We start from the raw sequence: 46,095 nt of genomic DNA, 5'->3' as shown, positions 1-46,095 counted from the left end.
CAGAAGTGAAACGCGGTAGCGCCGATGGTAGTGTGGCATTCGCCATGCGAGAGTAGGACACTGCCAGGCACCCAACATTGAAAGCCCGCTCATCTGAGCGGGCTTTTTTATTATCTAAAATCAGCGACTTATGGCCATAAATCGCTGATTTCTCTGCTTTATGCCTGCCCTTGACTGGCGCAGGGCAGCTCCATGTTGACCACCCCATCTTCCAGCTGGATATCGATCTTGAAGCCAAGCCGTTTTGCCAGGTTGATCATGCCGCGGTTGCTGGGCATGGTCATGCCCGACAGCTGGCCAATGCCGCGCTCTCTGGCATAGCGCACTATCTTCTCCATCATCAGCTTGCCAAGCCCCAGCCCTTTCAGGTCGGAGCGCACCAGGATGGCAAACTCTGCATCAGACAGGTCCGGGTTGGAAATGGCGCGTACTACCCCCAGGATCTGCTGGTCAAACGGACCATCCTGCCCCACGGCGACAAAGGCCATCTCCCGGTCGTAATCGATCTGGGTCATGCGGGCCAGCTCTTCATGTCCCAGCTCCCCCACGTCGGCGAAGAAGCGCTTGTACCTGTCTTCATCCGATACCTTGAGTACAAACTGCTTGTGAGCCGGTTCATCCTCCGGCCGGATCGGGCGGAGCAGCACATGGCTCTGATCCTTGAGCCAGGCCCCCTCTTCCAGTTCGGTGGGATAGGGGCGGATAGCCAGTCTGCAGCGGCCTTCTTCAGCAGGTTGCAGCGTCAGGCTGGCATCCAGTACCACCATTTCGGCACCGCAGGCCTGCAGTGGGTGCAGATCCAGCCGCTGGATCTCGGGGAAGGCGAGCAGCAACTCCGACAATTGGCACAACACCTGGCCGAGGGCATCGATATCGAGTCGCTCCGGACTGGCCTGCTCGCGGATCTTGCGGCTCTTGAGCGCCCCGATGATTTGGTAGCGTGCCAGCGCCTGGTTCAGCGGCGGCAGGGCCGCCATCATCTCCTGCGGCTCGGCTCCTGACTCGCCGAGCAGGATGACAGGGCCGAATACGGGGTCTTGTTGCAGCCGGATCCGCAGTTCCAGCCCCCCACTGCGGCGCGCCATGCGCTGCACCAGCAGGCCTTCGATACGGGCGCCGGGATCGTGCTGCCTGACCCGATCCAGAATGGCGTCCGCAGCCTGGGCGACTTCGGCCGAGGTCCGCAGGTTGAGCATGACGCCGTGTACCGCCGACTTGTGGAGGATGTCCGGTGAACGCAGCTTGACTGCCACTGGATAGCCGATCTGCTCCGCGGTCAGGGTGGCCTCAATGGCATCGGAGACGATCCAGGTCGGCAGGGTGGAGAGCCCCGCAGCCTGCAGAATGGGGTGTGCCAGATGGGTGTCGAGGGTGAGTTGTTTGCGTTCCAGCGCTTGTCTGATCAACTGCTGGCACAGCTCGAGGTTGAGCCTGTCACCCTGCAGGGAGGCGGGGGTCTCCATCAGCTGCTTCTGGTTGCGCCGGTATTCCACCATGTGCATGAAGGCGGCGACCGCGCTCTCCGGAGTGCGGTAGGTGGGGAAGCCTGCCTCGCTGAACAGACGACGCCCCTCCTGGGCCGAATATTCCCCCGCCCAGTTGGTCAGGATATTGAAGCGTCTGGCTCTGGGGTGCTGCTTGACGTAGTCGATCAGGCTGCGCGCTAGGGCGGCGCCACGGGCGGTGAGTGACGGGGCATGGATGAGCAGGATAGCGTCAGCCTCATCCCCTTGCAGCAGGTCGTCGAGAGCCTGCTGATAGTCATTGATGTCGGCATCGCTGCCGATGTCGCGGGGCGGCATCGCCAGCTTGCCGCCCCGCTCCAGCAATTTGTCGATCGCCATGTTGGCCAAGCCACGGCCATTGGAGATGATGGCGAGCCGCTCTCCCTTGAGGGTCAGGGAGTGACTCAGAGTCTCGACGGCGGCAAACAGTTCGTGGGTATCCCGCACCCGCAGCATGCCGGCACGACGAATGGCGGCGTCATAGACGTTGTCGAGCCCGTTGTCCGGCTCATGGCGGCCACTCTTGAGCACCAGGATGGGTTTGTTGCGGGCGGCGGCGCGGGCGGCCGAGAGAAAATGGCGGGCGTCCTGCAGCTTGTCCATGTAGAGCAGGATGGCGCGAGTCACGCTGTCGCGGGAGAGCTGATCCAGCAGCTGGCCGAAGTTGATGTCGCAGTGATCGCCAAGGGAGATGAAGGCCGAGAAGCCGAGTTCATGCTGCTTGGCCCAATCCAGGATGGTGGTGCTGACGGCGGCCGACTGGGAGAGAAACGCCACCTGACCGGGTTTGGCGGCAATCGGCGAGAAGCTGGCATTGATGCCCTGACCCGGCAACAACATTCCCATGCTGTTGGGGCCGAGCAGGCGGATGCCGTATTGCCGGCTGAGCTGCTGCAGCTGCTCCCGCTCCGGCGCAGTGAAGTCTGCCGCCAGTATGATGGCAGCGCCCGTTCCCCGTTTGCCAAGCGCTTCGATGAGGGCCAACACCCGTTCCCGCCGGGTACAGACGATGGCGAGATCCGGGGCCAGCGGCAGGCTGTTGATATCGGCATAGGCCAGCACACCGGCAATGGCCTTGCTGTGTGGGCTGACTGGCAGGATGGGGCCCTTGAACTGGCCGGCGAGCAGGTGTCTTATCACCACGTGACCCGCCTTCTGCGGGTCGGTCGAGGCACCGATGACGGCGATTGACTGGGGTTTGAAGAGCCGATCCAGGCCGCTTGGTTTCATGGGCACTCCCGTGGGTGGCGGATGGTGCCAGTGTAATACGCTTTCAGCGCCGGTTCTGTGACCGGTTGCGGATCACTGCCTGGTCAGGGCACTGGCTCGCAGGTAAAACTTCAGCTCACCCTGGATCTGGCGTACCGCTGCCAGGTGGCGCTCCTGCAGATAGATATCCTGCTCTTGATCGAGCTGTGTTTGTGGTACGCCCAGGCTCTGCAGGTACTCATCGAACAGCAGCGAGCTGTTGATTTCGATCAGATGGGGCATCATGGCGCAGCTCCTTGTTCTATTCAGGCTGAACATCCAGTCTAGTCGGTGAATTGATCCTCAGACTGACCATTGTCAGATTTGACACGAAGTGGCTCACACATCTGTGGCGTCCTGCATCAAGGGGGCCAGGCCTGAGGTTATAGTGAATGGACGGCGGGGGAGGTGCGCGATGAGCAGGATCTGGTTGTGTTGCATCATGTTGTTTGCCGGCAGTGTGCTGGCGGCAGAGGTGCCCATCAGGGCCTGGAACCTGCTGCTGGACCATCCCAATCCTGCGGTGGCCGGTCTGCTGCGACTCTCGCTCGATCTGACCGTGCCGGAATACGGTCCCTATCGGCTGATTGCCAGCCCGCCGATGGAGCAGGGACGGGCGGTCAAGGAGTTGCAAAGCGGCGAGCTGGTGCAGATCGGGGTGTTTGCCCCCGACGAGGAGCGCGAACGTACCCTGCTGGCCATCCATGTTCCGCTGGCAAAAGGGCTGCTGGGCTGGCGGGTGTGCCTCATCCGGCAGGGGGATGAGGGGCGGTTCGCCAACATACGATCGCTGGCCGACTGGCAGCAGGCCGGGCTTCGCATCGGCCAACACAGATCCTGGCCTGATACCCGTCTGCTCAAGGAGAACGGCCTCAACGTGGTGGTGGGCAGCCTCTACGATGCCCTGTTCAACATGCTGCGCAAGCAGCGCTTTGACTGCTTCCTGCGTTCGGTCATCGAGATCGAGGAGGAGCTCAAGCAACACCCTGAGCTGGCCATCGAGCCGCACCTGGTGTTTCGCTATCCGCTGGCGCTGCTGTTCTTCGTCTCGCCCAAGTACCCGGAACTGGCCAAGCGCATCGAGCTCGGCCTGCAGCGAGCCCGTCAGTCCGGTGACTATGAGCGGGTATTTGAGGCGGGCTTTGGCAGCACCATTCGGCGGCTGCAGCTCGATCGGCGGGTGATGCTGGAGCTGAGCAATCCGGATCTGCCGGCCAGCAGCCGCGCCATGATGCAGGATCCCTCGCTCATCTATGCTCCGGCGCTGCCCACCGTGTCAGCGCAGTGAACCCTGGCCCCGGGCGGTATCCCAGAAGGCCCGGATCAGCGGCTCTTCCAGCCGCTTCTTGAGCACGGCGATGCCGACATCGAACGGCTTGAGCGCCGGCTTGGGTTCTACGATGCGCACCTTTTCCCCCATGGGACTGTGGTCGATCACCGCCGCCGGCACCAGCCCCACTCCGAAGCCGAGCGCCACCATGGCGACAATCCCCTCGTTGCCCGCCACCTCCGCATAGATGTTGGGAGCGATCCCCTTGTTGCGCAGCCATTGATCGCAGCGTTTGCGGGCCAGCCCCTGCTCCGAAAGGATCAGCGGCAGCCGCTCCCAGTCTGGCTCCCCCTGGGAGAACCACTGGCTCTGCTGCGGTGCGGTACGGGGGGCGATGAACACCAGCGGCACCTGCTGCAGGCTGGCAAATTCCAGCTTGGCGGAGAGGGCATCCGGCCGCGCGGCGATGGCCAGATCGGCCTCGTCGGCCAGGATCTTGTCCACCGCCAGCGCCGGGTCGCCGGTCTCCAGCTTGATCTCCAGCTGGGGATAGCGGCGGCGAAAGCGCTCAAGCACCTCGGGCAGCAGGAAGTAGCTGGCGGTGACCGAGCAGAACACCCGCAGCCGCCCCTGCAGCGGCTCATCGCTGCGTTTGAGCTCCTGCTTGAGCTGGCGCCACTCCTGCAGCAGGGCGCCGCCGAATTCACGCAGCTTCTCGCCCGCCGGGGTGAGTCGCACCGAGCGGTTGTCCCGCTCGAACAGCACGCAGCCGGTCTCCTGCTCCAGCCGCTGGATGGCGCGGCTCAGCGTGGAAGGGCTGACCGCCATGGCATCGGCGCTCTTGCCGAAGTGGAGGGAGTCGGCAAGGTGGAGAAACAGCTCGAGATTGCGAAGGTCCATCTTTTCAACTCCTGGTGCGGCATCGCTGCCCGAGACCCATGTTCTGGGCGGCTTCAATCTACCGTTTGGAGGTAGGTCTTGCCTGCGATGATGAAGGGCTAACGTTTCAATTATTGCAACGTACTGTTTCGAATATATCAGTTCAGGCAATAAGTGTCCCGCGCTATAGTGGTTTGGACAACGCCGCCATCCGGCATGGAATCAATCGAACGGAGCAATCACCATGGCTAACTATTTCAACACCTTGAACCTGCGTCAGCAGTTGGCCCAGCTGGGCAAGTGTCGTTTCATGCAGCGCGAAGAGTTCGCGGACGGCTGCAACGTGCTGAAGGGCAAGAAGGTGGTGATTGTGGGCTGTGGTGCCCAGGGTCTGAACCAGGGCCTGAACATGCGCGACTCCGGGCTGGATATCTCCTACGCCCTGCGCAAGGCCGCCATCACCGAGAAGCGCGCCTCCTGGCAGAAGGCCACCGACAACGGCTTCGCGGTGGGCACCTATGAAGAGCTGATCCCGACCGCCGATCTGGTGCTGAACCTGACTCCGGACAAGCAGCACTCCGACGTCGTCAAAACCGTGATGCCACTGATGAAGCAGGGCGCTGCGCTGGGCTACTCCCACGGCTTCAACGTGGTGGAAGAGGGTCAGCAGATCCGCTCCGACATCACGGTCGTGATGGTGGCGCCGAAGTGCCCGGGCACCGAGGTGCGCGAAGAGTACAAGCGCGGTTTCGGCGTGCCGACCCTGATCGCCGTTCACCCGGAGAACGATCCCAAGGGCGAAGGCATGGCCATCGCCAAGGCGTGGGCCTCTGCTACCGGCGGCGACCGTGCTGGGGTGCTGGAGTCCTCCTTCGTGGCGGAAGTGAAATCCGACCTGATGGGCGAGCAGACCATCCTCTGCGGCATGCTGCAGGCCGGTTCCCTGCTCTGCTACGACAAGCTGGTTGCCGAAGGGACTGACAAGGCCTATGCCGGCAAGCTGATCCAGTTCGGCTGGGAGACCATCACCGAAGCCCTGAAGCAGGGTGGCATCAGCCTGATGATGGACCGTCTGTCCAACCCGGCCAAGCTGCGCGCCTTCGAGCTCTCCGAGCAGCTCAAGACCCTGATGCGCCCGCTGTTCGAGAAGCACATGGACGACATCATCGCCGGTGAGTTCTCCCGCGGCATGATGGCCGACTGGGCCGAAGACGACGCCAAGCTGTTCGGCTGGCGCGAAGAGACCGGCAAGTCCGCCTTCGAAAACGCGCCGGCGTTTGCAGGCAAGATTGCCGAGCAGGAGTACTTCGACAATGGCGTGGTGATGGTGGCCATGGTCAAGGCGGGTGTCGAACTGGCGTTCGAAACCATGGTGGCCTCCGGCATCTATGAAGAGTCTGCCTACTACGAATCCCTGCACGAGCTGCCGCTGATCGCCAACACAGTTGCCCGCAAGCGTCTGTACGAGATGAACGTGGTCATCTCCGACACCGCCGAGTACGGCAACTACCTGTTCGCCAACGCCGCCGTGCCCTTGCTGCGCGAGCACTTCATGCCGACCCTGAAAGCGGGCGACCTGGGTGCCAGCAAGGCGGATGAGCAGAGCGTCGATAACCTGGCGCTGCTGGCGGCCAACGAAGCGACCCGCAACCACCCCATCGAAGCGATCGGTCAGGTACTGCGCGGTTACATGAAAGACATGAAGCGCATCGCCGTCGGCGGTTAAGCCGGCATCGGGCAGGATGATGAAGGGGCGGGGATGACGATCCTCGTCGCCGGTCGGGCTGGACACCCGACCGGCCAGCCAGAAAACCCGGCCACAAAAAAGCCCCGCTCATCGAGCGGGGCTTTTGCATTCAGAAAGGCCGGCTAAATCAGGCTTTCCACGCTTTCCAGGTGTTGATCAGACCGTTGGTGGAGCAGTCGTGGCTGGTGACAGCCGCATCGGTGTTGAGCTCCGGCAGGATCTTGTTGGCCAGCTGTTTGCCCAGCTCCACGCCCCACTGGTCGAAGCTGAAGATGTTCCAGATTGCGCCCTGTACGAAGATCTTGTGCTCGTACATGGCAATCAAAGAGCCAAGCGTTTTCGGGGTCAGGCTCTTGAACAGGATGGAGTTGGTCGGGCGGTTGCCTTCGAACACCTTGAACGGCACCAGATCCTTGACCTGCTCCAGGGTTTTGCCAGCCGCCAGGAACTCGGCTTCGACCTGTTCCTTGCTCTTGCCGAAGGCCAGCGCCTCAGTCTGGGCGAAGAAGTTGGCCAGCAGTTTCGGGTGGTGGTCGCCGATCGGGTTGTGGCTGATGGCCGGTGCCAGGAAGTCACAGGGGATCAGCTTGGTGCCCTGGTGGATCAGCTGGTAGAAGGCGTGCTGGCCGTTGGTGCCCGGTTCACCCCAGATGATGGGGCCGGTCTGGTAGTCAACCGGCTTGCCGTTGCGATCCACGTACTTGCCGTTGGATTCCATGTTGCCTTGCTGGAAGTAGGCAGGGAAGCGGTGCATGTACTGGTCGTACGGCAGGATGGCTTCGGACTCGGCACCGTAGAAGTTGTTGTACCACAGGCCGATCAGCGCCAGCAGCACCGGCACGTTCTGCTCATAGGAGGCAGTGGCGAAGTGCATGTCCATCTCGAAGGCGCCTTGCAGCAGGGCTTCGAAGTTTTCGAAACCGACGGACAGGGCGATGGGCATGCCGATGGCAGACCAGGAGGAGTAGCGACCGCCAACCCAGTCCCAGAACTCGAACATGTTGTTGGTGTCGATGCCGAACTCGGCCACGGCCTTGCCGTTGGTGGAGAGCGCAGCGAAGTGCTTGGCAACGTGGGCCTTGTCACCAGCGATCTTGATGAACCAGTCGCGGGCGGTCAGGGCGTTGGTCATGGTCTCCTGAGTGGTGAAGGTCTTGGAGGCCACCAGGAACAGGGTGGTTTCCGGATCGATCTTCTTCAGGGTTTCGGCGATGTGGGTGCCATCGACGTTGGAGACGAAGTGCATCTGCAGGTGGTTTTTATAGGGGCGCAGCGCTTCGGTGATCATCACCGGGCCGAGATCGGAGCCACCGATACCGATGTTGACCACATGCTGGATCGCCTTGCCGGTGTAGCCTTTCCACTCGCCGGAGATGATCTTCTCGCAGAAGCCTTTCATCTTGGCCAGCACGGCGTTCACTTCCGGCATCACATCCTTGCCGTCGCTCTCGATGGGGCGGTCGGAGCGGTTGCGCAGGGCCACGTGCAGCACCGAGCGGCCTTCGGTCATGTTGATCTTGTCGCCGTTGAACATGGCGTCGATCGCGCTGCGAAGATCGGTCTCTTTGGCCAGATCAACCAGCAACTTGAGGGTTTCTTCGGTGATCAGGTTCTTCGAGTAATCGACCAGGATGTCGCCGCCGAAGGTGAGGGAGAATTTGTCGAAACGCTGGGGATCCTGGGCAAACAGATCCTTGAGCCGGGTCTCTTTGTTCGCTGCAAAGTGGGCTTCCAGTGCCTGCCAGGCCTGGGTCTGGGTTGGATTGATGTTTTTCATAGGATTATCAGTCTTCCAAGTTGTGTATGAACCTTGCAGGCAAGGCTCCCGCCAAACCTTATTATTCGAGCATTATACCGGGCCAGCTGCGCCGCCCGTGTAACAGAGCTTTACCAATTGTCTGCCATCGACCGAGTTTACAACCAAAACGCTGCGATTATGAGTCACTGATGGCGGCCGGATCTTGCGTTTGCGCATACTTGGTCGGGCTTGCCGCCGTTGAAAGGGCTTTCAGGGCGAGAGCCTGCTGCGAGTGGGGTGGCAGTTTGGCCTGGCAGCCAAAAGAGTATTCGACAGGCGCCTTTTTGCTCATTTCATGCGCAGGCGCAAGTTGTTGGCACTGGAGGCTGGCTAGCATATGAGCGAATGGACGAGATCTCCCAGGGATGGCCACTGTCTGGAATGAGGAGATCGCTATGAAAGCTGTGTTGTCCCTGTTTGCTCTGAGCCTGATCGCCACCGGCCTCATCGGCCTGCTGACCATGGTACTGACCAGTGCGGCGCCTACCTTGCCGTTACGGGTGCTGGCGGTGATCGGTGCCGTGCTGGGAGGCTATGTGCTGGTGCAACCGCTGCTCAACCGGGTGGCTCGTCGGCTGGTGTAAGTCGACGCCCCCGGCATGCTGAAACAAAGTCCGGCCCAGGGTGGCCGGATTTTTTATGCCCGTCAGGGGGCCGGAAACGACAATGCCAGCCCGGAGGCTGGCATTGTGTCATTCAGGAAAAGGCTCAGGCCTGCGGCTTTTGCATGTGCATGACCATCTGCGGGAAGGGGATCTCGATACCTTCGGCATCGAAGGTGAGCTTCACCTTCTCGTGGAAGTCGAACCAGACTCCCCAGTAGTCGCCGGTCTTGACCCAGGGGCGTACCACGATATTGACCGAGGAGTCGGCCAGCGCGGCGACGGCGATGGTGGCGGCCGGCTCCTTGAGGATGCGCGGCTCTTCGCTGACCAGCCGTTCCAGGATCTGCTTGGCCTTGCGCAGATCGGAGCCATAGCCGATGCCGAAGGTCATGTCGACCCGGCGGGTATCCATGCGCGAGTAGTTGACGATGGTGCCGTTGAGGATGGCGGAGTTGGGTACCACTACCATCTTGTTGTCACCTGAGGTGAGGGTGGTGGTGAACAACTGCACCGACTGCACTACACCGGCGGTGCCAGCTACTTCGATGAACTCTCCCGCCTTGATGGGGCGGAAGATGATGAGCAGGAAGCCGGCGGCGAAGTTGGAGAGCGAGCCTTGCAGCGCCAGACCGATGGCCAGACCGGCGGCACCGATGATGGCGACGAAGGAGGCGGTCTGCACCCCGACCCGGCCCAGCGCGGCGATCACCACGAACACCAGGATGGCGTACTTGAGGATGCTGCCGACGAAGTGGGTGACAGTGGTGTCCAGCTTGCGGGCCTGCATCACCTTGACCACGGCGCTGCTGATGAGGTTGGCGGCGATATAGCCGACCAGCAGGGTGATCAGGGCGGCCGCGATGTTGACGGCGTACTCGATCAGCAGGCCCTGGTTGTTGACCAGCCAGGTCTGCGCTTCGGTGATGATTTCGGGTTCCATAGGGTGTCCTGTCAGGCGATAAAAGGTTTATGACACATGAATCTAACACTGGAATGCGACAATCCGGGTCGCATCTGGTGCTCATCGTCTCTTTTGTGCCACAAAAAACAAGGGAGGCCAAGGCCTCCCTCTTTACTGCAACCCGTCTGGAGCGGCGTGGCCGCTACTGATTGCAAATTGGGCTGGTCAGCTCTGCAGCAGCTGGCTGCGGATAAACTGCCACTGATCTTCAAAGCCGGCGGTGGGCTTGATTTTGAACTCGGAGCGAACGAACTGGCTGATGCGTCCCTCGGTATAGGCCAGCAGCAGGTTGGCCAGCATGGTCTCGTCGAGCTGGAAGCCCTGGCCTTCGCGCAGCCGCTTCTCCCGCAGCACCTGCTTGATCTGGGTCTCCAGCTTGTCAAACAGGACACTGATGCGATCCCGCAGCCGGTCGTGCTCGCCCAGCAGGGCATCGCCATTGAGGATGCGGGTGATGCCGGGGTTGCGCTCGGCGAACACCAGCAGCAGCTGCAGTATGTGGTGGCAGCGGGCCATGGTGTCCTTCTCTTCGGCCATGATCAGGTTGACCCGTGACAGCAGGGAATCCTCGATAAAGTCGATCAGCCCCTCGAACATTCGCGCCTTGCTGGGAAAATGTCGATAGAGAGCGGCCTCGGATACCCCCACCTCGGCCGCCAGACGGGCCGTAGTGATGCGCTGGCCAGGGCTGGTCTCCAGCATGTGGGCGAGCGCCTGCAGGATCTGATCGCGCCGACTCTGTTTCTGATTACTGCTTGCCATGGATTCCCCTAAAAAAACAATGGCCTGATTCTGTTATTAGGCACCGCCGCGCGGGCTGGTGTGGTCTGTTATTGGCGACCAGAAGAACCAAAACCGCCTTCACCCCGTTCGCTCTGATTGAACTCATCGACCAGTTGGAAGCTGGCCTGAACTACCGGCATGATCACCAGCTGGGCGATGCGCTCGCCGGGCTGCATGGTGAAGCTGTCATTGCCACGGTTCCACACCGAGACCATCAGCTGGCCCTGGTAGTCGGAATCGATAAGGCCGACCAGGTTGCCCAGCACGATGCCGTGCTTATGGCCGAGACCGGAGCGGGGCAGGATGGTGGCGCACAGGCCCGGATCCTGAATGTGGATGGCCAGCCCGGTCGGCACTAGCGTGGTATCACCCGGGGCCAGGGTCAGCGGGGCATCCAGCAGGGCGCGCAGATCCATGCCGGCGGAACCCGGTGTGGCATAGGCGGGCAGCGGGTACTCGGTGCCGATGCGGGCATCCAGAATCTTCAGTTCAATTTGTGTTGTCATAAATCGTTTTTAATGGAGTGGAGGTGGTCGATTGACTGGCTCAGTGCCGGTAGTGGTCTGCAATCAGGGCGATGAGATGACGAGCCAGCGTCAGCTTATCGGCCAGCGGCAGGGGGGCTTGACCCCCTTGCCAGAACACGGTCAGGGCGTTGTCATCGGCGTTGAAGCCCTGGCCCGCACGAGATACGTCGTTGGCGGCGATCATGTCCAGCCGCTTACGCTGCAGTTTGTCGAGGGCGTATTGTTCCACATCCACGGTTTCTGCGGCAAATCCGACGGTGAAGGGCTTGTCTGACAAAGCTCCCACGGCGGCGATGATGTCGGGGTTTTTGACCAGGGTCAGCTGCATCTGGTCGTTGTCACCGGTCTTCTTGATCTTCTGGTTGGCTACCTGCGCGGGGCGGTAGTCGGCGACGGCGGCGCAGCCGATGAAGAGGTCGCACTGGCCAACCCGGCTCATCACCGCCTGATGCATCTGCTTGGCACTCTCCACATCGACACGGGTGACGCCCGCCGGGGTGGCCAGTGCCACCGGGCCGCTCACCAGCGTCACCTCGGCGCCCGCTTCACGGGCGGCGCGGGCGATGGCGTAGCCCATCTTGCCAGAGCTGTGGTTGCTGATGTAGCGCACCGGATCCAGCGCTTCACGGGTCGGCCCTGCGGTGAGCAGCAGCCTGACCCCGGCCAGCAGCGGCTCGGCGGCGAGTTGCTGGCAGCAGCGCTCAACCAGTTCGAGGGGATCCAGCATCCGGCCCGGGCCCACGTCACCGCACGCCTGGCTGCCGGAGTCCGGCCCCCACAGCAGGATGCCGCGGCTGGCCAGAGTCTTGAGGTTGGCCTGGGTAGCGGCGTTGAGGTACATCTGCTGGTTCATGGCGGGCGCCAGCGCCACCGGTGCCGGGGTGGCCAGGCAGAGGGTGGTGAGCAGCTCGTCGGCCATGCCGGCGGCCATGCGAGCCATCAGGTTGGCGCTGGCCGGGGCGATCAGCACCAGATCGGCCCACTTGGCCAGCTCGATGTGACCCATGCCTGCCTCGGCGGCGGGATCCAGCAGACTGTCGGCCACCGGGTGGCCGGAGACGGCCTGCAGGGTGAGCGGGGTGATGAACTCCTTGGCGGAACGGGTCATCACCACCCGTACCTCGGCCCCCTGATCTTTCAGGCGGCGTACCAGTTCGGCACTCTTGTAGGCGGCGATCCCGCCACTGACACCCAACAGGATGCGTTTATCGGCCAATCTCATCTGCTGCTTCTCTTCCGGCTCACTCTGACTGGTCGGCTAAGATACCACAGGCAGCGGACGACGACAGAGGCTGACATGGGGGACTTGTGGTCGGGCTCCCGCGATTTTTTGCTATGTTTTCTCTCAATAGGCATGAGGGAGAGACAAATGAGCATCAAGGAGTGGCCGGAAGATGAACGCCCGCGCGAGAAGCTGCTGCGTCAGGGGCCCGGCGGCTTGTCCGACGCCGAGCTGCTGGCGATCTTCCTGCGCACCGGGGTCAGCGGCCTGAGTGCGGTCGATCTCTCCCGCCATCTGTTGCAGCAATTTGGTTCGTTGCGGGCGCTGCTTGGCGCCGAACAGCAGGCCTTTTGTGCGGCGCACGGCCTTGGGCCGGCCAAATATGCCCAGCTGCAGGCCGTGCTGGAGATGGGCAAGCGCCATCTGGCCGAACAGTTGCAAAGAGGCGATCCGCTCACTTCACCCCAACTAACCCGTGACTATCTGCAGGCCCAGCTACGGGATCGACCCCGCGAGGTGTTTGCCCTGCTGCTGCTCGACAACCAGCACCGAGTGATTCAATTCGTTGAACTTTTTTACGGCACCCTCGACTCGGCGAGCGTCTGGCCCAGAGAAATCGTGCAGATCGCACTCAAACATAATGCAGCCGCCGTGATTCTGGCGCATAATCACCCGTCCGGCGTCGCCGAGCCCAGTCGGGCCGACCGCCAGATCACGGATCGGATCACGGCCGCCTTGGCCCTGATCGATATCAGAGTGCTGGATCACTTGGTGATCGGTGACGGCATCACGGTTTCTTTCGCCGAGCGCGGTTGGTTATGACTGTGCTCTGGCGCCGTATTAGTTGATCTTTGATCACGGATGCTGTATAAAATGCCGCCTTCTGTTTGCCCCGCAATCGAAGGCCAGCGGGGCAGATATTTGCTCGAGCAATGAAGTAAGATTTGGAGAGACTGACATGTCTAGAGTATGCCAAGTAACCGGCAAGCGCCCGGCAGTTGGTAACAACCGTTCGCACGCTAACAACGCTACCAAGCGTCGTTTCCTGCCGAACCTGCACACTCACCGTTTTTGGGTTGAGAGTGAAAAACGCTTCGTAAGCCTGCGCGTATCCGCAAAAGGCATGCGTATCATCGACAAGCGTGGCGTTGAAGTGGTTCTGGCTGAACTGCGCGCCAGCGGTGTTAAGGTATAAGGAATTAGATCATGGCTAAAGGTATTCGCGAGAAAATTCGCCTGAACTCCAGCGCCGGTACTGGTCACTTCTATACCACTACCAAGAACAAGCGCACCATGCCCGAAAAAATGGAGATCAAAAAGTTTGATCCCGTTGTTCGTCAGCATGTGATCTACAAGGAAGGCAAAATCAAGTAATTACTTGATGCTGCATTCCCAAAAACCCGGCCTAGTGCCGGGTTTTTTTATGGCCGAAATTCAGTACACTGCCGGTTCTAAGGGAGGCTTGTCATGTTCAAACTGAGCCGCAAAGGCTGGAACAACGTGATCATCGTGGTGGTGCTGATTGTGATCACCCTGTTGCACCGGCTGGAGCTGGCCCAGCAGGAGAACAGCGCCAAGCGGGCGCGTCCGCTGCTGCCTGACAGCGCCGTGGTGCTCACCTGGCAGGGGCCGAGCTGGCAGATCGAACGGATCGGGCAGGGCTGGCGCAGCGGGCCGGATCTGGGGCTCAGCAGTGCCCAGCTGGCGGCACACATCGAGGCCTGGCAGGGCTGGTTGCTGCCGCCCGGCGAATCCGTGCGCGGTACCCCGGTTACCCTCAAGATCTGGGTCGCCGGCCAGAGCGATCCCATCGAGGTGGGCCTCTATCAGGACAGCGGCAAGTTTGCCGCCCTGCTGCCGCCCTCGACCTGGCTCAGCCTGAGCCAGGAGCAGTACCGCAGCCTGCTGCGTCCCGCTCCCTAACCCCTTTTCAGCGTCAGCACGAGGATCCCATGCCTGAATTACCGGAAGTCGAAGTCAGCCGCCAGGGTATCTCGCCCTGGCTTACCGGCATCAAGGTCACCCGAGTGGTGGTACGGGACGGCCGTCTGCGCTGGCCGGTGCCGGGGGAAATCCAGGAGCTGGTGGATCTCACCATCCACCGGGTCAGCCGCCGCGCCAAGTACCTGCTGCTGGAGACCGACTTCGGCACCGCCATCCTCCATCTGGGCATGTCGGGCAGCCTGCGGGTGCTGGACATCGGCACCCCGGCCGAGAAGCACGATCACGTGGATATCGAGCTGGCCAACGGCAAGCTGCTGCGGCTCAACGATCCGCGCCGCTTCGGCGCCCTGCTGTGGACCCGCGAGCCGGCCGAGGCGCACGCGCTGCTGGCCAAGCTGGGGCCGGAGCCGCTCACCGACGCGTTCAACGCCGATTACCTGCGTGAGCGTGCCAAGGGGCGCAGCACCGCCATCAAGACCTTCCTGATGGACAATCAGGTGGTGGTCGGGGTGGGCAACATCTACGCCAACGAGGCGCTCTACGCCGCCGGCATTCATCCCAAGCGGGCGGCGGGCAACATCAGCGCAGAGCGGTTGGGCACCCTGGTGGCCGAGATCAAGCGTGTGCTGGCCGAAGCCATCCGGCAGGGGGGCACCACCCTCAAGGATTTCACCAGCGCAGACGGCAAGCCGGGATATTTCGTGCAGCAGCTGCAGGTCTACGGACGGGGCGGCCAGCCCTGTTTTCACTGCCACACCCTGCTCAGTGAAATCCGGCTGGGACAGCGTACCACCGTGTTCTGCTCCCACTGCCAGCGCTGAATCGCGGTTTTTTTGGCCTGACATGGCCAAGTTGTAAGAGAGTATTTCCAGTCTGTTGAAGATTTGCTCGCCTGTCACTACTATCTCGACCGTTCAGGCGGTTTGAGACAATAAAATGACAGCTAAATCAATAGACTGGGACCATTTGTCCCGGCAGGGGCACTATTGTGCCCAAAAAATGGCGCGCTTCCTCTATCCCGATGACAGCGCCCGCAAAACCTTCAATCGCGCCAAGTTCGTGCTGCGCAGCCTGCTCTATCGGCAGCAGCTGAGCCGGGTGTTCGAGCTGTTTCAGGCCGAACCGCTCAAGGCCCTGCCTGCCCACTATCCCGAGCTGCTCGACAAGCCGATGCGGCCCTATCGCTTTGCCGGCTCCACCGCGACCGAGCGGGCCGAGATGCTGGAAAATCACTACCGGCTGATGCTGGCCCGCTACCCGGATCTGATCGACCCGCTCTATCTGGGGGATGGCATCGAGCTCGGCCGTTATCCCGAGAGTGGCTGCCGCATCGTGCTGCGCCACGACGGTACCTTTCGCCGCGAGGCGGAGCTCGCCCTCTCCATCGTCGACCCGCAGGGCAAGAGGCTCTACAGCTGCGCCTTCTCGCTGGCCGGCACCCCCAACCGGCTGGCAGTGGTAATCGGTTCGGTACAGGGGCCGGAGCCCTGCATCGAGCAGGCGCAGGACAAGGTGCGTGCGCTGACCAAGGAGGGCCACGGTCTGCGGCCCAAGTCGCTGGTGGTGATGCTGGTGATGCAACTGGCCGAGGCGATGCAGGCCGAGCACATCTCGGCGGTACGGATGAAGGCCCACATCTATCAGGCCCGCCGTTACAGCAAGAAGAAGAAAGCCTGCCTGCAGGCGGACTATGACGAGCTGTGGCAGGAGTTTGGCGCCATCGATCTGGACAGCAACTTCGTGCGGTTGCAGCCCGCTCAGCGCAAGCCACTGGAGGAGATCGCCTCCAAGAAGCGGGCCATGTACCGGCGCCGTTACGAGTGGCTCGATCAGCTGACCCTGGCGAGTCAGCAACTGCTGGGCCCGCGCCTGGCGGGCTGAGCCGCACAGGCCCCCAGCAGCAAACAGGCTACCCTCGGGTAGCCTGTTTCGTTGTTACTTGGTCTGTTTGGCCTTGATGGCGGCGGCCACGGCGGGGTCAACGAACTGGCGGATGTCGCCGCCGTGCAGGGCAACCTCCTTCACCAGGGTGGAGGAGATGAAAGAGTTCTCCTCGGCCGGGGTGAGGAACACGCTCTCCAGCTCCGGCATCAGGCGGCGGTTCATGTTGGCCAGCTGGAATTCGTACTCGAAGTCGGAAACGGCGCGCAGACCGCGGATCAGCACGTTGGCCTGCTGCTCCCTGGCGAAATCCACCAGCAGGCCGGAGAAGCCGACCACCTTGACGTTGGGCAGGTGGGCGGTCACCTGGCGAGCCAGCTGCACCCGCTCGTCCAGATCGAACAGCGGCCGCTTGCTCGGGCTGTTGGCCACCCCGACCACCACTTCATCAAACAGTTTGGCGGCCCGGTCGATGAGGTCGGTGTGGCCGTTGGTGACGGGATCGAAGGTGCCGGGATAGATTACCTTGTTGGTCATGCTGCTGATTCCTGCAACCGGGAAATTTGGTCGCATTATAGGGTCTGTTGGGGGATTGGCGCGACCGCCTTGGGGCGAGTTTTGGCGCCCCGATGCCGGCTTTGCCGATCCAAATCGGGGTCACCGGGTCTCTTCGCTTGAGAATAGCGATACATCAGGCAAGAATACCCGCACCGCGCATCAAGCCTCCTTGCATTGGTGACAGGGAGCAAAGGGATTTTTTATGAAACGTATTCTGGTAGTCCGCAATGACAAGATTGGTGACTTCATGCTGGCCTGGCCGAGCTTTGCCATGCTCAAGCGCTCCATGGAGTGTCATGTGACTGCCCTGGTTCCTGCCTACACGGCGCCGTTGGCCCGCCTCTGCCCCTGGATTGACGAGATCATCCTGGATCCGGGCTCACGGGCTGACAAGGAACAGCAACGCGCCTTGCAGGCGCGCATCAAGGCTGCCGCCTTCGATGCCTCCATCTGCCTCTTTTCCAACTCCCGCAACGCTATGCTGGTGTGGAAGGCGCACATTCCCTACCGGTTGGCGCCGGCCACCAAGCTGGCTCAGGTGCTCTACAACCAGCGCCTGATCCAGCGCCGCTCCCGTTCCCAGAAGCCGGAGTACGAATACAACCTGGATCTGGTGCGCCGTTTCCTCGCCGACCAGCAGGTGAGCGCGGTGGAGCCGCAGGGCCCCTACCTCAGCTTTGATACCGAGAGCCTGCAACAGGTGCGCGAGCAGGTCGCCGCCCGCCTGCGGCTTGATGCCGGTCGCCCCTGGCTGATGGTGCATGCCGGCAGCGGCGGCTCGGCCAACAACCTCTCCATCGAGCAGTACGCCCGCCTCATCATCAAGCTCAACCAGGCCTGTCCCGAGTTGCAGTGCATCCTGACCGCGGGGCCGGGGGAGGAGAAGATCGCCGAACAGCTGGCGGCCGAGCTGCTGGCCCACGGCGGCAACGGCTGGATCTACCGCTCCGACGAGGGGCTGCCCAAGTTCTGCCAGGTGATGGCCAACGCCGCCCTGTTCGTGGCGGGCAGTACCGGGCCGCTGCACATCGCCGCGGCGCTGGATGTGCCCACCATCGGCTTCTTCCCGGCGCACCGCTCGGCGACGCCGCTGCGCTGGCGTCCGCTCAACAGCGAGGGGCGCCACCTGGCGTTCAGCCCGCCGGAAGACAGCGATCACCCGGAAGACATGAGCCAGCTCGATCCCAAGACCATGGCGGCGGCGATCGCCCGCTGGGCACCGCCGTTCTGGCGCACTGAACACTGATGCCAGATGGTGTAAATGCAGACAGGGCCCTTGAAGGGCCCTGTCTCGTATGAGGGGGAGTGCTGGCGGCTTACTCGTCCGCCTGATCCGGTGCCTGCGGCTGCTGGCGGATCCAAAGGTCGGCGTACTTCACAAAGGTGGAGTGGGCCGACAGGATGGCCAGCAAGAGCCCCTGCTTGCCGTCGAGGAAGCCAGCCTTGAGCAGGTACATCTTGAGGAAGCAGCCCACTGCATGCACCAGCCCCTGGCCGAGGGAGCCCTTCTTGCCGCGGGCGGTGCGCTGATCGGCCCAGGCGCGGGCATAGCCGGCGGATTTGACCAGGTAGTGCTCCAGATCCCGATAGGTGAAGTGGAGCAGGTCGCCGTGCAGGTTGACGATCTTCATGTTGGCGCGCACCTCCACCTTCTCGTGCACCAGCACCTCGTTGTAGCTGGTGAGCGCCTTGGGATAGAGGCGCAGCACCCGGTCCGGATACCAGCCGCTGTGGCGGATGAAGCGGCCGAACACCCAGGAGAGGCGCGGGATCGAGTAGATGGTGTCGCTGGCCGGGTTGGCCATGACGGCGGTGATGGCGGCTTTCAGCTCGGGGGTGAGCCGCTCGTCTGCATCCAGCCACAGCACCCAGTCGGATTGCACGTGGGATTGGGCGAGGCGGCGCTGGCGGCCGAAGCCCGGCCACACCGGGTTGACGAAGAAGCGGGCGCCGAATTCGGCGGCGATGGCCGGGGTCTCGTCCTGGCTGCCGGAGTCCATGATGACGATCTCGTCGACCAGTCCGTCGAGGGAGGCGAGGCAGGGGCGCAGGTTTTCGGCTTCATTCTTGACGATAAGGACAGCCGCCAGAGTCGGTTTGTTCACGGATTAAAGGCTCTTGTTGGCGCCCGGCTGGCGGGCCATGCTCAAATTGGCGCCCATTCTAGCCTAAAACGGCAGGCGGAGCATGGTTCCGGCTGTCGGGCTGCGTCAGTTTCAAATGGGTTTCTTTTTGGCATGAGAGCGGGTGGTGCGGGGATCTTCTGTTATTTCTCGGGCCATTCTTGGGGCATAATCTCGGCCAGCAACGATTAACCGCAGGGCTTGGCCCAAGAGACGCGCGAGATGAAGATATTGGTGATCGGCCCCTCCTGGGTCGGCGACATGGTGATGTCCCAGAGCCTCTACAAGGCGATCAAGGCCAATCACCCCGACAGCGAGCTGCACGTGATGGCGCCCGCCTGGTGTGGTGCCCTGCTGGAGCGGATGCCGGAGGTGGACAAAGCCATCCCGATGCCGCTTGGTCACGGCGACTTCAAGCTGGGGGCCCGCCGCCGGCTCGGCAAGCAGCTGGCGGCCGAGAAGTACGATCAGGCCATCATCCAGCCCAACTCCATGAAGTCGGCGCTGATCCCCTGGTTTGCCCGCATCCCGGTGCGCACCGGCTGGAAGGGTGAGCACCGCTTCGGTCTGCTCAACGACATGCGCAGCAACAAGTCCGCCTTTCCGCTGATGGTGGAGGCCTACCTGGCGCTGGCCTATCCCAAGGCGCAGATGAAGAGCCGGGCCGACATCCCGACCATTCCCCAGCCGGCCCTCAACGTCGATCTCATCAACCAGGAGAAGGCGCTGGAGCGGCTTGGGCTGGATCGCGCCCGCCCGGTGCTGGTGCTCTGCCCGGGGGCCGAGTTCGGCCCGGCCAAGCGCTGGCCGGAGGGCCACTACGCCGTGGTGGCGCAAAAGCACCTGGACGAGGGCTGGCAGGTGTGGATCTTCGGTTCTGCCAAGGACGCGGCGGTGGCCAACACCATCCGCGACCGGATCAACCCGCTGTCGCGCCCCAACTGCCACGTGCTGGCGGGCAAGACCAATCTGTACGAGGCGATCGACCTGATGGCGCTGGCCGGGCGGGTGATCGCCAACGACTCCGGCCTGATGCACGTCGCCGCCGCCCTCAACCGGCCGCTGATCGGGGTCTATGGTTCCACCTCGCCGCTCTATACCCCGCCGCTGGCGGACCGGGTCGAGATCGTCCACACCGACATCGAGTGCCGCCCCTGCTTCAAGCGCACCTGCAAGTTCGGCCACCTCAAGTGCCTGATCGAGCTGATGCCGGAGCAGGTCATCGAGGCTGGCCGCCGGCTGGAGTGCAGCGAGACGCCGGCCCCACCGCTGGCGCTGCCGCCCGGCGAACCGCCCCGTTTTGTCGCCGAGCCGGGCAAGCGCGGGGAGCCGCACTAGCATGGGCTATCGGCTGCTCTACAACCTGCTGATCCATCTGGGGTTGCCGCTGGCATTGCTGGCGCTCTACAAGCCGAAGAAGGGCAAGCCCGGCTTTGGCAAGCGCTGGGCCGAGCACCTGGGGCGGACGCCCGCCACCGGGCAGGAGGCGCCGCTCTGGATCCATGCGGTGAGCGTGGGGGAGACGCTGGCCATCAGCCCCTTCATCCGTGCCCTCAAGGCCGAGCGGCCCGATCTGCCGATCCTGCTCACCACCACCACCCGTACCGGCGCCGAGCAAGCCGCTAAGCTGGGGGATCTGGTGGAGCATCGCTACGCGCCGCTCGACTACCCCTGGGCGGTGGCGGCGTTTCTCAATGCCGTCAAACCGCGCGCGCTCTGGGTGATGGAAACCGAGTTGTGGCCGAACTGGCTGGCCGCCTGCGAGGCGCGCCACCTGCCGGTGACCATCATCAATGCCCGCCTCTCGGAGCGATCCTGCCGGCGTTACGCCCGCTTTCAGGGCGCCTTCGATGCCCTCAGCCGGCCGCTGACCCACCTGCTCTGCCAGCACCAGGACGACGCGGATCGCTTTCATCGGCTGGGAGTGGGACGCGAGCGGCTGGCGGTGACCGGCTCCATCAAGTTCGACATCCAGCTCGATGAGCAGGTGCATGCCAAAGGTCGTGCCCTACGCCAGTTGTTGGGGGCGGAGCGGCCGGTCTGGATTGCCGCCAGCACCCATCAGGGGGAGGACGAGCAGGTGCTGGCCGCCTTCGATCGGGTGCTCGCGGCGCAGCCGTCGGCCCTGCTGATCCTGGTACCGCGTCACCCCGAGCGGTTTGAGCGGGTGGCGGCGTTGTGTGCCCCCTACGGCTGCGCACGGCGTACGGCGGGCGGTGCGGTCGGCGAGCGCGACAAGATCTACCTGGGCGATACCATGGGCGAGCTGCCGCTGATGCTGGCGGCGGCCGACGTGGCCTTCGTCGGCGGCAGCCTGGTCAAGGTGGGCGGCCATAACCTGCTGGAACCGGCTGCGCTGGGCAAACCTTGCCTGAGCGGCCCCGCCTACTTCAACTTCAGCGACATCACCCGCCAGCTGGTGGCTCAGGGTGGCGCCGCCGTGGTGGCCGATGCCGCCGAGCTGGGGGAACAGGTGAGCGCGCTGCTGGCCGACGAGAGCCGGCGCTGGGAGATGGGCGAGCAGGCCCGCGCCGTGGTGCTGCGCAACCAGGGGGCGCTGGCGCGCACCTTGTCTCACTGCCTCGCCAGCCTGGAGAACGACTGAAGCCGGGCAGGCGGACATAAAAAACGGAGCGCATGGCGCTCCGTTTTTGTTTGTCGTGCGGGCTGAGGATTAGCGCACGATCAGGCCAAGCAGGATCCCTACCACACCGAAGTCGGCATCGCTAAAGGTGGTGTTGGCAAAGCCGAGATCCCCCAACACCGGCAGCAGGAACACCGGCAGGAAGGTGATCAGCAGGCCGTTGGCGAAGGCTCCCAGCAGGGCGCCGCGACGGCCGCCGGTGGCGTTGCCGAACACCCCGGCTGCCGCGCCGACGAAGAAGTGCGGCACCACGCCCGGAATGATGACGGTGAGCCCCAGCAGGTAGAGCAGCACCATGCCTACCAGACCGGCGGCGAAGCTCGACAGGAAGCCGATCAGCACCGCATTGGGGGCGTAGGGGAAGACGATGGGGCAGTCCAGCGCCGGCTTGGCGTTGGGCACCAGCTTGTCGGAGATCCCCTTGAAGGCCGGCACGATTTCGGCGATGACCATCCGTACCCCCTGCAGGATCACGTAGACACCGGCGGCGAAGGTGATGGACTGCATCAGGGAGAACATGAACCAGTGCTTGCCCTTGGCGACGCTGGCGACGAACTCGGGCCCGGCGAAGGCGGAGGTGATGAGGAAGATGATGCCCATGGTGAAGGAGATGGCCACCGGGGTATCGCGCAGGAACAGCAGGCTCTTGGGCACCTGCACCTCTTCGCTGCTGTGGGCCTTGTTGCCGAACTTGGCGCCGATCCAGCCGGCCAGCACGTAGGAGCAGGTGGAGAAGTGGCCGAGTGCCACGTCATCGGAGCCGGTGATCTGCTTCATGTAGGGGTGGGCGAGGGCCGGGAACAGCACCATGGTCACGCCGACCACCAGGCTGCCCACCGCGATGAGCGGGATGCCGCTCATACCGCCGGCGGAGAGGATGGCCGCCACCATCATCGACATGAACAGGGTGTGGTGACCGGTCAGGAAGATGAATTTCCACGGGGTGAGCCGGGCGATCAGGATGTTCACCAGCATGGCGAAGAACATGATCATCGCCATCTCCTTGCCGAACGACTGTTGGGCGATGGAGACGATGGCCTCGTTGTTGGGCACCACCCCCTTGATGCCGAAGGCGTGCTGGAAGATGGTGGCGAAGTCGCCGAGCGAGTTCACCACCAGGGTGGCGCCGGCTCCCAAGATGACGAAGCCCATGATGGTCTTGACCGTGCCCTTGATGCACTCGGTCACCGGTTTCTTCTGGGCGATCAGGCCGATGAGGGCGATCAGGCCGACCAGCACGGCCGGCTCCGACAGCACGTCAAACATCAGAAAATTGAAAAATTCCATGGTCAGCTCCAAGCAGATGGAAGCGGCGGCTCACCGGCCGCCCAGACAGTCGCAAAGGGGTTAGAGTGCGCCCAGCTCGCGCAGGGCGATGGCGAGTTTTTCTTTCATGGCGGCCTTGTCGACCATGTTGTCCAGCGATACCAGCCGGCCGTCGACCCCCATGCTGACCAGCTGTTCGGCGATGTCGCGGGTGGCGACAAAGATCTCGGCGCGCTCGCTGCCGGCGGAGGCGAGATCCCGGTGATCCACCTCGGCTGTCACGGCCAGCTCCTTGAGAATGCTCTTGATGCTCATCTCCATCATCAGGCTGGTGCCCAGGCCGTGTCCGCATACAACCAGAATCTTCATGTGCTCTTCCTCTGTCAGGCGCAGGGCGCCACTCAATAACGCGCCAGGATGCGCAAGATGTCGTCTTTGCTGGTGGCCGCCATGATGGCCGCCACGTCTTCTTCATTCATGAACAGCTCGGCCAGCTGGGCGATGGTCTCCACGTGGGAGTTGCTGTCGCTGGCGGCCAGGGTGACCAGCAGCTGGACCGGGTCGTTGCCCTCGGAGCCGAAGTTGACCCCCTCCTTCAGCACGGTCAGCGCCAGTCCCAGCCGGTTGACGCCGTCTTCCGGGCGGGCGTGGGGCATGGCCAGGCCCGGGCCCAGCACATAGTAGGGGCCGAGCTCTTCGTGGGAGCGATAGAGCGCCGCCACGTAGGAGGGCTCTATGGTGCCGTTGGCCAGCAGGGGGGCGGTGGCCAGCTCGATGGCGTGACGCCAGTCGCGGGCGCCCGCTTCGATGGAAATGACCTCCTCGGTCAGCAATTGGGTCAGCATGGCAATGTCCGGGCTGGATAAGATGGCGCCAATCTAGCGATCTTGCCGGCTGATAACTGTGAGCCTGATCCCGAAAGTTAGCGCTACCAGATAGCGCTAACATCGATCTGTGATAGCGCTATCATTTCTCTCATGGAAGGGATTCATCTTGCCCCTTATCTGGCTCAAAGGAGGTAAAATCCGGTTTGAGCAAATAGTCAGTGCCGCGCTTTTGCCTTAAAGTGAGCACCCGTATGCCGAGGAAGGGAAGGATGTCAGAAGCGAAGAAACGCCGTAGCACGGGTCGGGTGACCCTCAACGATGTGGCCCAGCTGGCCGGCGTGGGGGCCATGACGGTGTCGCGCGCCCTGCGCACCCCCGAGCTGGTGTCCGACAAGATGCGCGAGCGCATCGAGGCGGCGGTGGACGAACTCGGCTATATCCCCAATCGGGCGGCGGGGGCGCTGGCGTCCGCCACCTCCCAGACCATAGTGGTGATCGTGCCCAGCCTGACCGAGTGTGGCTGCGGCGAGGTGATCGCCGGGCTGCAGCAGACGCTGCGGGGCGAGGGCTACCAGATCATGCTGGGGGATGCCCAGCACCTCAAGCAGCAGGAAGAGAGCCTGCTGACCAGTTTTTTGCAGCACAATCCGGCGGCCGTGGTGCTGTTTGGCAGCGATCCCGGCGAGACCATCCGCCAGCGGCTGCAGGCGGCCCGCCTGCCGGTGGTGGAGGTGGGGGCCATGGCCCGCAGCCCCATCGACATGAACGTCGGGGTCTCCAACTTCGATGCCGGCTACCAGCTGACCCGCCACCTCATCGAGCGCGGCTACCGCAATATCGGTTTTCTCTGCGCCCGCCAGGAGCAGTGGATGCTGCAGCAACGCATGCAGGGCTGGCAGAAGGCGCTGCTGGACAACTACCTCTCCCCCGACGCCATCATCAATACCTCGGAGCGGCCCAGCTTCAGCACGGGGGCGGCCATGCTGGGGGAGTTCCTGCTGCGCTGGCCCGAACTGGATGCGCTGGTCTGCGTCAACGACGAGCTGGCGGCCGGGGTGCTGTTCGAATGCCAGCGTCGCCACCTGAACGTGCCGGGCAAACTCGCCATCGCCGGTTTCGACGATCTGGACGTGGCGCGGGCCTGCTATCCGGCACTCACCTCGGTCCGCATCCCCTATCAGCGGATGGGGCAGGAGGCCGCCGATCTCATCTTGCGTCAGCTGGCCGGTGAACCCGTCATGGGCTCGGCGCTGACCCTCGATTTCCAGCTGCAGAAGCGGCAAAGCAGCTGACCCCTTTCACACTCATCAAAGAGGCAACCATGTTCAAGGCTCTGTTACTGGAAAACCAAGACGGCAAGACGGTGCCGACCCTGACCCGGCTGGACGAGAGCCAGCTGCCGGCCGGCGAGGTGCGGGTGGCGGTGAGCTACAGCTCCCTCAACTACAAGGACGGGCTGGCCATCACCGGCAAGGGCAAGATAGTGCGCCAGTGGCCGCTGGTGCCCGGCATCGACTTCGCCGGCACCGTGCTCGAATCTGCCGACGACCGCTATCAGCCGGGCGACAAAGTAGTGCTGACCGGCTGGGGCGTGGGGGAAGGGCACTGGGGCGGCATGGCCGAACAGGCGCGGGTCAAGGCCGACTGGCTGGTGCCGCTGCCGGCCGGGCTGGATGAGCGCCAGGCCATGTGCATCGGCACCGCCGGTCTGACCGCCATGCTCTGCGTGCTGGCGCTGGAAGAGGCGGGAGTGACCCCGCAGAGCGGCGAGATCCTGGTGACCGGCGCCGCCGGTGGGGTGGGCTCCACCGCCGTCGCCTTGCTGGCCGCGCTGGGTTATCAGGTGGCGGCCCTGACCGGCCGTCCAGAGGAGCAGGGCGAGCTGCTGACCGCGCTCGGCGCCAGTCGCATCGTGCCGCGCAGCGAGCTGCTGGAGCCCGCCAAGCCGCTGGAGAAGCAGCTGTGGGCCGGGGCGGTCGATACCGTCGGCAGTCAGGTGCTGGCCAAGCTGCTGGCTCAGATGAACTACGGCGGCGCCGTGGCGGCATGCGGGCTGGCAGGTGGCTTCGATCTGCCCACCAGCGTGATGCCCTTCATCCTGCGCAACGTGCGGTTGCAGGGGGTCGATTCGGTGATGTGCCCGCTGGCGCGCCGCCAATTGGCGTGGCAGCGACTGGCGCGGGATCTGCCTGCCAGCTTCTTTGCGCAGGCGGTCACCGAGATCGGGCTGGAGCAGGTGGCGGAGGCCGCCGAAGCCATCACCCAAGGGCAAATCGCAGGTCGCACCCTGGTCAAACTTTGATCCAGCCCTGACTGGCGAGCCCCATTTTTCTGGATAGACTTTGAGTGCGGGTGCACTATCCAAGGAGAATGAGCATGGGTGGACACAAGCCGGATTACGATCTCGATGACGATTGGGAGCCGGAATCCTGGGAAGAAGAGCTGGATGAATGGGAAGACGAGAGCTGGCAGGATGATGACCCTCTCGACGACCAGTAATCCGCGTATTGAATACACAGGCGGGCCTCGGGCCCGCCTGTTTTTTTGGGCGGCTCACAGGAATGGGGAGAGGCGCTTGGAGGGGGCTGCGGCTCTGGCTAGAATGAACTGCCCAAACGACACTCAAGGATGATTATGCGACTCTCGGTGATAGTGTTTGCCGTTCTGCTCGGGGGCTGCGCCTCCCATTCGGACGATCCGTGCGAGAAGGTGTGGAGCGAGGTGGGGGAGGCCGATGGCAAGCTGGGCTTTACCGCCGAGCGGGTCGAGTTTCATCAGGCCCAGTGCGGTGAGAAGGTGGATGCCGAGCTGTGGAAACAGGGGCATCAGAAGGGACTGGCCTGGTATTGCCGGCCGGAGCACCTCTATCTGGCGGGCCGTTCCGGTGGCGAGTATCGCGGGGTCTGCCCCAATGACGTCCAGGCGCGCCGGCTGTTCGAGCAGGGCCGCCAGGGCTGGACCGATCAATAGCCGGGCTGGCGGCTCAGGCTTCTTTCTCTTTCAACCGCAGCGGCTGACACAGATAGCTCTTGTCGTTGGCGCTGCGGGCACACTTGCCGCAGACGAACTTGGGTTTGCGCACGATTTTGCGCAGGGTCTTGAGATCGGCCGGGATCTCGCTGCGACGCCATTCACACAGGGTCTTGTTGCCCATCTCGACTACCTCGACAACTCGGTGGGCCCTAGTGTAATCAATTTTCATTTCTAAAACAGCGAGCGGGCCCGGATGATCTCGCGGCCCGCTCGTGGTGACGGGAGATTACTGATAGAGGAACTTGGTAAAGATCAGCTCGCGCACCGCCTTCTTGCCGGTTTCCTTCACCAGCAGCTCGTTGGCCCTAGTCTGGCACTCCTTGCGCAGGTCTTCGCGGCTGACCAGCGACTTGATCTGGTCGGCACTCTTGCTGCCCATCAGGCGGATGATGGCGTCACGAATGAGGGGGTCATGCTGCTCCAGCAGCTTGAGGTCGGCCTCGTTCTCGGCCATCAGCTCCACCGTCACCCGGACGTAGCCGAGGGTTTTGCCATCGCTCAGGTAGTTGGTGATGATGTCGGGATCCAGCAGGTGATAGAAGAAACCCGGCTTGGCGGCGGCAGCTTCCCCTTCTGCAGGGGCTTCCCCCCCTTCGGAGGCATAGGCCTGAAGTGCACCGCAGCTTAGCAACAACACCAGCAGAAATTTGAATAGCTTCATAGGGATGGCTCATCAGCAAGAGATACCCCATTTTTGATGCTGCCATCGGGGCCGTCAAGCACGGATGTTCTTACAATTCTCGATTGATTTACGGATAATAAACCGGATTTTAACCTGATAACGGAAATCTCCGGATGGTGAAGCTGTGAAGTCCGAGTTGACTGTTCCCCTTGCCCGGCTCGTGCCCTGGCAGACGCCCGCGCAGTGCGAGCCGCCCGAGGCCTTGCTGCCCTGGTTGCTGGAGGCCGATTCCATGACCCGGCGCCTGCGCCGCCACAATCGCCACTTCTCGGTACAACTGTTTGGCAATCGCAGCGTCGCCCTCGACGCCGACGAGCAGCAGCTGGTGGTCGCTGAGCAGCCCATGGGTCTGTGTCGCGAGGTGATCCTGCACGGCGATCATGGGCCGGCCGTGCTGGGCTGGACCCTGTTTGCCGAAGCCGCGCTGCAAGAGAGCGGCTTGCGCGAGTTGGGTGAGCAACCGCTGGGTGAACGTATCTTTGGTGACGAGCCTGCCCGGCGCGATCATCTGCAACTGGCCTGTTTCGAGATTGCGAGCAATCCCTGGTGTCCGGCCGGCACCGTCTGGGGACGTCGTTCCCGTCTGTTTCTGGGGCAATGGCCACTGCTGGTCCATGAACTCTTCTTGCCCTCTCTGTCATGCAACAAGGAGCTGGAGTGAATCTGTTAACCAAGGAGCGGGGACTGGCCTACGTGCAGTTGGCCCGCATCGACAAGCCCATCGGTACCCTGCTGCTGCTGTGGCCGACCCTGTGGGCACTGTGGCTGGCGGCTGACGGCCTGCCGGATCTCTGGACCCTGCTGGTGTTCGTGGTGGGGGTGTTTCTGATGCGCTCCGCCGGTTGTGTCATCAACGACTATGCGGATCGCAACTTCGACGGTCACGTGAAGCGCACCGCCGGCCGACCGCTGCCCATGGGCAAGGTCAAGCCGCGGGAGGTGCTGGCGCTGTTTGCGGTGCTGGCGCTCATCTCGTTCGCCCTGGTATTGACCATGAACCCGCTCACCATCGGCCTGTCGTTCGCGGCCCTGCTGCTGGCGGTCTGCTACCCCTTCATGAAGCGCTATATCCCGATCCCCCAGCTGGTGCTCGGCATGGCCTTCTCCTGGTCGATTCCCATGGCCTATGCGGCCCAGGCCAACGCCTTGCCGGCGGTGGCCTGGCTGGTGTTTCTCGCCAACCTGCTGTGGACCATCGCCTACGACACCCAGTACGCCATGGTGGACCGGGACGACGACCTCAAGCTCGGCCTCAAGTCGAGCGCCATCCTGTTCGGCCGCCACGACAAGCGGATCATCGGCGCGCTGCAGTTGCTGACCCTGCTGATCCTGCTGCTGGTGGGGCAGTTGAGCGAACTGGGCTCCAGCTACTACTGGTCGCTGCTGGCGGCGGCGGCGCTGTTCGTCTATCAGCAGCGGCTGATCCGCGAGCGGCAGCGGGAGGCCTGCTTCCAGGCATTTCTCAACAACAACTACGTGGGGGCGCTGATCTTTGCCGGGGTAGTGATCAACTACCTGTGAGCCAGCCCCTGTCATGAAAAAAGGCCGCATGTTGCGGCCTTTTTTATGCTGTCGTGCAAGCGGGGTCAGAGCCGATTGCCGGCCTGGATGGTGCGGCGGATCTTGGTGCTCAGCAGCGGCACTATGTTGTCGGCCAGCGCCTGGAAGCGGCCCAGATCCGGCTTGCAGCCCGGGTCGAGGTAGCCTTCGCTGCGCAGGGTGTGGATCAGGGTGCTGAACAGCTTCTGGTCGAAGAACTCGGGGGCGTTGATGCCGTGCAGGGTGCCGAGGCGCTCCGCCATCATCAGGCCGTCCGCCTCCAGCTGCTCGGCCTCGATGCGGGGCTGGGCCAGCACCCGGGTCAGCACGATGGCGTAGCGCTGCAGAGTCTCCTGAATGCTCTCGGCCAAGAGCAGCAGGCGAGTCTGGTTGACCGGATTGACCCAGAAGCCGCCGTCGCGGGCCTCGATCAGCTGCTGGCGCTGCAGTTCGGCCAGCAGGGCATCGACCAGCTCCGGCAGCTCGTCCTCTTCATAGCGCAGGAACAGCTCGGTCTTGAGCAGCGGGTAGATGTCGATGCAGCGGGCAACGATCTCGCCGCGGGAGATCCCCTCGCAGCGTTCGATCAGCGCCGCCACCAAGGAGGGCATGGCAAACAGATGGAGGATGTTGTTGCGGTAGTAGGTCAGCAGGATCGCCTGATAGCGGTCCAGGCTGACGATCTGGCCCAGCTTGTCCTCGCTCACCTCGAACTTGTTGAGCTCCATCGCCTGATCCAGCAGGGTCTTGGCATCCTCGTCCGGGATGGTACTGTGCGGGCTGTAGGGCACCTGCTTGAGCAGATCCAGATAGGTGTTGAGCTGGGCCTGCAGTTCGTCGCGGGTCAGGGCATGGCGCTCGGCGGCCAGCAGCGCCAGCGCGCTCAGGGTCAGGCCGTTGACGGCGGCAGCCCCGTTGATGCGGGTCATCAGCAGCTCGGCCAGCTGGTTGACGGTGGGCGCCATCCACTCGGGACGCTCCTCCTCGCCGATGTGCTCCTTCCAGCTGGGCACGTGCTCGTTGAGGTAATTGTTGAGGGTCAGCGGCTCACCGAAGTTGACGAAGCCGCGGCCGTAGTTGCGCAGCTTGCGCAGGATGCCGAGCACCTGCAGGAAGCTCTCCTTCTCCTTGCGGCTGCCCTTGAGCTCGTTGTGGTAGGTGTTCACCTCCATCACGTGCTCGTAGCCCAGATAGACGGGCACCAGGGTCACCGGTCTGTCCAGCCCGCGCATCATGGCCTGCAGGGTCATCGCCAGCATGCCGGTCTTGGGTGGCAGCAGGCGGCCGGTACGCGAACGCCCGCCCTCGGTGAAGAACTCCACCGAATAACCCTTGGCAAACAGCAGGTTGAGGTATTCCCGAAATACCGTGCTGTAGAGCGGGTTGCCCTTGAAGGTGCGGCGGATGAAGAAGGCGCCGCCGTGGCGGAAGATCGGGCCCGCCGGCCAGAAGTTGAGGTTGATGCCCGCCGCGATGTGGGGCGGCACCATACCCTGGTGGTAGATGACGTAGGAGAGCAGCAGATAGTCCATGTGGCTGCGATGGCAGGGCACATAGACGATCTCGTGTCCTTCCTGGGCCAGCTGGCGCACTTTCTCGGCGCCGTTGACCGAGAGGCCGCGGTAGAGCTTGTTCCACAGCCAGCCGAGGAAGCTTTCGCCGAGCCGGATCAGCCGGTAGGAGAAGTCGGAGGCGATCTCGTCCATGTAGCCGTGGGCCCGTTTCTGGGCTTTCTCCAGGCTGATCCCCTCGCGCTGGGCCTCTTCCTCGATGGCCTGTTGAATGACGTTCGAATCGAGCAGCTGTTTGAACAGCAGGTTGCGGTTGGGCAGCTTGGGGCCGGTGGCCGCCAGCTGCTGGCGGCTGAAGTGGGTGCGGGCGACCCGCGCCAGCTTGTGGGCGATGGCCTCGTCGGTGCCGTGCTTGTCCGCCATGTGACGCAGGGAGAGCGGCGGGGAGAAGCGCACCAGGTTCTCGCGCCCTTTCAGGATCACGATCAACGCCTTCTTGAGGCGGTTTGGTGCCAGGCTGCTGATGATGTTCCAGCCGGAGGCCTCCTCGCCTTCCCGGCCGGGGGCACGGCCCCAGAACAGGGTGACGGGCACCACCTGGATATCCAGCGCCGGATCCTGCTTGTGCAGATCCAGCAGCTGGTGGAATTCCTGCAGGAAGGGCAGCGGCTTGCTGCGCTTGCCGAACAGGGGAGGCGGACGGTCCAGACAGACATAACGGGGCAGCAACTGGCCGTTCAGCTCCAGCGGGGTGAAGGGGCCGGGCAGGCCGAGATCCTCGCAGCACTGTTGCAGGGTCATCAGGTCGGTGATCGAGCTGGTCTTCAGGGCGTAGACGATGGGTCTGGCCGGATCCAGCTTGAGCTCGGTGATGGGATTTTCCGGCAGGCTCTTGTGATTGACCAAGCCGCTGACCGGCCATTGCAAGATGGCTCTGGAAATGTTCTGTCCAAGGGACATGTGCGTCTGCTCTCCAAAAAAATGCGGCGTGAGCATAGCAAATCACCGACTGCTTGTCGCCGAGAGGTACGATGAGTCGGCTGCGCGGGATCAAATCTGCAGCAAATGAGTGCCAGGCCGCGACAAATGTCAGCTGCGCCTTGCCTTGGCCACTGCACTGTATATACTGCCAGTGTGCTGTATAAAAAGACAGGTGCCCATGCTATGAAACCCCTTACTCCCCGCCAGGCCGAAGTGCTGGAGTTGATCAAGGCGAACATGAACGAAACCGGCATGCCGCCGACTCGCGCCGAGATAGCCCAGAAGCTTGGTTTCAAGTCGGCCAATGCGGCCGAGGAACATCTGAAGGCCCTGGCCAAAAAGGGGGTCATCGAGATCATGCCGGGCACGTCCCGCGGCATCCGCCTGTTGCTCGAAGAGGAAGAGCCGCTGGAAGAGAGCGGTCTGCCGCTGATTGGCAAGGTGGCCGCCGGCGAGCCCATCCTGGCGCAGGAACATATCGAGAGCCACTACCAGGTGGATCCGGCCCTGTTCCACCCGCGAGCTGACTTCCTGCTGCGGGTACAGGGCATGAGCATGAAGAATATCGGCATTCTGGATGGCGACCTGCTGGCGGTGCACAAGACCCAGGAGGTACGCAACGGCCAGGTAGTGGTGGCACGGCTCGACGAGGATGTCACCGTCAAGCGCTTCCAGCGCAAGGGCAGCCAGGTGTGGTTGCTGCCGGAGAACGAAGAGCTCTCCCCCATCGAGGTGGATCTCTCCTGCCAGCAGCTCACCATCGAGGGGCTGGCGGTCGGTGTCATTCGCAACGCCGACTGGATGTAATCCCCGCCACGAAACGGCCTCCTGCGGGAGGCCGTTTCGTTTCTGTACTCCTTTCCCCATGATTTCAATCAGATCCTGATACCCGCCATTTTTGTCTGCGGGCGGTGACCGCAGGCGATTCATTTCAGATATATCATTTGGTAAGGCGGACTCGTTGGCTTGAGCCGCCCCGCTGCTCGCCATGACGCGCGTTATCCAGATCGCTGGTAGCAGGAACCCGGAGGGCAGCAGGAAAAAACAACAGCCTCGTGCGGTGTGCAGCTCACACCCTGCAAAGAGGCGCTTGCGGGATAGAAGGGAGAGTGGCCAGGGCGCCGGCAGTCGGCACCGCAGCGGCACACTCGCGCAGTCGACACGCGGCAGTCATCGACTCATTCACCCTAGTGGTGATGGGCGGTGCCGGTTGGCGTGGCCTGTTGATCGAGGAGGACAGGTATGGCTTCAAGCTCGCCATGGGATCCGGGTCTGGCATCGCCCGTTTCTTCCATCACCCGTTTCATCAAGGGTAACCGGATGACCCGTTTCTATGCCCTCTGGGTACACCACAAGGGTGCCTGCTGGACCATTTGGCTGGGGTGCCCCAAGGACAAGATTGTCCGGCTGGTGCGCCTGTTTCACAGCCATCATGACGGCGGGCTGGCCGACTCCCCCTGGACCGCCCCCGTCATCCCGCTGCGGGTACAATCCAGACGCCCGCATGAGCGGCGCCGACAGCAGCCCTGAGCATCACTGCTTCTTGTGCAGCCCCACCTCATGGTGGGGCTGTTGTTTTGGGCGGGTTCGGGCCGGCATCACCGGCCCTTGCGTCATCTTCTGACGGAAGTTGGCCAGCGAACGGGCATCCGCTACAAGGGGGTGACCGGTGCGGCGCTGGCTGGGTTACAATGGCTCTTCCATTCGGGCCCGGTTGGCGGGTATGTCGAAGTGAAAGGGTCTGCTCTCTTATGGTTAAACCGCGTTACCCCTTGCTGTTTCTGCTGCTGGTCGGGGGCATGATGGCCGGATTTTACTGGAACCAGCCCTCCCTGCCCGAGCATGCCGACTACTACCCGGCGGGGCGGGACATCAATCCGTTCGCCTTCACCGATCAGGATGGTCAACCCTTCGTCCCCGCCAGCCTGACCGGCCACTGGACCTTCCTGTTCGTCGGCTACACCTTCTGTCCCGACATCTGCCCGACCACTCTGGCGGATCTACGTTCCGTCTACCCCGAGCTGAAAAAGATCGCCCCGAGCAGCCAGGTGGTGTTCATTTCGGCGGATCCGCAGCGGGACGACGTGGCCCGCCTCAAAACCTATACCGCCTTCTTCAACCCGGAGTTCAAGGCGGCGACCGGCCCCCACGACAAGCTGTTCCCGTTCGTGCGCAATCTGGGGCTCATCTACTCCATTGCCGACCAGGGTGAGAAGGACTACCTGATCGACCACTCCGCCTCCATCGTGTTGATCAATCCGGCCGGCAAGCTGGAGGCCGTGTTTCGCCCCCGTCTGAGCGAGGGCAGTGTGCCCAGGGTCGTCATGGCGAGCATGGTGTCGGACTTTGCCAAGATAGTGCGGCTGGACGACGCATGATGAGCAACGGACTCCCTCCGACATGTTGACCCCCGTCTGGTGGCGGGACGGGCGGCGCCACCGCGCCGTGTTTGCCCTGGCCCTGCCCATGGTGTTTTCCAATGTCACCACTCCGCTGCTGGGGCTGGTGGATACCTGGGTGATCGGTCATCTCGGCCAGGCCTGGTTCCTCGGCGGCGTGTCGGTCGGCGCCACCCTCATCAACCTGCTGTTCTGGCTGCTCGGCTTCCTGCGGATGTCCACCACCGGCTTGACCGCCCAGGCTCATGGCGCCAGCAGCCCGGCCGGCCAGCTCGACACCCTGGCCCGTGCGCTGGGGCTCGCCGTCGGGCTGGGAGTGACGTTGCTGCTGCTGCTGTTGCCGCTGATCCCCACTCTTATCGCCCTCAGCGGTGGCTCCGCTGAGGTGCAGCACTATGCCGCCGAGTATGTCTCGGTGCGGGTCTGGAGCGCCCCGGCGGCGCTCTGCAACCTGGTGATCATGGGTTGGCTGCTGGGCATGCAGGATGCGCGTAGCCCCATGCTGCTGCTGATCTTCACCAATCTGGTCAACATGGGGCTCGATGCCTGGTTCGTGCTGGGGCTGGGCTGGCAGGTGCAGGGAGTCGCCGCCGCCTCGCTGCTGGCGGACTACAGCGCACTCGGGTTGGGGCTCTGGCTGGTGAGCCGTCACCTGCACCGGCTGGCCGCGTCGGCGTGGCAGGGGGCCTGGCAGCGCTGGCGCCAGTGGCCTGCGTTGTTGCGACTGCTGGCCCTGAACCGGGACATCTTCATCCGCTCCCTCTGCCTGCAACTCTGTTTCGCCTTCATGACCCTGCAGGGTGCCAGGCTGGGGGATGTGGCGGTGGCGGCCAATGCGGTGCTGCTCAACTTCCTGATGCTGATCTCCTACGGGCTGGATGGCTTTGCCTACGCGGTGGAGGCCATGGTGGGCCGCGCCATCGGGCGGCGGGATCGGCAGGGGCTGCGGGAGGCCATCGTCCTCAATCTCGGCTGGGCGCTGCTGATTGCCCTGACGTTCAGCCTGCTGTTTGCGGTGGGCGGCAGCCGGCTGATCGCGCACATCACCGATCTGCCGGCGGTGATCGCCGCCGCCAATGCGCAGCTGCCCTGGCTCATCGCCATGCCGCTGCTAGCGGTCTGGTGCTTCCTGCTGGACGGGGTCTTCATCGGGGCGACCCGAGCCAGGGAGATGCGCAACAGCATGCTGGTGGCGGCACTGTGCGGCTTCTTCCCGGTCTGGTGGCTCTGTCAGGGTTGGGGCGTGGCGGCCTTGTGGGCCGCGATGGCGGCCCTGATGGCGGGGCGGGGGCTGACGCTGGGCTGGCTCTGCTGGCAGCTGGAGCGAGATGGCCGGCTGCTGCACTCAGCCCACGGGGTGGGAGCGGCGCAGCAGGCCTCCTCCTGACCTCAGCGCCTGCCTGGAGCTGTCGGGTTCACTCCTGCAGCGAGCCGGCGTAGCCCAGCTGGCGCCAGCTTTCGTAGACAAACACCGCCACCGCATTGGCGAGGTTCATGCTGCGGCTCTGGGGCAGCATGGGGATGCGCAGCCGCTGCTCGAACGGCAAGCGCTCGATGATCTCGATGGGCAGGCCGCGGCTCTCGGGCCCGAACAGCAGGGCATCGCCTGCGGCAAACTGCACCGCCGAATGGGCGGTGCGCCCCTTGGTGGTGCAGGCGAATACCCGCGTCGGTGCCACCGCCGCCAGAAAGGCCTCGAAGTTCGGCCAGCGCTTCACCTCGGCAAACTCGTGGTAGTCGAGCCCTGCCCGCTTCACCCGCTTGTCATCCCACTCAAACCCCAGCGGCTCTATCAGGTGCAGTCGATAGCCGGTGTTGGCGCAGAGGCGGATGATGTTGCCGGTATTGGGCGGAATTTCCGGTTGGTAGAGCACGATGTCGAGCATGACTGCGTCCTGATGGGGCGAAAAGGGCGCCAGCATACCCAGCGCCCGTACGGATGAAAAGAGCCTGCTCAGCTGATGGGCAGGCGGATGGTGATGGTCAGCCCGGCCGGTTGATTGCTGCTGGCGCGGATGGTGCCGCCGTGGCGCGCAATGGCCTCCGCGGCGATGGCCAGCCCCAGCCCGGTGCCGCCGGTCTTGGCGTTGCGGGCATCGTCCACCCGAAAGAAGGGCAGGAACAGCTGGGCCTGCTGCGCCACCGGCACGCCGGGGCCGTCGTCGCGGATGGTCATCACCCACTCCAGACCCTCCCGATACCAGTCCACCTTGATGAACTCGCGGGCGTATTTGAGCGCGTTGCGCAGTGGATTCTCCAGTGCCCGGGCCAGCAGATCGGGCCACATCCGCAGCGATTCAGCCGGTAGCGGCGGCAGCCTGAGCTGCTTGCCGCTCTGGTTGGCCTCGAACATGGCGTCGTCCAGGATGGGCTCCAGCAGCTCGGCCAACGGCATCACCACCGGTGCTTCCACATGCTGCTGTACCCGCGACAGGTCGAGCAGGTCACCGATCAGCTTGTCGAGCCGGCCGATCTCCGATTCGATCCGTACCAGCTCGTTGCTGTCCCCCTGTTTGCGGCGGATCAGCGCCTGCGCCAGCTGGATGCGGGTGAGCGGGCTGCGCAGCTCGTGGGAGATGTCGGAGAGCAGCTGCTTCTGCTTCTGGATCATGTTCTTGAGGGTATCGACCATGTGGCTGACGTGATCCGCCAGCTGGCCTATCTCGTCCCGCCGTCCCAGGTTGGGGATCTGTGCCTCCAGATTGCCCTCCGCCAGCTGGGAGACCGACTGCTGCAGCTGCAGGATGGGGCGGGTCAGTCGCCAGGCCAGCAGCAGACAGAGCGGGGTGCTGACCAGCATGGCGATGCCGAGGATCTGGATCGGGTGATCCAGGATCTGGATGAACAGGAACAGATAGGAGTTCTCGACATTGAGGCCAAAGTAGATGTGATAGATCTGGCCGTGATGCGTCATCTGGAAGGGGCCGGCGATGGCCCGCTTGTGTTCGCTGCCCAGCATGGGCTTGGCCGGGTTGTCCGAGTCGAGCATGAAACGGATCACGAACTTGCTCAGGCGGGTGCTGGACTGCATCTGCCCCTTGGCATCGCGCAGATAGATGTTGTCGACCGGCAGCAGGCCGGCGGCATCGATGGCCTGGGCCAGATCGAAATCCTGATTGGGGTCGGCCCCCTTCTGCAGTGCCTTCAGGTTGTTGTTGAGGCGGGTGATCTCGTGGGCCGGCAGCGGAATGATGTTGCGGGGATCCAGGGTTGGCAGGATCACCACGGCGGCCACCACCAGCAACAGCATGAACCAGAACCAGAGGAAGATCTGGGTGGAGAGACCGTTGAAGGTGCGGGCGGTTCTCATGCCTGTTCCAGCCACAGATAGCCTCTGCCGCGCACCGTCTTGAAGCGGGGCTGGCCATCGGTGCGCTCCGGCAGCTTCTTGCGCAGGTTGCTCAGGTGCATGTCGATGGCGCGATCGAAGGGCTCGAGCTTCTTGCCGAGCACCAGCTCGGAGAGCTGGCTCTTGCTGACGATCTGGCCCGGGTTGCGCAGCAGGCACTCCAGCAGGCCGAATTCGGTGGCGGTCAGCTCCAGCAGTTCGCCGTGGCAGCTGGCCTGCTGCAGGCCGGGTTGCAGCACCAGATCCATGAAGCGCACCTCTTCCGAGCTGCCGCCGCGCTGGGGCGGGGTGCTCTGGGTACGGCGCAGGATGGCGCGCACCCGGGCCAGCAGCTCCCGATCGTCGAACGGCTTGGCGAGGTAGTCGTCAGCCCCGGCCTCGAGCCCGTTGACCCGGTCCTGGCTGTCGCCACGGGCGGTCAGCATCAGCACCGGGGTATCGTGGGTCTTGCGCAGCCGGGCCAGCATGGCGAAGCCGTTGAGCTTGGGCATCATCACGTCCAGCAGCACCAGGTTGAAGTGCTGTTCAGCCAGCCGTTGCAAGCCCTCTTCGCCATCCTCGGCGACGGTCACCTGGAAGCCTTCCAGGGTCAGAATTTCGGTGAGCAACTGGGTCAGCTCGAGATCGTCGTCGACCAGGAGTATTTTGTGCATCTGAAGTCATTCCGCTGATTTTTCGCGCCAATCCGGCGTCGGGGTCAGGGTATAATAGATTTTTAACCGCAAGAGGAAAGCCGGTTTTGAGCCATCAACAATATTCCCGCTGGGTGACGCTGGCCAGCATGGCCGCCGTCACGACCGCCACCCTGCTGATCACCGGCAAGCTGATCGCCTGGCTGATGACCGACTCCTCGAGCCTGCTGGCCTCCCTCACCGACTCCTTCATGGACGTGAGCGCCTCCATCATCAACCTGCTGGCGATCCGCTATGCCCTGTCACCGGCCGACGACGAACACCGCTTCGGCCACGGCAAGGCGGAGTCGCTGGCCGGGCTGATCCAGGCGGCCTTTATCTCCGGTTCCGCCCTGCTGCTGGTGATGCACGGCATCTCCTCCCTGCTCAAGCAGGCACCGCTGGAGCGACTCGAGGCGGGTCTGTGGGTCAGTGGTGGCTCCATCGTGCTGACCCTGCTGCTGGTCAGCTTCCAGAGCCTGGTGATCCGCAAAACCAACAGCGTGGCCATCAAGGCCGACATGCTGCACTACCGCTCCGACCTGCTGCTCAACGGCGGCGTGCTGCTTGCACTGGTGCTGGCGGGGCAGGGCTGGTACTGGGCCGACGGCCTGTTTGCCATCCTGATCGGGCTGTTCCTGCTGTGGGGAGCGCTGCACATCGGCTATGAATCGGTGCAGGCGCTGCTCGATCGTCAGTTGCCAGCCGAGGAACAAGCGAGAATAATGGCCCTCTGCTGTGACGTCGAAGGTGTACACGGGGTGCATGATCTGCGCACCCGCCAATCCGGTCCGACCCGTTTCGTGCAGTTGCATCTGGAACTGGACGATCAGCTCCCTCTGGTCAAGGCCCATCAGATTGCCGATGAAGCCGAACTGGCGGTTCGTCAGGCGTTCGAGCGCATGGATGTCATCATTCATATGGACCCCATCTCCGTGGTGCACAAGGAACAGCAAGGCACTCCCTCAGAACAACAGTAGGCTGCAACATGGATGATCTGGTTGCCAGAACCTGGCAAAAAATTCAGCAAGAAGCGGCGAGCATGGCGACCGAAGAGCCCATGCTGGCCAGCTTCTTCCACTCCACCATTCTCAATCACAAGAACCTGCGTTCGGCCCTCAGCTTCCAGCTGGCCAACAAGCTCGACAGCGCCACCATGCCCGCCATCGCTCTGCGCGAGGTGATCGAGCTGGCCCTGCGCAGCGAGCCCGAGCTGCTGGCGGTCGTGGCGGCCGACATCTGTGCGGTGCAGGAGCGTGACCCGGCGGTCGATCTCTTCTCCACCCCGCTGCTCTACCTCAAGGGATTCCATGCCCTGCAGGGCTACCGGGTCGCCAACTGGCTGTGGCGCCAGGGGCGTCGCTCGCTGGCGCTCTACCTGCAGAACCAGATCTCGGTGGTGTTCGGGGTGGACGTGCACCCGGCCGCCCGCATCGGCAAGGGCATCATGTTTGACCATGCCACCGGCATAGTGGTGGGTGAGACGGCGGTGATCGAGGACGATGTCTCCATCCTGCAGAGCGTTACCCTGGGTGGTACCGGCAAGGAGAGCGGCGATCGCCACCCCAAGATCCGGGAAGGGGTGATGATAGGGGCGGGCGCCAAGGTGCTCGGCAATATCGAGGTGGGCATGGGAGCCAAGATCGGCGCCGGCAGCGTGGTTATCAACCCGGTGCCGCCGCACACCACGGTGGCGGGCGTACCCGCCAAGATCGTGGGGCGTCCGGAGTGCGACAAGCCTTCGCTGGACATGGATCAGTGTCTCTGATCCCCTGACCGAGGTGCATCGATGGCCAAGCGCTGGTCGGGTTATCTGATCCTGGGGATGTGGCTGCTCAATCTGCTGCACCTCTATCTGGGATTTTCCCCCTGGCCGGCGGCCATCGCGGCCTGGGGGGCCTCGCTGCTCACCTGGCCCTGGCTGGTGGGGGCGGCACGGCGCCAGGCGCTGGCCCTGTACGGGGCGGCGCTGGCACTGCTGATCTTCTCCTGCTGGCAGGGGGCAAGCCTCACAGCCGGTGACTGGCTACTGCCCAACATCAACATGCTCACCATGTTTGCGGCGGTGAGCACCCTCAATCTCGCCACCTCGGGTCTTTTGACCGGCACCACCTCATGGCAAGGGCGCAAGGGGCTGTGGAGCACCATGGCCAGCCTCAACCTGCTGGGGGCCGTCATCAACCTCTCGGTGCTGTTCATCATCGGCGATCGGCTGGAACGGGGCGGTACTCTGGAGCGGCGTCAGGTGCTGGTGCTGAGCCGGATCTTCTGTGCGGCGGCCTTCTGGTCCCCCTTCTTCGTGGCCATGGCGGTGGCGCTCACGTATGCGCCCGGCCTGCAGCTGTCGCGCATCCTGCCGTTCGGGTTGGTGGCGACCCTGCTGGCGATGGGGCTGACCGCCTGGCAGGTGGAACGGCTGGGGGTGGCGGACTTTGCCGGCTATCCACTGCGGCTGCAGACTCTGGGATTGCCGGTGGCACTGGCGCTGCTGGTGCTGCTGATCAAGCAGATCTGGCCGGATCTCGGCATCCTGGCGGTGATCGCCCTGGTGGCGCCACTGCTGGCCTTTGCCTTCATGCCGAGTGCGGGGCGTGGCCCGGCCCTCAAGCGGCAGGTGGTGGAACGCTTCCCTGCCATCGGTGGCCAACTGGTGCTGTTTCTGGGGGCGGGCCTGCTGGCCGCCGGCATCAACAGTGCGCTGTCGGTGCTCGAGCTGGGTGGCGGCCACGGCTTGCCCTTCTTTCATCATTTCGGCTGGCTGGAGTCTTCGCTCACTTTGTTGCTGATCCTGCTGGTGGCCATCGTCGGGGTACACCCGCTCATCAGCATCTCAGGATTGGCGCCGCTGCTGTGGCCGCTCTCGCCAGATCCCAGCCTGCTCGGCATGTGCTTCCTGCTGGGCTGGGGGCTGGCCACCGGCACCAGCCCGCTCTCCGGCTCAAACCTGGCGCTGGCCTCCCGCTACAACCTGAGTGCCGGGGCGATTCTGCGCGGCAACCTGCTCTACGGCCTGCTGATGTACGGGGTTGCCTGTCTGCTGCTGGGGGCCTATATCGCCCTGCACGCCTGAGGATGCGGGCTCTCGGCACGGGCGTGCAGGGCGGTTGTGCAGGGGCGGGGTGGCGACTTGTGCGGGGCCGGCCGTGGCCCGGGCACAGGATGCGAGAAAAATAGACGCATATTTAGGCAATACATCCATGGAAGGCGCATTTTACAGCGCACCGGCTTGTTTGTGCCGATAGGCTCGGGGTATGCTGGCTTCACGCGCTTGAATCGCCCTCTGTGGGGCATCGCAATTGAACATACAGGTATGCATATGTCACTAGAAGTCCTTGAGCAACTCGAATCCAAAGTACAATCCGCCGTCGACAACATCTCCCTGCTGAAGATGGAGCTGGACGAGCTGAAAGAGCAGAACAACAAGCTGCAAGACGAGAACCATCAGCTGCGCAACGAGCACGTCGCCTGGCAAGAACGTCTGCGTGCCCTGCTGGGCAAGATGGACCAGATGGGCGAAAGCATCTGAGTCGTCGCCATCCGCGAGAATTGAAAACGGGCCGCTCCATGAGCGGCCCGTTTGTTTGGGTCAGTCTGGCAATCAGAGTGCCAGCAGCTGTTTGACGGTCTTCTCGATGCCGTCCGCCGCTTCCACTATGTTGTTGGCCAGCATGTAGGCGGGGGTGGAGATCACCTTGCGCTCCTGATCCACCACGAACTCGTTGACCGGGCAGTTGAGGTGGCTGCCACCCATCGCCTCGATGGCGTTGGCGGTACCCTCGTCATGGCCTATGGTGGCCAGGGTGCCAGCGCCATAGATGAGCGGGATCATGGCCGGTGCGATGCAGATGTAGGCGGCCGGCTTGCCAGCCCTGGCGAAGCTCTGGCACGCCTTCAGTACATCCGGCTGGATTTGGCACTCGGCCCCCTTGATGGCGAAGTCGCACAGGTTCTTGGCGGCACCAAAGCCACCCGGCACCAGCAGGGCATCGTAGTCGGCCGCATCCAGTTCGGCCACGTCCCTTATCTGGCCGCGGCAGAGGCGGGCCGCTTCAACCAGCACGTTGCGGCGTTCGCCTTCACTCACTTCCCCGGTCAGGTGGTTGATCACATGGAGCTGTGGAACATTGGGAGCGAAGCACTGGACTGCTGCGCCCTGCCTGGCCAGCGCCAGCAGACTGATAACGGCCTCGTGGATTTCGGCCCCGTCAAAGACGCCACAGCCACTCAAGATCACGGCCACTTTTTTCATGACAGACTCCTCGTTGTTGAAAATGTGAGCCAGAATGGATTGTTGTACTTTTGTATGGTTATCGTTCGTCCTCAGCTGGTCAAGTCATCTTGCTGTGCTAGGATTGTTTCGTTTTGGATCCTGCCGTACTTACTCCCTTAAATTTTTTTCCACATTGATCGAGATCATTCAAGTCGTCTCGCGATCGGTTTTTACATGTGCAACCAATTGTTATTTATTGGTTTTTATATTTTTGTGCACAGTTTCATCACTGTGGTTCATACTGCCCCCCATTTTTGAGCACAGAGTTATCCACAGATTGATGGCCTGTGAGGATCCGCCGGAAGGGTCTTTGCCCCTCTTGGTGTGAGGGGGGCCCTGTGGCATCCTAGCGGCTGTTTATCTCTGGCAGGACGATTTCATGGCCCCTAGCAATCCCCTTATTCTGGTCGACGGCTCTTCATATCTTTACCGCGCCTTCTTTGCCTCCCAGCAGGCCGATCTGCGCACCTCGACCGGTTTGCCGAGCGGCGCCGTCCGTGTCATGGCCAACATGATGCGCAGCCTGCGCAAGCAGTACCCCGACTGCCACGTGGCCGTGGTGTTCGATGCCAAGGGCAAGACCTTTCGCGACGACATCTACCCCGAATACAAGGCCAACCGGGCCAGCATGCCGGACGATCTGCGCAGCCAGGTCGCGCCTATCCATCAGATGATCAAGGCGATGGGTTTCCCCTTCCTGATGGTGGAAGGAGTGGAGGCCGACGACGTGATCGGTACTCTGGCCCGCCAGGCGACCGAGAAGCAGCTGCCGGTGCTGATCAGCACCGGCGACAAGGACATGGCGCAGCTGGTCTCCGACCATGTCACCCTGATTGACACCATGAAGGACGTGAAGACCGATCGGGAAGGGGTGATCGAGAAGTTCGGCGTACCGCCCGAGCTCATCATCGACTACCTGGCCCTGATGGGGGACAAGGTGGACAACATTCCCGGCATGACCGGCGTCGGCGAGAAGACCGCGCTGGCCCTGCTGCAGGGGATCGGCAGCATCGACGAGATCGCCGCCAACCTCGACAAGGTGGCTGCGCTCGGCTTCCGTGGCTCCAAGGCATTTGCCGACAAGTTCCGCGAGCAGGAAGAGCAGGTGCGCCTCTCCTATGTGCTGGCCACCATCAAGACCGACGTGGCGCTGGAGCAGAGTCTGGAAGAGCTGCAGCTCGGCCCCATCGACAAAGAGGCTCTGCTGGCGGTCTATCGTGAGTACGAGCTGCGCAACCTGATCAAAGAGTTGGAGTCCGGTGGCGCTGAGGAGAGCGAAGCCGAGGGTGATGATGAAGGTGCTGCTCCGGTAGCCGCCATCGAAACCGACTATCGCTGCATCCTGGATGAGGCTGAATTCGATGAGTGGCTGGCCCGTCTGCAGGCGGCGCCGCTGTTTGCCTTCGATACCGAGACCACCAGTCTCGACTATATGGAGGCGCGCGTCGTGGGCGTCTCCTTTGCCATCGAGCCGGGCAAGGCGGCCTACGTGCCTTTCGGTCACGACTATCTGGGGGCGCCGGTGCAGCTGACCGAGTTCGTGGTGCTCGGCAAGCTCAAGCCGCTGCTGGAAGATCCGGCCCGTCTCAAGGTGGGGCAGAACCTCAAGTACGATCGCAACGTGCTGCTCAATCATGGCATCGAGCTGCAGGGTATCGCCTACGACACCATGCTCGAGTCCTATGTGCTCAACTCCACCGCCAGTCGCCACGACATGGATTCGCTGGCCCGCAGGTATTTGAACGCCGAGACCATCTCGTTCGAAGACATTGCCGGCAAGGGGGTCAAGCAGCTCACCTTCAACCAGATTGAACTGGAGCAGGCTGCTCCTTACGCGGCGGAAGATGCCGACATCACCCTGCGTCTGCATCAGACGCTGTGGGGCAAGCTCTCTGCCGAGCCGGGCCTCGCCAAGGTGTTCAGCGAGATCGAACTGCCCCTGCTGCCGGTGCTGGCGCGGATGGAGCGGCTCGGTACCACCATCGAACCCAAGCTGCTGCATCAGCAGAGTCAGGAGATCGAAGAGCGTCTGGCAGAGTTGGAGAAACAGGCTCACGAGCTGGCAGGGCAGGAGTTTAATCTCTCCTCGCCCAAGCAGCTGGGGGAGATCCTTTTCACCAAGCTGGGGCTGCCGATCATCAAAAAGACCCCCAAGGGAGCGCCATCCACTGCGGAAGAGGTGCTGGCCGAGCTGGCGGAGACCTATGAGCTGCCGCAACTGCTGATGGAACACCGTGGGCTGGCCAAGCTCAAGTCCACCTACACCGACAAACTGCCGCTGATGATCAAGCCGCAGACCGGGCGGGTACACACCTCCTATCATCAGGCGGTGGCGGCGACCGGTCGGCTCTCGTCCACCGATCCCAACCTGCAGAACATCCCGGTACGCAACGAACAGGGGCGCCGCATCCGGCAGGCCTTCATCCCGTGTGCCGGTTACAAGCTGGTGGCGGCGGATTACTCCCAGATCGAGCTGCGCATCATGGCGCACCTCTCCGGTGACAAGGGGTTGCTGACCGCCTTCGCCGAGGGCAAGGACATCCACAAGGCGACCGCCGCCGAGGTGTTCGGGGTCGCACTCGAGGCGGTGACCAGCGACATGCGCCGCAGTGCCAAGGCGATCAACTTCGGCCTCATCTACGGCATGAGTGCCTTCGGTCTGGCCAAGCAGCTGGGGATCGGTCGCGCCGAAGCGCAGAAGTACATGGATCTCTACTTCGAACGCTACCCGGGCGTGCTGGAGTACATGGAGCGCACCCGCCAGCAGGCGGATGCTCAGGGTTATGTTGAAACCCTGTTTGGCCGTCGCCTCTATCTGCCGGATATCAAGTCCCGCAACGCCGGTCTGCGCAAGGCGGCCGAACGGGCCGCCATCAACGCCCCCATGCAGGGTACGGCCGCCGACATCATCAAGCGTGCCATGATCAATGTGGATGGCTGGATCCGCGGAATTGAAGACCAGTCGATCCGCATGCTGATGCAGGTGCACGATGAACTGGTGTTCGAGATCCGCGAAGAGAAGCTGGAGGAGTACATCGCCATCATCAAGGAGAAGATGTCAGCCGCAGCCGAGCTGCATGTGCCGCTGGTGGTGGAAGCGGGTACCGGTGACAACTGGGATCAGGCCCACTGACCCCGTCTGATGGTCATATAGCTATCATAAGAAGAGAAGCCCGGCATCATGCCGGGCTTCCTGTTTGTGGCTACCGGGGGTCAAGCTTCTTGCAGATACTCGTCCTTGAGCAGTACATAGTTGTCGGCCGAGGTCTTGAGGAAGGCGATCTCGGCCGGCTTGAGGGCGCGAGCCTGCTGGACCGGATTGCCCATATAAAGAAAACCGGCCTCGAGCCGCTTGCCCGGTGGCACCAGGCTGCCCGCCCCGATCATCACATCGTCTTCAACGATCACCCCATCCAGCAGGATGGCACCCATGCCGACCAGCACCCGGTCGCCGATGGTGCAACCGTGCAGCATGGCTTTATGACCGACCGTGACATTCTCGCCGATCAGCAGTGGATAGCCGCCGGGGTTGCTGGCGCTCTTGCGGGTCAGGTGCAGCACTGTACCGTCCTGAATATTGCTGCGTGCACCGATGCGGATATGGTTCACATCCCCCCGCGCCGCCACCATGGGCCAGATGCTGGCATCATCACCCAGCTGGATATCCCCCACCAGGGTGGCGCAGGGGTCCACATATACCCGTTTGCCCAATTGCGGGCGTTTTCCTTTGTAAGGTCTCAGTCGCAAGTCCATCTCGGCCTCCTTGTTTTCGGCCATTCTAGCAATTCGAGACTGGTTTCTGTGGATAAGTTTGTATAAAAGCTGTGCTTGGATATGAATAACTAAAAAAGTGCAGTTTTTTGCAATTTTAT

The 46,095-nt window shown here is 63.0% G+C and carries 48 protein-coding genes; 27 read left to right on the top strand and 21 right to left on the bottom strand.

Annotated features, from left to right (window positions below):
• Window positions 1-158: 158 nt before the first annotated feature.
• Window positions 159-2,735: a bifunctional acetate--CoA ligase family protein/GNAT family N-acetyltransferase gene (locus OKB87_RS22620; protein ID WP_270828574.1), complete on the bottom strand. Its 2,577-nt coding sequence runs from the start codon at window positions 2,733-2,735 to the stop codon at window positions 159-161.
• Window positions 2,736-2,807: 72 nt separating this feature from the next.
• Window positions 2,808-2,999, bottom strand: coding sequence for a hypothetical protein (locus OKB87_RS22615; RefSeq protein WP_011704172.1), 192 nt, complete (start codon window positions 2,997-2,999; stop codon window positions 2,808-2,810).
• A 169-nt stretch (window positions 3,000-3,168) separates the two neighbouring features.
• Between OKB87_RS22615 and OKB87_RS22610 the strand changes: the two genes are divergently transcribed.
• A complete protein-coding gene (locus OKB87_RS22610) occupies window positions 3,169-4,041 on the top strand; it encodes a substrate-binding periplasmic protein (protein ID WP_242796751.1) in 873 nt (290 codons plus the stop codon).
• On the opposite strand, the gene ilvY is transcribed toward OKB87_RS22610, so the two are convergent.
• The gene (ilvY, locus tag OKB87_RS22605) at window positions 4,030-4,923 is read right to left on the bottom strand and encodes an HTH-type transcriptional activator IlvY (RefSeq protein ID WP_017411123.1); all 894 of its coding nucleotides are present in this window, start codon (window positions 4,921-4,923) and stop codon (window positions 4,030-4,032) included. The genes OKB87_RS22610 and ilvY overlap by 12 nt on opposite strands.
• A gap of 223 nt (window positions 4,924-5,146) precedes the next feature.
• On the opposite strand from ilvY, the gene ilvC reads away from it, so the two are divergent.
• The gene (gene ilvC, locus OKB87_RS22600; RefSeq protein ID WP_029305272.1) at window positions 5,147-6,628 is read left to right on the top strand and encodes a ketol-acid reductoisomerase; all 1,482 of its coding nucleotides are present in this window, start codon (window positions 5,147-5,149) and stop codon (window positions 6,626-6,628) included.
• Between the two features lie 148 nt (window positions 6,629-6,776).
• On the opposite strand, the gene pgi is transcribed toward ilvC, so the two are convergent.
• A complete protein-coding gene (gene pgi, locus OKB87_RS22595) occupies window positions 6,777-8,426 on the bottom strand; it encodes a glucose-6-phosphate isomerase (protein WP_017411125.1) in 1,650 nt (549 codons plus the stop codon).
• A 416-nt stretch (window positions 8,427-8,842) separates the two neighbouring features.
• Between pgi and OKB87_RS22590 the strand changes: the two genes are divergently transcribed.
• The gene (locus OKB87_RS22590; RefSeq protein ID WP_005323764.1) at window positions 8,843-9,031 is read left to right on the top strand and encodes a holin; all 189 of its coding nucleotides are present in this window, start codon (window positions 8,843-8,845) and stop codon (window positions 9,029-9,031) included.
• Between the two features lie 124 nt (window positions 9,032-9,155).
• On the opposite strand, the gene OKB87_RS22585 is transcribed toward OKB87_RS22590, so the two are convergent.
• The 4 genes from OKB87_RS22585 to coaBC form a co-directional block, all read right to left on the bottom strand.
• Complete coding sequence (locus OKB87_RS22585) at window positions 9,156-9,992, bottom strand: mechanosensitive ion channel domain-containing protein (protein WP_270828573.1); 837 nt, start codon at window positions 9,990-9,992, stop codon at window positions 9,156-9,158.
• Window positions 9,993-10,178: 186 nt separating this feature from the next.
• Complete coding sequence (gene slmA, locus OKB87_RS22580) at window positions 10,179-10,775, bottom strand: nucleoid occlusion factor SlmA (RefSeq protein ID WP_011704178.1); 597 nt, start codon at window positions 10,773-10,775, stop codon at window positions 10,179-10,181.
• A 68-nt stretch (window positions 10,776-10,843) separates the two neighbouring features.
• A complete protein-coding gene (gene dut / locus OKB87_RS22575) occupies window positions 10,844-11,302 on the bottom strand; it encodes a dUTP diphosphatase (RefSeq protein ID WP_016349004.1) in 459 nt (152 codons plus the stop codon).
• Between the two features lie 40 nt (window positions 11,303-11,342).
• Window positions 11,343-12,545, bottom strand: a complete 1,203-nt coding sequence (coaBC, locus tag OKB87_RS22570) for a bifunctional phosphopantothenoylcysteine decarboxylase/phosphopantothenate--cysteine ligase CoaBC (protein WP_227290359.1) — start codon at window positions 12,543-12,545, stop codon at window positions 11,343-11,345.
• 147 nt (window positions 12,546-12,692) lie between these two features.
• Here coaBC and radC point away from each other — a divergent pair, with 147 nt between their 5' ends.
• The 6 genes from radC to OKB87_RS22540 all read left to right on the top strand — a co-directional run bounded on the left by radC (window position 12,693) and on the right by OKB87_RS22540 (window position 16,370).
• Window positions 12,693-13,367, top strand: a complete 675-nt coding sequence (gene radC / locus OKB87_RS22565) for a RadC family protein (protein WP_073348597.1) — start codon at window positions 12,693-12,695, stop codon at window positions 13,365-13,367.
• 136 nt (window positions 13,368-13,503) lie between these two features.
• Window positions 13,504-13,740 (top strand): 50S ribosomal protein L28, encoded by a 237-nt coding sequence (rpmB, locus tag OKB87_RS22560; RefSeq protein ID WP_005307492.1) that lies wholly within the window; start codon window positions 13,504-13,506, stop codon window positions 13,738-13,740.
• Window positions 13,741-13,751: 11 nt separating this feature from the next.
• Window positions 13,752-13,919 (top strand): 50S ribosomal protein L33, encoded by a 168-nt coding sequence (gene rpmG / locus OKB87_RS22555; RefSeq protein ID WP_005307500.1) that lies wholly within the window; start codon window positions 13,752-13,754, stop codon window positions 13,917-13,919.
• 93 nt (window positions 13,920-14,012) lie between these two features.
• Window positions 14,013-14,468: a hypothetical protein gene (locus OKB87_RS22550; RefSeq protein WP_044798843.1), complete on the top strand. Its 456-nt coding sequence runs from the start codon at window positions 14,013-14,015 to the stop codon at window positions 14,466-14,468.
• A 29-nt stretch (window positions 14,469-14,497) separates the two neighbouring features.
• Complete coding sequence (gene mutM / locus OKB87_RS22545; protein ID WP_011704183.1) at window positions 14,498-15,310, top strand: bifunctional DNA-formamidopyrimidine glycosylase/DNA-(apurinic or apyrimidinic site) lyase; 813 nt, start codon at window positions 14,498-14,500, stop codon at window positions 15,308-15,310.
• A 178-nt stretch (window positions 15,311-15,488) separates the two neighbouring features.
• Entirely contained in the window at window positions 15,489-16,370 is an 882-nt protein-coding gene (locus OKB87_RS22540; RefSeq protein ID WP_017411133.1) for a VirK/YbjX family protein, read from the top strand.
• A gap of 54 nt (window positions 16,371-16,424) precedes the next feature.
• On the opposite strand, the gene coaD is transcribed toward OKB87_RS22540, so the two are convergent.
• A complete protein-coding gene (gene coaD, locus OKB87_RS22535) occupies window positions 16,425-16,907 on the bottom strand; it encodes a pantetheine-phosphate adenylyltransferase (RefSeq protein ID WP_270828572.1) in 483 nt (160 codons plus the stop codon).
• Between the two features lie 223 nt (window positions 16,908-17,130).
• On the opposite strand from coaD, the gene OKB87_RS22530 reads away from it, so the two are divergent.
• Window positions 17,131-18,174: a glycosyltransferase family 9 protein gene (locus tag OKB87_RS22530; protein WP_041216384.1), complete on the top strand. Its 1,044-nt coding sequence runs from the start codon at window positions 17,131-17,133 to the stop codon at window positions 18,172-18,174.
• A gap of 70 nt (window positions 18,175-18,244) precedes the next feature.
• Here the strand turns inward: OKB87_RS22530 and OKB87_RS22525 are convergent, their stop codons facing one another.
• Window positions 18,245-19,033 (bottom strand): glycosyltransferase family 2 protein, encoded by a 789-nt coding sequence (locus OKB87_RS22525; protein WP_270828571.1) that lies wholly within the window; start codon window positions 19,031-19,033, stop codon window positions 18,245-18,247.
• Window positions 19,034-19,273: 240 nt separating this feature from the next.
• On the opposite strand from OKB87_RS22525, the gene waaF reads away from it, so the two are divergent.
• Both waaF and waaA read left to right on the top strand, forming a co-directional pair.
• Window positions 19,274-20,389: a lipopolysaccharide heptosyltransferase II gene (gene waaF, locus OKB87_RS22520; protein ID WP_016349010.1), complete on the top strand. Its 1,116-nt coding sequence runs from the start codon at window positions 19,274-19,276 to the stop codon at window positions 20,387-20,389.
• A 1-nt stretch (window position 20,390) separates the two neighbouring features.
• Window positions 20,391-21,656 carry a lipid IV(A) 3-deoxy-D-manno-octulosonic acid transferase gene (gene waaA, locus OKB87_RS22515; protein WP_270828570.1) on the top strand — a complete coding sequence of 422 codons (1,266 nt, stop codon included), beginning with the start codon at window positions 20,391-20,393 and terminating at the stop codon, window positions 21,654-21,656.
• A 69-nt stretch (window positions 21,657-21,725) separates the two neighbouring features.
• On the opposite strand, the gene OKB87_RS22510 is transcribed toward waaA, so the two are convergent.
• Genes OKB87_RS22510 through OKB87_RS22500 form a run of 3 tightly spaced genes read right to left on the bottom strand, consistent with a single transcriptional unit; the run spans window position 21,726 to window position 23,806 of the window.
• Window positions 21,726-22,982: a PTS ascorbate transporter subunit IIC gene (locus OKB87_RS22510; protein WP_011704190.1), complete on the bottom strand. Its 1,257-nt coding sequence runs from the start codon at window positions 22,980-22,982 to the stop codon at window positions 21,726-21,728.
• 60 nt (window positions 22,983-23,042) lie between these two features.
• Window positions 23,043-23,330, bottom strand: a complete 288-nt coding sequence (locus OKB87_RS22505) for a PTS sugar transporter subunit IIB (protein WP_026142047.1) — start codon at window positions 23,328-23,330, stop codon at window positions 23,043-23,045.
• Between the two features lie 32 nt (window positions 23,331-23,362).
• Window positions 23,363-23,806 carry a PTS sugar transporter subunit IIA gene (locus OKB87_RS22500; protein ID WP_241417014.1) on the bottom strand — a complete coding sequence of 148 codons (444 nt, stop codon included), beginning with the start codon at window positions 23,804-23,806 and terminating at the stop codon, window positions 23,363-23,365.
• A gap of 251 nt (window positions 23,807-24,057) precedes the next feature.
• Here OKB87_RS22500 and OKB87_RS22495 point away from each other — a divergent pair, with 251 nt between their 5' ends.
• The 4 genes from OKB87_RS22495 (at window position 24,058) to OKB87_RS22480 (ending at window position 26,758) form a co-directional block, all read left to right on the top strand.
• Window positions 24,058-25,080: a LacI family DNA-binding transcriptional regulator gene (locus tag OKB87_RS22495; RefSeq protein ID WP_024946139.1), complete on the top strand. Its 1,023-nt coding sequence runs from the start codon at window positions 24,058-24,060 to the stop codon at window positions 25,078-25,080.
• A gap of 29 nt (window positions 25,081-25,109) precedes the next feature.
• On the top strand, window positions 25,110-26,090 hold the full coding sequence (gene acuI, locus OKB87_RS22490) for an acrylyl-CoA reductase (NADPH) (RefSeq protein WP_043160333.1): 981 nt from the start codon (window positions 25,110-25,112) through the stop codon (window positions 26,088-26,090).
• A gap of 74 nt (window positions 26,091-26,164) precedes the next feature.
• A complete protein-coding gene (locus tag OKB87_RS22485; RefSeq protein ID WP_016349017.1) occupies window positions 26,165-26,287 on the top strand; it encodes a hypothetical protein in 123 nt (40 codons plus the stop codon).
• A 129-nt stretch (window positions 26,288-26,416) separates the two neighbouring features.
• The gene (locus tag OKB87_RS22480) at window positions 26,417-26,758 is read left to right on the top strand and encodes a DUF2799 domain-containing protein (protein ID WP_011704195.1); all 342 of its coding nucleotides are present in this window, start codon (window positions 26,417-26,419) and stop codon (window positions 26,756-26,758) included.
• A 13-nt stretch (window positions 26,759-26,771) separates the two neighbouring features.
• Here OKB87_RS22480 and OKB87_RS22475 read toward each other — a convergent pair whose 3' ends face one another.
• Both OKB87_RS22475 and OKB87_RS22470 read right to left on the bottom strand, forming a co-directional pair.
• A complete protein-coding gene (locus tag OKB87_RS22475) occupies window positions 26,772-26,942 on the bottom strand; it encodes a hypothetical protein (RefSeq protein WP_005307551.1) in 171 nt (56 codons plus the stop codon).
• 105 nt (window positions 26,943-27,047) lie between these two features.
• A complete protein-coding gene (locus OKB87_RS22470) occupies window positions 27,048-27,482 on the bottom strand; it encodes a flagellar basal body-associated FliL family protein (protein WP_011704197.1) in 435 nt (144 codons plus the stop codon).
• Between the two features lie 145 nt (window positions 27,483-27,627).
• Here OKB87_RS22470 and OKB87_RS22465 point away from each other — a divergent pair, with 145 nt between their 5' ends.
• Both OKB87_RS22465 and ubiA read left to right on the top strand, forming a co-directional pair.
• Window positions 27,628-28,164, top strand: coding sequence for a chorismate--pyruvate lyase family protein (locus tag OKB87_RS22465; protein WP_011704198.1), 537 nt, complete (start codon window positions 27,628-27,630; stop codon window positions 28,162-28,164).
• Complete coding sequence (ubiA, locus tag OKB87_RS22460; RefSeq protein ID WP_011704199.1) at window positions 28,161-29,024, top strand: 4-hydroxybenzoate octaprenyltransferase; 864 nt, start codon at window positions 28,161-28,163, stop codon at window positions 29,022-29,024. The genes OKB87_RS22465 and ubiA overlap by 4 nt, the downstream gene beginning before the upstream one ends.
• A gap of 65 nt (window positions 29,025-29,089) precedes the next feature.
• On the opposite strand, the gene plsB is transcribed toward ubiA, so the two are convergent.
• Window positions 29,090-31,513, bottom strand: coding sequence for a glycerol-3-phosphate 1-O-acyltransferase PlsB (plsB, locus tag OKB87_RS22455; protein ID WP_270828569.1), 2,424 nt, complete (start codon window positions 31,511-31,513; stop codon window positions 29,090-29,092).
• Window positions 31,514-31,717: 204 nt separating this feature from the next.
• Here plsB and lexA point away from each other — a divergent pair, with 204 nt between their 5' ends.
• The 4 genes from lexA to dinF all read left to right on the top strand — a co-directional run bounded on the left by lexA (window position 31,718) and on the right by dinF (window position 35,320).
• Window positions 31,718-32,341 (top strand): transcriptional repressor LexA, encoded by a 624-nt coding sequence (lexA, locus tag OKB87_RS22450; RefSeq protein WP_011704201.1) that lies wholly within the window; start codon window positions 31,718-31,720, stop codon window positions 32,339-32,341.
• 435 nt (window positions 32,342-32,776) lie between these two features.
• The gene (locus OKB87_RS22445; protein ID WP_270828568.1) at window positions 32,777-33,064 is read left to right on the top strand and encodes a hypothetical protein; all 288 of its coding nucleotides are present in this window, start codon (window positions 32,777-32,779) and stop codon (window positions 33,062-33,064) included.
• 221 nt (window positions 33,065-33,285) lie between these two features.
• Window positions 33,286-33,912: an SCO family protein gene (locus tag OKB87_RS22440; RefSeq protein ID WP_024946134.1), complete on the top strand. Its 627-nt coding sequence runs from the start codon at window positions 33,286-33,288 to the stop codon at window positions 33,910-33,912.
• A 22-nt stretch (window positions 33,913-33,934) separates the two neighbouring features.
• The gene (dinF, locus tag OKB87_RS22435; RefSeq protein WP_270828567.1) at window positions 33,935-35,320 is read left to right on the top strand and encodes an MATE family efflux transporter DinF; all 1,386 of its coding nucleotides are present in this window, start codon (window positions 33,935-33,937) and stop codon (window positions 35,318-35,320) included.
• A 28-nt stretch (window positions 35,321-35,348) separates the two neighbouring features.
• Here dinF and trmL read toward each other — a convergent pair whose 3' ends face one another.
• From trmL to OKB87_RS22420, 3 genes are all read right to left on the bottom strand, one after another.
• Window positions 35,349-35,819, bottom strand: coding sequence for a tRNA (uridine(34)/cytosine(34)/5-carboxymethylaminomethyluridine(34)-2'-O)-methyltransferase TrmL (gene trmL / locus OKB87_RS22430; RefSeq protein ID WP_270828566.1), 471 nt, complete (start codon window positions 35,817-35,819; stop codon window positions 35,349-35,351).
• 68 nt (window positions 35,820-35,887) lie between these two features.
• The gene (locus tag OKB87_RS22425; RefSeq protein WP_270828565.1) at window positions 35,888-37,243 is read right to left on the bottom strand and encodes an ATP-binding protein; all 1,356 of its coding nucleotides are present in this window, start codon (window positions 37,241-37,243) and stop codon (window positions 35,888-35,890) included.
• Window positions 37,240-37,935: a response regulator gene (locus tag OKB87_RS22420; protein WP_045790907.1), complete on the bottom strand. Its 696-nt coding sequence runs from the start codon at window positions 37,933-37,935 to the stop codon at window positions 37,240-37,242. The genes OKB87_RS22425 and OKB87_RS22420 overlap by 4 nt, the downstream gene beginning before the upstream one ends.
• 86 nt (window positions 37,936-38,021) lie before the next feature.
• On the opposite strand from OKB87_RS22420, the gene fieF reads away from it, so the two are divergent.
• The 4 genes from fieF (at window position 38,022) to OKB87_RS22400 (ending at window position 41,479) form a co-directional block, all read left to right on the top strand.
• A complete protein-coding gene (gene fieF / locus OKB87_RS22415; protein ID WP_016349026.1) occupies window positions 38,022-38,933 on the top strand; it encodes a cation efflux pump FieF in 912 nt (303 codons plus the stop codon).
• Window positions 38,934-38,941: 8 nt separating this feature from the next.
• The gene (gene cysE, locus OKB87_RS22410; protein WP_011704210.1) at window positions 38,942-39,721 is read left to right on the top strand and encodes a serine O-acetyltransferase; all 780 of its coding nucleotides are present in this window, start codon (window positions 38,942-38,944) and stop codon (window positions 39,719-39,721) included.
• A gap of 21 nt (window positions 39,722-39,742) precedes the next feature.
• The gene (locus tag OKB87_RS22405; RefSeq protein WP_263681251.1) at window positions 39,743-41,023 is read left to right on the top strand and encodes a hypothetical protein; all 1,281 of its coding nucleotides are present in this window, start codon (window positions 39,743-39,745) and stop codon (window positions 41,021-41,023) included.
• A gap of 246 nt (window positions 41,024-41,269) precedes the next feature.
• Entirely contained in the window at window positions 41,270-41,479 is a 210-nt protein-coding gene (locus tag OKB87_RS22400; protein WP_016349028.1) for a cell division protein ZapB, read from the top strand.
• A 72-nt stretch (window positions 41,480-41,551) separates the two neighbouring features.
• Here OKB87_RS22400 and elbB read toward each other — a convergent pair whose 3' ends face one another.
• On the bottom strand, window positions 41,552-42,202 hold the full coding sequence (gene elbB / locus OKB87_RS22395) for an isoprenoid biosynthesis glyoxalase ElbB (protein WP_024946128.1): 651 nt from the start codon (window positions 42,200-42,202) through the stop codon (window positions 41,552-41,554).
• A gap of 400 nt (window positions 42,203-42,602) precedes the next feature.
• On the opposite strand from elbB, the gene polA reads away from it, so the two are divergent.
• Entirely contained in the window at window positions 42,603-45,356 is a 2,754-nt protein-coding gene (polA, locus tag OKB87_RS22390) for a DNA polymerase I (RefSeq protein WP_270828564.1), read from the top strand.
• Window positions 45,357-45,436: 80 nt separating this feature from the next.
• Here the strand turns inward: polA and OKB87_RS22385 are convergent, their stop codons facing one another.
• Window positions 45,437-45,976 carry a gamma carbonic anhydrase family protein gene (locus OKB87_RS22385; protein ID WP_270828563.1) on the bottom strand — a complete coding sequence of 180 codons (540 nt, stop codon included), beginning with the start codon at window positions 45,974-45,976 and terminating at the stop codon, window positions 45,437-45,439.
• Window positions 45,977-46,095: the final 119 nt, after the last annotated feature.

It is taken from the genome of Aeromonas sp. Y318-1, assembly GCF_027706125.1.
Taxonomy (GTDB): domain Bacteria; phylum Pseudomonadota; class Gammaproteobacteria; order Enterobacterales; family Aeromonadaceae; genus Aeromonas; species Aeromonas hydrophila.
Note: the sequence above shows the minus strand (reverse complement) of the source record. Positions and strands in the feature narration are given on the sequence as shown.

Coding starts and splice junctions, on each gene's coding strand:
- OKB87_RS22385 (WP_270828563.1), bottom strand. CDS start 45,976: ATGGACTTGCGACTGAGACCTTACAAAGGAAAACGCCCGCAATTGGGC.
- trmL (WP_270828566.1), bottom strand. CDS start 35,819: ATGCTCGACATCGTGCTCTACCAACCGGAAATTCCGCCCAATACCGGC.
- radC (WP_073348597.1), top strand. CDS start 12,693: ATGAGCATCAAGGAGTGGCCGGAAGATGAACGCCCGCGCGAGAAGCTG.
- OKB87_RS22420 (WP_045790907.1), bottom strand. CDS start 37,935: ATGCACAAAATACTCCTGGTCGACGACGATCTCGAGCTGACCCAGTTG.
- OKB87_RS22480 (WP_011704195.1), top strand. CDS start 26,417: ATGATTATGCGACTCTCGGTGATAGTGTTTGCCGTTCTGCTCGGGGGC.
- slmA (WP_011704178.1), bottom strand. CDS start 10,775: ATGGCAAGCAGTAATCAGAAACAGAGTCGGCGCGATCAGATCCTGCAG.
- OKB87_RS22615 (WP_011704172.1), bottom strand. CDS start 2,999: ATGATGCCCCATCTGATCGAAATCAACAGCTCGCTGCTGTTCGATGAG.
- waaF (WP_016349010.1), top strand. CDS start 19,274: ATGAAGATATTGGTGATCGGCCCCTCCTGGGTCGGCGACATGGTGATG.
- OKB87_RS22475 (WP_005307551.1), bottom strand. CDS start 26,942: ATGGGCAACAAGACCCTGTGTGAATGGCGTCGCAGCGAGATCCCGGCC.
- OKB87_RS22485 (WP_016349017.1), top strand. CDS start 26,165: ATGGGTGGACACAAGCCGGATTACGATCTCGATGACGATTGGGAGCCG.
- OKB87_RS22400 (WP_016349028.1), top strand. CDS start 41,270: ATGTCACTAGAAGTCCTTGAGCAACTCGAATCCAAAGTACAATCCGCC.
- rpmG (WP_005307500.1), top strand. CDS start 13,752: ATGGCTAAAGGTATTCGCGAGAAAATTCGCCTGAACTCCAGCGCCGGT.
- cysE (WP_011704210.1), top strand. CDS start 38,942: ATGGATGATCTGGTTGCCAGAACCTGGCAAAAAATTCAGCAAGAAGCG.
- polA (WP_270828564.1), top strand. CDS start 42,603: ATGGCCCCTAGCAATCCCCTTATTCTGGTCGACGGCTCTTCATATCTT.
- OKB87_RS22440 (WP_024946134.1), top strand. CDS start 33,286: ATGGTTAAACCGCGTTACCCCTTGCTGTTTCTGCTGCTGGTCGGGGGC.
- OKB87_RS22620 (WP_270828574.1), bottom strand. CDS start 2,735: ATGAAACCAAGCGGCCTGGATCGGCTCTTCAAACCCCAGTCAATCGCC.
- coaBC (WP_227290359.1), bottom strand. CDS start 12,545: ATGAGATTGGCCGATAAACGCATCCTGTTGGGTGTCAGTGGCGGGATC.
- OKB87_RS22425 (WP_270828565.1), bottom strand. CDS start 37,243: ATGAGAACCGCCCGCACCTTCAACGGTCTCTCCACCCAGATCTTCCTC.
- OKB87_RS22510 (WP_011704190.1), bottom strand. CDS start 22,982: ATGGAATTTTTCAATTTTCTGATGTTTGACGTGCTGTCGGAGCCGGCC.
- elbB (WP_024946128.1), bottom strand. CDS start 42,202: ATGAAAAAAGTGGCCGTGATCTTGAGTGGCTGTGGCGTCTTTGACGGG.
- pgi (WP_017411125.1), bottom strand. CDS start 8,426: ATGAAAAACATCAATCCAACCCAGACCCAGGCCTGGCAGGCACTGGAA.
- OKB87_RS22470 (WP_011704197.1), bottom strand. CDS start 27,482: ATGAAGCTATTCAAATTTCTGCTGGTGTTGTTGCTAAGCTGCGGTGCA.
- lexA (WP_011704201.1), top strand. CDS start 31,718: ATGAAACCCCTTACTCCCCGCCAGGCCGAAGTGCTGGAGTTGATCAAG.
- dut (WP_016349004.1), bottom strand. CDS start 11,302: ATGACAACACAAATTGAACTGAAGATTCTGGATGCCCGCATCGGCACC.
- plsB (WP_270828569.1), bottom strand. CDS start 31,513: ATGTCCCTTGGACAGAACATTTCCAGAGCCATCTTGCAATGGCCGGTC.
- OKB87_RS22610 (WP_242796751.1), top strand. CDS start 3,169: ATGAGCAGGATCTGGTTGTGTTGCATCATGTTGTTTGCCGGCAGTGTG.
- OKB87_RS22445 (WP_270828568.1), top strand. CDS start 32,777: ATGGCTTCAAGCTCGCCATGGGATCCGGGTCTGGCATCGCCCGTTTCT.
- acuI (WP_043160333.1), top strand. CDS start 25,110: ATGTTCAAGGCTCTGTTACTGGAAAACCAAGACGGCAAGACGGTGCCG.
- OKB87_RS22530 (WP_041216384.1), top strand. CDS start 17,131: ATGAAACGTATTCTGGTAGTCCGCAATGACAAGATTGGTGACTTCATG.
- OKB87_RS22590 (WP_005323764.1), top strand. CDS start 8,843: ATGAAAGCTGTGTTGTCCCTGTTTGCTCTGAGCCTGATCGCCACCGGC.
- OKB87_RS22495 (WP_024946139.1), top strand. CDS start 24,058: ATGTCAGAAGCGAAGAAACGCCGTAGCACGGGTCGGGTGACCCTCAAC.
- dinF (WP_270828567.1), top strand. CDS start 33,935: ATGTTGACCCCCGTCTGGTGGCGGGACGGGCGGCGCCACCGCGCCGTG.
- ilvC (WP_029305272.1), top strand. CDS start 5,147: ATGGCTAACTATTTCAACACCTTGAACCTGCGTCAGCAGTTGGCCCAG.
- OKB87_RS22505 (WP_026142047.1), bottom strand. CDS start 23,330: ATGAAGATTCTGGTTGTATGCGGACACGGCCTGGGCACCAGCCTGATG.
- rpmB (WP_005307492.1), top strand. CDS start 13,504: ATGTCTAGAGTATGCCAAGTAACCGGCAAGCGCCCGGCAGTTGGTAAC.
- OKB87_RS22550 (WP_044798843.1), top strand. CDS start 14,013: ATGTTCAAACTGAGCCGCAAAGGCTGGAACAACGTGATCATCGTGGTG.
- mutM (WP_011704183.1), top strand. CDS start 14,498: ATGCCTGAATTACCGGAAGTCGAAGTCAGCCGCCAGGGTATCTCGCCC.
- coaD (WP_270828572.1), bottom strand. CDS start 16,907: ATGACCAACAAGGTAATCTATCCCGGCACCTTCGATCCCGTCACCAAC.
- OKB87_RS22585 (WP_270828573.1), bottom strand. CDS start 9,992: ATGGAACCCGAAATCATCACCGAAGCGCAGACCTGGCTGGTCAACAAC.
- OKB87_RS22405 (WP_263681251.1), top strand. CDS start 39,743: ATGGCCAAGCGCTGGTCGGGTTATCTGATCCTGGGGATGTGGCTGCTC.
- OKB87_RS22540 (WP_017411133.1), top strand. CDS start 15,489: ATGGCGCGCTTCCTCTATCCCGATGACAGCGCCCGCAAAACCTTCAAT.
- waaA (WP_270828570.1), top strand. CDS start 20,391: ATGGGCTATCGGCTGCTCTACAACCTGCTGATCCATCTGGGGTTGCCG.
- ilvY (WP_017411123.1), bottom strand. CDS start 4,923: ATGGACCTTCGCAATCTCGAGCTGTTTCTCCACCTTGCCGACTCCCTC.
- OKB87_RS22500 (WP_241417014.1), bottom strand. CDS start 23,806: ATGCTGACCCAATTGCTGACCGAGGAGGTCATTTCCATCGAAGCGGGC.